The sequence below is a fragment of the Streptomyces sp. NBC_00878 genome, assembly GCF_026341515.1.
GTDB lineage: Bacteria > Actinomycetota > Actinomycetes > Streptomycetales > Streptomycetaceae > Streptomyces.
On the sequence record NZ_JAPEOK010000001.1, the window covers coordinates 7788382 to 7846052 of the forward strand.

A 57671-nucleotide genomic window follows, 5' to 3' on the forward strand; every position below is an offset into this window, starting at 1 on the left:
GGGACGCGCTGACTGGCGACATCGACGCGTTGATCGCCGCCGGGTACTTGATCGAGTCGGAGGGCGGCCTGATGTATGCGGAGGGTTCTTGATCCGTTGCGGTGGGCTCTCCTCGTATCGCACGGAGCGCCGCTGAGCTGGCAGGATGAGGTAAGCGCCACGCGATGTTTCGTTGGCGACGCGAGTGATCGAGGGTGGGACGCTCGCGTGGGCAGGGCCATTTCTGAAGGATTCGTATTGCTCCCGGACCGGGACCCGCCGTACACAGGCGTGGCCCTTGTCCTAGACCACGTAGAGCAGCGGTCCGATGTCCAGGTCGGGCGGTGTAGGGGGGCGACGGGGGCCTGGCCGCCGTTGCGTTGGCCAGGCTCGCTTGCGGCCGGTACGCCCCCACGTCGGCCGCAGCCGCTGAGATGACGCGGACGCCACCGAGGCGGACAGCGTAGGCTCCAGAGGTCCGAGGTCATGCACTCCGGTATCGGGATATCGGGCACGGTGTCCGCTGCCGCCACTGGTGACCACCCGTACGACTGTGAGTACCGCCAGGTACCCTCAGACACATCGTCAACGCGGCCCGACGGGCTTCCGTTCCACTCCGGTGGAGTCTCGAAGGACATGCCCCCACCCGCACGAGTCTCTTCGTGCTGCCTGGGGGAAGTCCTTGCTGTTCCGCGCGTCCGCGAAAACGGTCGCCGTCATGGCACTCGACGGTTCGCTGTTCCTGCACCTCACCGAGCAGTTCGTCCACATGCACGGCTATCGGCCCGGAGCCTCGGAGATGCGTTCCTGGGAGCGCAGCATCCCGCTTCTGACCGCCGCGCTCAACGACGCCGGCCTGGGCGACGTCGAGGTCATGCTGGAGTACGCGCTACCACTGAACAGCAAGCGTGCCGATGTCGTCCTCGCCGGCTTGCACCCGGTCACGCAGGAGCCGTCCTACGTTGTGGTGGAGCTGAAGCAGTGGAGCCAGGCGGCTCCGCACGAGGACGACCCCAGCCTGTGCCTTGTCGACGCCTACGCGCACCCCGTGCTCAACCCGATCGAGCAGGTGCGGCGGTACTGCGACTACCTGGTCAACTTCAACGGCGCGGTGGCCGAGCACGGCGAGCGGATCCACGGAGTGGCCTTCCTGCACAACGCCACCGAGTTCGGGGTGACGGGGCTGCGGGAGATCGAGCGCGACGGGCAGGGACGGCTCTTCACGGGGGAGCGTCGCGGTGCGTTCCTGGATCACCTCCGGTCGAGGCTGAGCGACAAGCACCCGGGTGCCCGTGCGGCGGACGAATTGCTCGCGGGCGCCACCGTGCCGTCGAAGCAGTTGATGTCCGTGGCAGCCCAGGAAGTGCGGGAGCGCCAGCAGTTCGTCCTCCTCGACGAGCAGCAGGTCGCCTACCGCATGGTGCTCAACGCGGTGGAGCGGGCGAAGCGCGCCGACCACAAGGAAGTCGTCATCGTCACCGGCGGCCCCGGTACCGGGAAGAGCGTGATCGCGCTCCAACTGCTCGGCGAGCTCTACCGGAGGGGCGTGGCCGCGGTCCACGCGACCGGCTCGCAGTCGTTTACCAAGACGATGCGCAAGGTGGCCGGCTCCCGGAAACGGGAAGTCCAGGATCTGTTCAAGTACTTCAACAGCTTCATGACCACGGAGAAGAACAGCCTGGGTGCTCTGATCTGCGACGAGGCGCACCGCATCCGGGAGACGTCCGCCAACCGCTACACCCGCGCGGCACTGCGGACCGGCAGGGCACAGATCGACGAACTCATCGACGTCGCCCACGTACCGGTCTTCTTCCTCGACGAGCACCAAGTGGTGCGTCCCGGTGAGATGGGCACCGTGGACGAAATCCGTGAGGCCGCGGCCAGACGGGGCATCGACTGCCATGTCGTCCCCCTGGACAGCCAGTTCCGCTGCGGAGGCAGCGACGCCTACCTGCGCTGGGTGGTCCGGCTCCTCGGCCTTGAGCCCGGCGGGCCGGTCGTGTGGGAGCCCGACGATCGCATGCAGTTGCTGGTCGCCGACAGTCCTGAAGAGCTTGAGGCGTTTCTCGATGCCCGCCGCGCCGAGAAGTACGGTGCCCGGATGTCCGCGGGCTACTGCTGGCGGTGGTCCCCCGAACCCAAGCCCGGCGATCCACTGCCTCCCGACGTCGTCATCGGGGGCTGGGCCCGGCCTTGGAACCTGCGCGGGGACCGGTCGGTCTCCGGCGCGCCCCCTTCCGCGCTGTGGGCCACCGACCCTGCGGGCTTCGGGCAGATCGGCTGCGTCTACACAGCCCAGGGATTCGAGTACGACTGGTCCGGCGTCATCGTCGGTCCGGACCTGGTCTGGCGTGGCGACCGCTGGGTCACCGACCGCACCGCGTCCAAGGACCCGGTGTTCAAGAAGTCCACACCGGACACCGATGTGGACCGTCTCATTCGGAACACGTACAAGGTGCTGCTGACGCGGGGGATGGTCGGCACGATCGTGTACTCGACCGATCCGGAGACCCGGGAGAAGCTGCGGGAACTGGTGTCCGGCCGACCGGAGCCACGGCCTGCCGCGATTGAGGAGCCCCTTCTGCGGCGGTGAGCGCGCGATATCCGGCCATGATGTCTGTGCTTCCAGCCGACCGATGTGTCATATGCGTCGGGAGGGTGGTCACTTCCCTAAGATCCCAGGCGTCATTGCGGCCCGACGGGCTTCCCCACGTGGACATGCCCCCATCCGCACGAGTCACTCGTGCCCTGGGGGATCCACCTCGTGTCCATGCTCCTGCTGAAACTGGCAGCGCGGGATCTGCTGAACCTGAACTCGCGACGCCGGATGGTGCCCCATCTCGCCGCGAGGTGGAAGCACTTCCTCAGCACCGACGCTTCGTTGACCGAACGTTCCGCCTGGGCAGAGAGCCTGGTGCATCTTGCCGAAGATCTGGTCGCCGCCGACCGTGGGAACGTCGAGATGGTCGTCGAGTGTGCGGCCACACTCGACGAGGCCGACCGCGCCGGGGACTCGCGGCTCATAGACGTCGTCCTCGTGGGTCATCATCCCGAGGAGAACGGGCTGTCCGTCCAACTCGTCGAGCTGAAACGGTGGTCGACGGTGACCCGGGTGGAGCGAGCCACCGCGGAACTGGTGCATGTCCCCGGTGTGGGGGAGAAGAAGCATCCGGCGCTGCAACTGCGCGAGTACTACGAGGCGTTCACGGGTGACAGAGGTCCGCTGCACGGACTGGACTACGAGTGCGGCGGCTTCGCCTATCTGCACAACGCCACCGACGCCTCGGTGCTCCCGCTGGTCGGCGTGGACGCGCCGACCGGTTCCTACGCCCGTGTCTACACGAATGACCGCCGTGCCCAACTGCTGTCGGACCTGCGGAGCAGCTTCGCCGCCGACGGTGCCGACTCTGCGGCCGAGATTCTTTTGCGGAGCATGGGCCTGCGCAACACCCCGCTGCTCGACGCCATGATCCGCTCCAGCGGCGAGGACACGGTCTTCACCTTGCGCGGTCGTCAGAAGAAGGTCGCGGACCAGATCCTCGACACGGCCGCCAAGGTGCTTCCTGATCCCCGGCGGCCCGCGCTCCTCCCCGACGAGCGACGGGTGGTGTTCCTCGTCACGGGCGGTGCCGGCACGGGCAAGAGCGCCATCGGTCTCCAGCTCAAGGCTGAACTGGAGGCCGATGGCCGCACGGTCAAGTACGCGAGCGGTAGCAGGGCCTTCAACGGCGCGCTGCAGGAGCATGTCGGCTTCGGTGACCGGGAGTTCAAGGAGACCTTCACCTACTTCAGCAACTTCGTCACCCCGCCCGACCCGCCGCTGGACGTGCTGATCTGCGACGAGGCCCACCGCCTGCGCGACCGCTCCACCAACCGCTTCTGGAAACCCGAGGACTGGGGCACCAAGCCTCAGGTGGACGAGCTCCTCGACGCCTCCCGGTTGACGGTGTTCTTCCTCGACGAGGGTCAGTCCGTGCGCCCGCAGGAGGTCGGCACCGCCGCTCTCGTGGAGGACGCGGCACGGCGCTACGACGCCCACCTGGTCCGTAGCTGCCTGCGGGAACAGTTCCGGTGCGGCGGCAGCGACGCCTACATCCGCTGGGTGCGCGGCGCGCTGGGGGTGTCCGACGCGGAGCCGGAGCTGTGGACCCCGGACGGACTGATGCACGTCGAGGTCGTGGACAGCCCGGAGGAACTCGAGCGGATCATCCGTTCCGAGGCCGGGGCGGGAGCATCAGCGCGCATGGTCGCCGGATACTGCTGGCCCTGGACGAAACCCCTGGGCAAGGAGAAGCGACTTGAACCCGACGTCCGGATCGGTGCCTGGCACCGGCCGTGGAACGCGGACAGCGAATCCTTCTGCGAGAACAAGACCGTCCCGCCCTCCAAGATCTGGTCCGTACACGAGAACGGCCTCGGCCAGATCGGCTGTGTGTACACCGCGCAGGGCCTGGAGTGGGACTGGTGCGGCGTGATCATGGGCGAGGACATGGTGCGCCGAGGTGATCGCTGGGAGTTCCGTCGGGGCAAGGAGAGGGCGGACAAGGAGGCGGGCGTCAAGCGGGTAGCCGTTCCCGGGTCGTTCGATCCCAAGGTGAAGCCGAAGAGCGTGGACGATGACGAGTTCGCCCGCCTCGTCCGGCACGCCTACCACGTGCTGATGACCCGGGCGAGCCGGGCGACCGTGCTCTACTCCACGGACGAGGAGACCCGGGACTACCTGAAGGGGCTCGTCGGCGGCGTCGAGATCCACGGTCTGCGACCCACCTGGGAGAACCTGCCGGAGCAGGCGCGACAGCCACACCTGCCCCGTCCCGGCCGAGGTCGGCGCCGCCGCAGGAAGCGTCAGAAGAAGGACACTCCGCCCGGGGAGATGCGTCTTTTCTGAAACGGTGGACCGGTACGTGGAGTGGCGGGCTCCCGGGCCCGCCACCTGCCGGTCAGAAGACCAGGCGCGCTACCACGGTAAGGACCGTCACCAACAGATTGGTGATGACTCCCACCGTGACGTCGACCAGAATCTGACGAATCCGGTCACGACGTGCAAGCGTGTACTCAACGGGGTTCATCGGTTTCCACTCCTGAGCGTGAGCTGGGAATGGCAGGGATCGCCCTACCGGGCATCCGCAGTCACACCGCGTGTGGCACGCGGTGGAGACCACTCATCGCTCATCGCCGAGGACCGGCACCTGGAACACCGCCGACGTACCCTCCGGGAAGGTGCGCAGCGGGTAACCACGTTAGTGCACGCGCCAGTTGGCGCAGATCGATTTTGGAAGCCGCGGTGTCTCCACCCGGGCGCCGGACGCTATGGCGCCGGGCTGGACGTCGTCGATCGCGATGACATCGGCTGTGTGGAGCACAGCCAGGGCCCGGCGGCCCAGCGTCGTGCGGCAACGCCCGTGGTAGCGTCGGTATACAAACTGTATGCGATGTCTGGGGGTTGCCGTGGCGTCCGGTCGGGAGAAGGCCTACGCGTATCTCAAGGACACGGTGCTGACGGACCCCGAGATGCAGGGGGCCTTCGTGTCGGAGCAGGAGCTCGCCGATCGTATCGGTGTCTCTCGCACCCCCATCCGCGAGGCGCTGCTGCTGCTTGCCGCGGAGGACCTGGTCGAGCTCGTGCCCAAGCGCGGTGCCCGGGTGGCGCCGCTGACGGGGCGCGAGGTGCGGGAGTTGATGGAGCTGCGTGGCCTCGTCGAGCGGTACGCGGCCGAGCGGCTCGTCGCGGCCGGGCGGGTCCCCCTGGAAGAGATGCGCTCCCTGCTGGAACAGCAGCGCGCGCTCACCGGTGCCGAGGAGACCCGGGAGTTCATCGCCGTGGACCACCGGTTCCACGCAACCCTGGTTTCGGCCGTCGGCAACACCCTTCTGGACCGGCACTACGACGGCCTGCGCAGCCGCCAGGTCCGTGCCGGGGTGGTCGCCGTCTTCAACCAGCAGGGACGGCAGAAGGCGGTGCTCGACGAGCACGAGGCCATCGTGGACGCCCTCGCCGCCGGTGACGCGCGGGCCGCGTGCGCGGCCATCGACCACCACCTGGGGTCGACCCTCAAGGTTCTTCTCGACGGCTGAGACCCCGTCACTGAGGGACGCTCCCGTGCCCCCGATATCAGGCGTACGTGATCACGAGCATCGTCACGCCCTCCGGTGAATTCCACGGTCCGTGTGGCATGCCCGGAGGGCGACAGGCGTACATGCCCGCCCTGAAGGTGCGGTCCAGTGTTTGGTCGTGCAGCGTGCCGTCGACCAGGTACACCTCCTCCCATACGTCGTGCCTGGTCACGCCCGCAGCCGACGTGTCGGTGCCCGGTGCCCAGCGGACCAGCGCGGTGCGTCGGCCGCTTTCCGGGTCCTCGGACAGGACGCACTCCTCGATGCCTGGGCCGGCGCCGGCCGGGGCGCGCCAGGGTCCGTCGGGGCGGTGGAACTCCAGCTCGGGTCCGCTCAACGCCATACCTCCGGCCGCCGGTTCGCCAGTACGGATGTCTTCTCGCGGACCGTGTCGACCTCGTCGACGTCCAGGTCCGTCACCAGTAGTTCCGGCTCGGCGCCGAGGGAGGCCCGTACCGTTCCGTCCGGGCCCGCCACCAGGCTGTGCCCTATGCCGGTCGGCACCGGGCCCGGGCCGGTGCCGGGGTCGGCCTGGCCGACGGCGGCGATCCAGACGGTGGCGTCCAGCGCTCGGGCCCGCACCAGCAGTTCCCACTGGTCGAGCTTGCCGGGGCCCGCTCCCCAGGAGGCCGCCAGGAGCGTGCCCACCGCTCCGGCGTCGGCGTGGGCGCGGAACAGTTCGGGGAAGCGGACGTCGTAGCAGGTGGCCAGGCCCAGGCGGACGCCGTCCACGTCGATCACGGCGGGGCGGGAGCCGGGGGCGACGGTCTCGGACTCGCGGAAGCCGAAGGCGTCGTAGAGGTGGATCTTGTCGTACGACGCCTCGACGCCGGGGCCGGTGGCCAGCAGGGTGTTGGCCACCCGACCCTCGTCGGCCGGGGTGAACATGCCGGCCACGACGACCGTGCCGGTCGCCCGGGCGATCTCGCGGACCCCGTCGGCCCACGGCCCGTCGAGGGGCTGGGCGAGCGGGGCCAGCGGCGTGCCGAAGCAGGCCATCGACGCCTCCGGGAAGACGACGGCACGGGCTCCGGCGTCCGCGGCGCGGCGCGTCCACTCCTCGACGAGGCGCAGGTTCTTGTCGGGGTCGGGGCCGGTGGTGAGCTGGCTCAGGGCGATCCGCACGGGCGGTGCCTCCCTCTGGGAGTCGGGGTCGGTGGCCGTTGTCAGTGGGGGAGAGGGGCGTCCGCCGGGGTCCCGGGCTTCGGTGCGGCCAGCTGTGCGTCCTCCTCTACGGCGGCGTCGGGGTCGCGGCCCAGGAGGACGCCCACCACGGAGACCGCCGCGGCGAGGGCGATGTAGACGGCCAGCGGCACCCAGCTGTCGTAGGCGCTCAGCAGGGTGGTGAACAGGAGCGGGGCGATGGCGCCGCCGATGATCCCGGCCAGGGTGTAGGCCAGCGAGGAGCCGGTGTAGCGCAGCCGGGGCGAGAACTGCTCGGCGATGAAGGCGGCCTGCGGTCCGTAGAGACAGCAGTGGATCACCAGGGCGACGACGACTCCGGTGGCGAGCAGCGGCCAGGAACCGCCGGCTGCCATCGGGAAGAACACGAACGGCCACACTGCGGCGGCGATCGCTGAAACGCCGTAGAGCAGGCGGCGGTTGACGCGGTCGGAGAGCGCGCCGGCCAGCGGCATCAGGAAGACCTGGACCGAGGAGCCGATGAGGACGGCCGTGAGGGCCGAGCCGCGCGACATGTCGAGTTCCTGGGTGGCGTAGGTCAGCACGAAGACGGTGAACATGGCGTACAGCACGTCGGGGCCGACCCGGCACAGGATCGCGGCGGTGAGGGCGCGGGGCTGGGTGGTGAAGACCTCGCGGATGGGGGCCTCGGGCCGGGACTTCTCGGCTTCCATCGCCTTGAAGACCGGGGTCTCCTCCAGCTTGGCCCGGATCCACAGCCCGAAGGCGACCAGTACGCCGGACAGGAGGAACGCCACACGCCAGCCCCACGACTCGAACTGCGCCTCGGTCAGCAGTGCGCCGAGGGCGGCGAGCACACCGTTGGCGAGCAGGTTGCCCGCGGGCGGGCCCACCTGGGCGGCCGAGGCGTAGAAGCCCCGGCGGCGCGGGTCGCCGAACTCGCTGGACAGCAGTACGGCGCCGCCCCACTCGCCGCCGACGCCGACGCCCTGGGCGAAGCGCAGCACGACCAGCGCGATCGGCGCGGCCACGCCGATCGTCCCGTAGGCGGGCAGCAGGCCGATCAGGAAGGTGGCCACGCCGATCAGGACGAGTGTGGCGATCAGCACCTTCTTGCGGCCGATCACGTCGCCGAGCCGGCCGAAGACGAATCCGCCGAGCGGGCGGGAGAGGTAGCCGACCGCGTACGTGGAGAACGCCAGAAGCGTGCCGGTGAGCGGGTCTTCCGAGGGGAAGAACAGATCACCGAACACCAGGGCCGCGGCGGCTGAGTAGACGGCGAAGTCGTACCACTCCAGGGCCGTGCCGGTGAGGCTCGCGACGAAGGCACGGCGGACGCCGGAGCGCTTCTCCGCGGCTCCGGCGTCGCTCGCCGCGGCTCCGACGTGGCTCTTCGGGGCTCCGGCGTCGCTCTTCGGGGTGTCGTGCATGGGGCCCATCCTTGCTCCGGGGACATCGACCTTCCGGCATACTTCTTGTATACAGGTCGTATGCGCAAGCCCTGCGCCGGAAGTTAACCGCGGAGAAATCAGGATCCGCGGGGCCCCTTCCCGATCCCTGTTGCCTGTTCCCCGATCCCTGGGAGTGCCCTCATGGCCGTGCTGACCTTCGAACTGCCCGACGGATCGACGCGCGAGGTCGATGTCGTCCGGGTCCTCAACGCCGGGTACGCCGGGCGCAGCCAGGAGGACGTCGCCGCGCACGTCGCGGAGCTCGCCGAGCTGGGCGTACCGGGCCCGTCCGTGACGCCGGCGCTCTACCCCGTCTCCCCGTACCTCGCCCAGCAGACCGGCCGCGTCGCGGTCCAGCACGGCCGCACCTCCGGCGAGGCCGAGTGGGCGCTGGTCGTCGCGGAGGGCGGTGAACTGCTGCTGACCGCCGCCTGCGACCACACCGACCGCGACCTGGAGGTGCACGGGGTCGCGTGGAGCAAGAACGCCGGCCCCGATGTCCTGGCCCGCCGTGCCTGGCGCCTGGCCGACGTGGAGACCCGCCTCGACGAGCTCACCCTGCGTGCCTGGGTCAGCCACGACGGCACCGAGACCGAGATCCAGGCCGGGACGCTGGCCGAACTCCTCGCCCCGGCCTACTGGGTCGACGTCCTGAGGTCTCGCGGCGAGCTGACGCCCGGGACCGTGCTGATCTCCGGCACCATCCCGATGGCTCCCGGCGTCGACCAGTTCGCCGACGGCTGGCGCGTCGAACTGGGCGACCCGGCCGGCGGCGACACCATCAGCCTCGCCTACGACGTCCGGCCCATGCCGGAGCCGATCGGCTGACACGCCTGAGTTTGTCTCCCAACTGAATCGTCCCGCTACGAAAGTCGCTTGTGGGTGCCTCCGTCCGGATGATGGGGTCGCACGGTGACCGACCACGAAGAGGCTGCGACTGTCCGGCCGTTGACCCTGGCTTGGGTGAACCGGCACCTGGAAGTCGGCGAACGGATCGTCAGAATCGAGGCGCTGCACGGCGGTGCCACCGCCGAAATGCGGCGGCTGACCATCGGCACGCGGGACGGAGGCACCCGCGACCTGGTGCTGCGGAGCTTCGTCGACCCGTTCTTCGTGGAGCACGCCGAGGACGGTCTGAACAGGGAGACTGGCGCCCTGACCCAGCTCCCGGGGACCGGCGTGCCGGCTCCCGGACTGGTCGCGGTCGATCCGACCGCCGCGCAGTGCGAGTATCCGTCGCTCCTGATGACCCATCTGGCGGGCCGGACGGTCCTCGACGACGAGGGACTGGAGACGCGCGTCCCTCTGCTGGCCCGCCAACTCGTCGCGATCCACGGGGTGCGGCCCGCCGAGCGGCCCCGGAAGTATGTGACGTTGACGACCGCCGACACCGTCGTGACCCCGAAGGGCGCCGACGCCGCGGCATGGGCCGCGGCGATCGACGTGATCCGGGGGCCCGTGCCGCCCTATGAAGGGCGCTTCCTGCACCGGGACTTCCACCCCGGCAACGTGCTGTTCGAGGTGCCGCCCTCAAGGCCGGCAGGTGCCCGGATCACCGGAGTCGTCGACTGGGCAGCGACCTCCTGGGGTCCGGTGGATCTCGATGTGGCGCACTGCTCCACCAATCTCGCGCTGCTGCACGGCCCGGCGTGGGGTCTGCGGTTCGCCGAGGCGTACGAGGAGGCCGGCGGCGTGCTCGCCGCGGCGGCGAGCGAGCGGCTGTACTGGCGGGTGCGGGACGGGCTGGCGTTCTCGGAAGAGGTGCGGTTGGTGGCGCGGCCATGGCGGGAGGCGGGGAGGACGGAGCTGACGACGCGGGTCGTGGAGGAGCGGCTGGATGCCTATGTCACCGGCTTGATGGACGGGCTGGGCTGAGCCGAGGCGACCGCACTCCCAACTCGGGCACCTCTCGCTGACCGCACTCCCAACTCGGCACCCCTCGCTGCCAGGACCCGAGCCTGGCGGCGAGGGGTGCCCGAGTTGCTGTTCGCTACGCGAGGAGGAAGATGGAATATCAAGGCTGACGATCTCGATGAAGGCGCGCCGACAGAACACGGAAGCCTCTACTGAATTCGCCACTGTATCGCCATGTGCGGGCCCGCGATCGCTATGTGCAGGCCCGCGCGAGGCCACGGCGTGCAGCTTCTTTCAGGGGTGACGGTGATGACAGAAGCGCAAGAGAGCGGTCTGCAGCTTTCCCAGATGATCTCGGCGCTCCGTGACGAACTTGAACAGGCCCAGCTGAATGCAGAAGGGGAAAATCTGCGATTCGGCATTTCTGGCGTCGAAGTCGAAGCCACTGTCCAGGTCTCCAAGGAGTGGGAAGGCAAGGGCGGTGTGAGGTTTTGGGTCATCGAGGCGGGTGGCGGCCGAACGAAAGGTAATTCCACGAGCCAGCGGATCAAGTTGGATCTGACTGTGCCCGACGGTATGCGAATTGCCGATCCCAAGGGGAACGTGCAATGACGCGTTTGAACGCCGAGTCTCTTGTCTGTGTCGAGACAACCGAGAAACGCGGCTCCGGTTACTTGCTGGCACCCAACCTCGTACTGACGGCAGGGCATTGTGTCGAGCCGAAGGGCACCCTGGTCGATGTCAAGAGGTTCAAGCGCAACGCGGACGGTCGATACGACCTGACGGACCCGCACACCTTCGAGGTCAAGGTGCACGGCGGGAACAGCGGGAACAGCGGGAACGGCGGGAACGGCGCTTCGGGCGAACAGGAAATCGATTTCGCGCTGCTGGTCAGTGCCGACGAAGACCCGTTCACGGTAGGTGAGAGCGCTTCGTCCGAAGAAGTGCGGCTCGGCCGTCTCGTCGGCACGGACGCCGTTCCGGCGCAGGCCCTCGGTTTCCCCAAGGCTCAGATCGGCTCCGGCCGCATGAACGTCGAGGACGCCCGCGGCACCGTGCGTCCGCTGACCGGCTCTCGCTCGGCGAACGATGCCGGTGTCCTGATCGAGAGGCTGAACTTCCAGGTCGAGAGCGGGGTGCCGACGAGCCGTCCGGGACCGTCGCTGTGGAGTGGCATGTCCGGCTCGGCCCTGTTCAGCGGCGATCACCTGGTGGGTGTCGTCGTGGAAGACCGCGCATCCATCAACGGTCGACTGCACGTCGTCCCCGTCAGTCGAATATTCGGCAGGCAGGGACGGCCGGACGCGAACCAGTGTCTCGACCGGGCACGCGGGCTCGACCCGGCGACACGGGTGCAACTGGACCCGGTGTGGGCGGGCGGTGATGTGCTGCGACCGGCCTACGAGCCCATGCCGATCCGGTACCAGTGGTCGGAGGCGGACCTCCTGCGAGCCCGCCACGACGTCGTACCTTTCCGAGGCCGGAAGGAACAGCTCGGGGAGCTGACCGACTGGTGCGAGCGGAACACCGAGCGGCCCGTGCACGTGCGGCTTCTGTTCGGGGACGGTGCCGTGGGCAAGACCCGCCTCGCACGGGAGTTGTGCCGCCGGATGGGCGACAGAGGCTGGATCGCAGGAATCATCGATCCCGTCGATCTTTTGCGCTTCGGATTCTCCCAACTCCTCGACCTGGCGGAAAGTCGGCTGGTGGTCGTCGATGACGCCGACGCGTACGCCGGCCAGCTGAACGCTCTCCTCGACGAGGCCGTAAAGGATCGGAGCGGTTTTCCGCTGCGCATACTGGCCATTGCCCACAGTGATGGCCAGTGGTGGCAGGCGCTCAGGCGGCGATATGAGGCACTCCTGGAGGAACGCGACCCCCCACTCCGCCTTACCGCTCCGAAGCTCGAAGGACGCAAAGCCGTCTACGACGCCGCCCTGAAATCCTTCACCTCCTGGTACCAGCACAAGGAATCAAAACAGAATTCGGACGCCGGTCGGAAGAACGGCGATTCCCCGTCGGCGCAGGAGCGGCTGGACCGAGAGGGGGACGGACCGGATCTCGAAGAACCTGACTTCGCCAGCTATCTGCTCGTCCTCATACAGGCTCTGGTGGACGCGCGCGCACGTATCGGCATCGAGGAGAGCAGCGCGGTCGTAGGCGGTCCCCGGCCGATCTCCCTGCGAGCGGCACTGCTGGACTACGCCATTGACGTGGAGCGGGAAGCGTGGCGGAAAACGGCCGGCCAAGCAGGGCTCTACAGCGATCCGGTGCTTCTCGAACGGGTCGTCGCCATCTCCAGCCTGGCAGCGGCTGACGGCACCGAAGAAGGCGCCGGTGAGACCGAGGCCGCGCGCCGGCTGCGGCTGGTTCCCGATCTCGCCGACGAACCGGAGTGGCGCAGGCGCGCGTTCGCCCGCTGGCAGCACACGCAGCTCAGCGGGGAAGGCTATCTGCGTACGCTCCAGCCGCTGCGACTCGCCGATCGCCTGGGAAGCAAGGTGATCGCGGCGTTCCCGGACCTGGCCATGCAACTGCTCGATGTCGAGGGGACCGGCGACGGCACGCCCCAGGAACCCGCCGCACAGTCACGCCAGGTGCTCAACGTGCTGCAACTGCTGCAGTTCACCATGGCCGACGACGGCATGGCCGCGGACGGGCCCGGCACGGAGAAGGACGGGACTCAGCCGGCATCGCAGCCCGACGCGGAGCAGCACAAGGCGCGCGAGGCCCTGGCCGGGGCGCTCCATGAGCATGCGGCCGCCCTGGTCCGGCTGGTCAAACGCGTCGCGGTCACGGATCAGGACGACTCCGCGCATGCCATCGGCACGTCCCTGGCCGCCGCACTGAATTGCACGCTCCCCAAGGAGTCGGCGCAGGAGGTCTCCGCCCAGGTACTGCGGGAGTTCGACGTGTCCTGCCCCGATGCCCTGCTGGAGCTGGCGACGGCCGTGGCGGAACGCGCGGTGCAGTACCACCGGCGCGCCGCCGCCGGACCGCCCACGCGCGAGAGCCGCAGAGGACTGGCCCAGGCCCTGCAACGGTGGTCGCTGTACCTGGCCAGTTCGGGCCTGCGCATCCGGGCGCACAGTGTCGCCGGGCAGGCCGTCGACACCTACCACGCGCTGCAACAGCTCAGTCCGTCCGAGGAACACGAGTTCTACCTGGCCGAGGCACTCAAAGACCTGGCGGACCGGCTGGTCGACGTCGGGCGGTTCGAGGACGCCGACAACTGCGCCCGCGATGCCATACGGCGCCTGGAGCCGGTGTTCCAGCGCAACCCCACCCGCGGGCACTCCTTCGGTCTCGTGAAGGCCCTGTGCACCCTGGCCACGGCGGCTCACGGCACCGGGCGCCAGCGCGAGGCGTTGCAGGCGGCGACCGAGGCATGTGACCTGATCGGGCAGTTGCCGGAGGAACGCGAAGGCGACGCCGAGCACGGGCCGGACGAGATCCAGGGCATGAAGGCGTTCGCGTTGCGCGGCCTCGCCTGGCAGCTCGGCGCGAGCGGACGCGTCGACCAGGCGGTGGCGAAGGCCACCGAGAGCGTCAAGGCGTACGAAGCACTGCGCGAGAGGTGTCCCGGCCTGTGGAAGCGGGACATCGCCGAAGCCCTGTCCGTCCTCGGCGTCCAGCACGCCGCCAGGGAGGAGTGGGACGACTGCGTCGCCCGGCACAGCGAGGCCGTGAACGACTACTACAACGCGCTGGAGCGGGAGTACCGCGAGGCCGTACGTCCTCAACACGCCCTCGCGCTGGTCCGGTTGGCGGACGCGTACCTGGGCAGAGCGCGTTCCCGGTCGTCCGAAGGCCAGCACGAAGGCCAACACGAAGGCCACCACGAAGACCTGCGGGAGGCGCAGGACCACGTGGAGCAGGCGTTGGACCAGTACGACCGGATGCGCAAAGAGGACAGATGGGCCAACCGCGTCCACGAGGCGTGGACCAGCCGCCTGCAAGCGGAAGTACTGCTGGAACTCGGCACCACGGACCGCCGGGCCGAGGCCGCGGCCCGGAAGGCGCTGTCCCTGTACGACGAGATGGACGTACGCGCCTGGAAGCTCAGGTTCGACAGAGCACGCGCACAGGCGGTGCTGGCCGAAACGTACGGGGGCCGGGGGCGCCCCCGGGGCAAGGTCCTGCGCGCGCACGAGCAGGCCAAGGACGCGTTCGCCCGGCTCGACGCCGAGGAGCCGGGGCGGGCCGAGGCCGCGGTGCGGAAGGTCGAGAACGCGATCGAGGACCTCAAGCAAGCGGGTCCGCCCGTCCGGCCCCGTGCGGAGTCCGCGGCGAACCGGTCGGGCAAGCGGCGCAAGCGCCACCAGCCGAAGCCCCGCCTCCGCAGCCGTCAGCGCACTCATACGCGTCGGAGACACCGGTGAAGCCCCGGGGCCGAGGTGCGGGGGAGCGGCTACGGCCCGCTACTGGATCGAACGGCACTGGATCGGACGCCACTGGATCGGACGGCCTCGCCGTCGCCGACGCAACGACCGGGAGCTAGCCAAGGAGTACCGCGATGAACAAGCAACGACCCGCCGCACCACGTTCCACAGCCGCGTACCGTACGTCACTGCCCTGGCGGATCGTCACCGCCGGCGCCGAATACGTGGACCGGCGCATCGGCTGGGACAGACTGCCCGTCCTGCCGGGCCTGTTGACGCTCCTCGGACTGCGCGTCAAGCTCCGGCAGAAGAACCTCCACGACACCGGCCACCTGCCCTCGGTCGATCCGCCCGATCCCGCGCCCCCCTCCGGGACCCACAAGGTCAACCGGACCGTCGACGGCAGCCACAACGATCTCGACGAGCCGCGGATGGGCATGGCGGGCACCCGCTTCGGCCGGAACATCCCGCTGGACCGGATCGCACCGGCCACCCCCGAGGACGTACTGTCCACGCCGAGCCCGCGCGAGGTCAGCCGCGCCCTGCTCACCCGCGACGAGCTCACCCCCGCCGAATCGGTCAACTCCCTGGTCGCCGCCTGGCTTCAGTTCATGGTCCGTGACTGGTTCAGTCACGGGACCAGCCCCACGGAACAGCCCTGGGAAGTACCTCTCATGGACGACGACCCGTGGCCGGAACACCCCATGCGGATCATGCGGACACCGGACGACCCGACCCGCGACCCGCAGGCACCCGCGGGGACGCCCGACACCCGCGTCAACGTGTCCTCCCACTGGTGGGACGCCTCGCAGATCTACGGGACGAACGAGACCGAGCAGCGCCTGATGCGCGCCGGCGAGCTGGGCAAGCTGCACCTGTGGGACGACGAGCAGTCCCCGGTCCCCTCGGACCCCTCCCGGGACCCCTCGCACATCCCCGGCTTCTGGCTGGGCCTCGCCATGATGCACGACCTGTTCGCCCGTGAGCACAACGCGATCTGCGATCACCTGCACGGCGCGTACCCGTCCTGGAACGACGAGGAACTCTTCCAGCGCGCCCGGCTCGTCAACGCCGCGCTCCTCGCCAAGATCCACACCGTGGAGTGGACACCGGCCGTGATCAGCCACCCCACCACCGTCACGGCACTGCGCGCCAACTGGTGGGGCCTCGCGGGCGAGCGCGTCCACCACCTCTTCGGCCGGATCAGCGACAGCGAGGTCGTCAGCGGCATCCCCGGCGGGGAAACGGACCACTACGGCGTCCCGTACTCCCTCACCGAGGAATTCGTGGCCGTCTACCGCATGCACCCGCTCATCCGTGACGAGTGGCATCTGCGCGCCGCCGCCGACGACGCCAGCCTGCGCCACTGCACCCTCCGCGACATCTCGGGCCCCGGGGCACTGAAGGCCCTGGAGACCACCGAGATGGCCGATCTGCTCTACAGCTTCGGCACGCTCCACCCCGGACTGGTCACCCTGCACAACTTCCCCAGGTTCCTCCAGGAGTTCGAGCGCCCGGACGGACATCTGCAGGACCTCGCCGCCACCGACATCCTGCGCTCCCGGGAGCTGGGCGTCCCCCGCTACAACGAGTTCCGGCGGCTGCTGCGGCTGAAGCCCGCGGCGGACTTCGCGGAGCTGACGGAGAACCGGGCGTGGGCCGAGCAGATCCAGCGGCTCTACGACGGCGACATCGAGAAGGTCGACCTCATGGTCGGGCTGTACGCGGAGAAGCTGCCGACCGGATTCGCCTTCAGCGACACGGCGTTCCGCATCTTCATCCTGATGGCTTCACGCCGGCTGAACAGCGACCGCTTCTTCACCGAGTACTACACCCCCGAGGTGTACTCCAAGGCCGGTATGGCCTGGATCGACGACAACTCCATGATCACGGTGCTGCTGCGCCACCACCCGGAGCTGCGTACGGCTCTCGCGGGGCTGACGAACGCCTTCGTGCCGTGGCACAACGCCGGAAGGACGGTGGACTGACATGGCAGCGATTGACAGGTCCCGCGAGGAACGGGAGCACCAGGTCGCGGCGGCTGCCGCGCGGTACGACGAGACCGGTGACGAACGGCGGGCGGTCGAGCGTCAGCAGGACGCCGGGGTCGCCTTCCCCGATTCGCAGGAGGCGCTCGCGGCGCGCGCGGCCCGCCTGCTCGACCGGCACGCGGTGCCCGCCGCCATGGTGGTGGAGGCCGTCCGGGCGGAACCACTGGCCGAGTCCGCAGCGTACGAACGCATCCTCGGGGTGTCCAAGGATCTGCAGGCATGGAGCTTCCTGCCGCGCGGCGCCCGGGCGGCCCGCACCGTCGCCCGGATCTCGGCGCGGGAGAACGGCCGTGAGCTGCCTGTCGGAACCGGCTTCCTGGTGTCGCCGAGCCTGCTGCTGACCAACCATCACGTGCTCCCCGACGCGGAGGCCGCCCGGCAGAGCTTCGTGGAGTTCGAGGCCCAGGTCAGTGTCGACAACACACCTCAGCCACTGACGCGGCTGGAACTCGACCCCGACGGCTTCTTCGTGGCGGACGCGAGGCTCGACTTCGCCCTGGTGCAGGTCGCCCCGGGCCCGGACCAGCGGCCCCCGGGCGAGACGTTCGGCTGGAACCGGCTCAGCGTCCAGACCGGAAAGCTGGTGATCGGTGAGCCGGTCAACGTCATCGGCCATCCGATGGGGCGCCTGAAGGAGATCGCCGTACGCGACAACCTGCTCCAGGTGCGCCTCGACGACTTCATCCACTACAAGACGGACACCGAGCCCGGCAACTCGGGCTCTCCCGTCTTCAACGACCAGTGGGAGGTCGTCGCTCTCCATCACAGCGGTGTGCCCAGGACCGACGAACAGGGCCGCGTCCTGCGCAGTGAGGGAGAGGTCTGGCAGCCCAATGACGGCGATGACGCCATCGACTGGGTGTCCAACGAGGGCGTACGCATCAGCTCCCTCCTGAAGCACCTCGCGGCCCTGCCCCTCACCTCCCGGCAGCAGGCGCTGCTGGCCGAGATGGGCCCGGAGTCGGGGCTGGGTGTCGCGGAGACCGCCGTCGGTCCGATGGCGGCTCCCGCTCCCGCTCCGACGCCCACTCCCACCGCCGCAGCGCCACGCCCGTCTGTCGAGAGGGTCCCTGTGCTCAGGGGCCTGCGTGCCCGGGACGGCGCGTTCGGCGGCAGACGGCACCTGGTCTTCCTGCACGGCCGCTCCCAAGAAGAAACGAACCCGGAGGATTCGCGCCGGGAATGGACGGCCGGACTCAACCAGGGGCTCGTCCGCGCCGGGCTCGCTCCGGTCGACCCGGCGGACGTCTGGTACCCCTACTACGGCGACAGGCTGGTGCAGGCCCTGGCCGCACACGAGGCCGTCCCCCACTTCACCGAGGCGCCGACCGCCAGGGCCGCGGAGGCGGTCGCACCCGCCACCCCCACCGCCCGCGCGGTGTACGAGGAGATCATCGGCGAGGCGGCCACGAAGTGGGACATGCCGCAGGAGGGCCCGATGGCCACCGAACGGTTCGGCCTGGACGGCGTGGTCGGGGCCCTGCAGAAGCGGCTGAGCTGGCTGGCCGCCAGGAGCGACCTCGATGCCTGGGCCATCGCCCTGGTCTTCCGTGACGTGGCCGCGTACCTCGACGACCGCCGGATCCGGGACGAGGTCCTGGACTGCGTACTCGAGACGATGCCGGACTCTGGGGACGTGGTGCTCGTCAGTCACAGCCTCGGCACGGTCGTCGCCCTGGATCTCGTCACGCGGCTGTCTCCCGGAGTGAACCTCGTCCATCTGACCACGGCGGGCAGTCCCCTCGGCATGGACAGCGTGTACGGCAGGCTGCTCGTCGGCGGGCCCAAGCGCCCGGACATCGTGGCGGACTGGCTCAACGTCTGGTGCCCGACCGACGCGGTGGCCATCGGCTGCCCGCTGCGCGACGACTGGGCGGACGGACTGTCCGACCTCGCTGTCGTCAACGCCCGCGACCGGGCGCACAAAATCGTCGAGTACCTCGCCCACGCCGAGGTCGCCCGGTCGATCGGCAGCCACCTCGTCGGCTGAACCCGAACCGCCCGGTCCTGATGGAGGCTCAGGCCTGTCCCGAGCCTCCATGTGGAGTCGCGAGCAGCGACGGCGTGCCGCCCAACTCGCCTGCACGGCGGAAGGGTTCCGCAATTCAAATTAGGAATATTCAACGAATGGAGTCCGTTTCTCCCTGTCGCACTGTTCTCGGCTCCGCATTAGGATGGCGGTATGAAGACAACCGAGTTCTATGAAGTAAGGGAGGGCGATGCGCTCTCCGTAATCGCGAAAAGGTTCCATGTGACGCTGGCTCAGATCCTGGAGTGGAACCCTCAGATCACCAATCCGAATCTCATACACCCGGGACAGCGGGTCCGTGTGGCCCCACCGGGCGGAGAGCCTGACGGCGAGTACGAGCCCTACCCGGGAAAGGACTTCTTCCAGTCTTCCGTGAGTAGCCCGGTAATCGAGGCCATGGGCTATCGCCTCATCGAGGAGGGTTGCTCGGCATACTCCGGCGGACCCGACTACCAATGGAGCGAGGCGGACCAGAAGTCCTACGCCAAGTGGCAGCGCAAGCTCGGCTTCTCAGGTGCGGACGCGGACGGAACTCCCGGTAAGCAGTCGTGGGACAGGCTCCATGTGCCCGCCATCTACGAGTGAACAACTCGTCCCGGGCACCAACGGAGACTGGCAATGGACCATTCTGTGGCGGGCCCGGAGGGCCATTCGGATCGCACGCGCCGACGGGTCGCGACCGGGTTGCATTTCCGACCCCCGCGATCGGCATGGCGTGCACGGGCCAAGACCCGTATCGCCTATCTCGAGGCGCAGCTGAATCATGAGAATGCCGAGCCGTGTTCCGACGATCGTAAGGCCTTTATCGACGGAGCAAAAAGCCATCTGGGAAAGGCCCGCTTCGCGGCCGACGAAACATTCGGATGGCGGCGGCCATGGTCGGGTTCAACCGCCCGCGAAGGCGTTTGGTCGAATGTGCGCAGCGCCGAGGTGCTCCTGCTCCAACTGGCTTCCAAAGCGGAAGCCGTCGGCCGCGCAAGCGAGGTCATGGCGCTGGCCAAGCTCCATCTGGACAAGGACGACCCACTGCGCGTCAGACTCGCCCAGCGGATCCGATTCATCGTTTCCGGCAAGCTGACGGCGAGCGACAGGGATCTCCTGGCCCGGGCGCTCGACGGCGCGAACAACGCTCTGGACAGCGAACTCGCCCGAGTCCACAGCCTGCGCAACATGCTCTGGACCGCCACGTTCGTCGTTCTTCTCGGCGTTATGGGCATCGCCCTCTACGGCTGGTTCTCCCCCAGCTCGCTGAGCTTGTGCTTCACACCCAAGGTCAGCCCGGGCGGCGTGAACCAGATGGACGTCGTGTGCCCCAGCATGGAGTATTCCGACGTGTCGACAAGCACGGCTCCCAGCAGCAAGGCTCTGCCGAGGGACATCCTCACCGTCGAGATCGCTGGGCTGGCCGGCGCGGCGCTCACGGTCATCGCCTCGCTGCGTCGGATACGGGGTACCAGTGCCCCCTATATGTTGCCCCTGGCGTCGGCGGTCCTGAAGTTCCCCACCGGCGCGCTGTCGGCCTTCCTCGGAGTGCTGCTGATCAGGGGCGCCTTCGTCCCCGGACTGAGCGACCTGGACAGCAGGGCGCAGGTTCTCGCCTGGGCCGCGGTCTTCGGCGCCGCGCAGCACCTGGTGACCCGCCTGGTCGACGATCGTGCCCAGATGACCTTGTCGGAGGTAAGCATGCCCACCGACGCGGCGGTCGACCCGGAGAACGCCGCCGTCAAGGAGGACCGCGAGGTGGAGGAGGCCGACACTCCCGCGTCGCGGACCGCCGTCTGGGCCGACGGTGGGCAGGCCCCAGGCCCGGACGGCGAACGTGCCCGGGAAGCACCGGCGGACCAACCTTGACGGCATGCCTCGCAGTAGCCTGCGGCAGGATCAGCCGACAGGCGCACTGGCGGCGCGGCCCGCGGTGTGGTCGAGCGGGCGCGGACAGAGACGGGTCGCGTGAAGGCCGTACGGGCGGGCCGGGTCAGACCGATCCGGCGGGCTGCTGTCCGGCCGCCGCCTTCAGCCGCTTGCCCGAGTGTCGGCCCGCCCGTGTGTCATTGCGCTTGCGGTGACTTCCTTGCGGGCGGCCGTGGGTCCCGGTGCTTCGGCCGTACACCTCGGTGTTGTCCGGGTTCACGAAGCCCTGGCCCTCGTTGTCCCTGACCAGAAAGGGTTGTGCAAAACGTTTTGGATCCTTAGCGTCCGGTTCGGACGGAAGGATCCGCATCATGCGCCGACTGATCGTGACCTCCTGCTCGGTGCTCGTCGTGCCCGAGTCGGGCCCCTGCCGGGTGGAGCCGGACCAGGACATCGTGGTCGAGGACGGAGTCATCGCCTGGCTGGGCCCGGCGGGCTCCCGACCGGACGCCGTTGGACCGGACGCCGCCGGGGCCGTCACCGCCGGCGCGGAGATCGTCGACGGTACGGGACTCGTCGCCGTACCCGGCCTGGTGAACGCCCACACGCACGGCCCCATGACGCTGATGCGCGGCGCCGCCGAGGACGTGAGTGTCGAGGACTGGTTCAACGAGCGGGTGTGGCCCATGGAGGTCAACCTCACCCCTGCCGACGTCGGGCTCGGTGCGGAGTTGGCGTGTGCGGAGATGCTGCTCAGCGGGGTCACCACGTTCGCCGACCACTACTTCCACGCCGAGCGGATCGCCGACGCCGTCGTACGTACCGGAATCCGCGCCGACATCGCGCCGACCTACTTCAGCAGCCGGGGCCGGGCCGCCCTGGAGGAGAGCGCCGAGGTCGCCGCCGCCCTGCACGGTGCCGGTGGCGGGCGGGTCACCGCGTCGCTCGGCCCGCACGCGCCGTACACCGTCGACGACGCGGATCTGGTCCGGATCGCCGAGCTGGCCCGGGAGTTGGGCCTGCGGGTCCATATCCACGCCGCCGAGCATCTGGAGCAGACCGAGTCGAGTCTCGCGCGGCGTGGGATCACCCCCGTCACGGTGCTGGAGCGGACCGGTGTGCTGGACGCGGGCGCGCTGATCGCGCACGGGTGCGGCATCGTCCCGGACGACCTGCCGACGCTGGCGGCGCACCGGGACCGTACCGGCGTGGCCTGCTGTCCGAAGGTCTATCTGAAGCACGCGCTGCATCCGCTCACTCCGGTACGGAGCCTGCTGGGCACGGGAGTTGCCGTCGGGGCCGGGACCGACGGGGCGGCAGGGCACAACACGCTGGACGTGTGGGAGGCGATGCGGCTGGTCGCGCTGACCCAGAAGCAGGCGGAGCGTGACGCCACCTGGATGACGGTCTCCGACACCGTCCGGCTGGCCACCCGCGGCGGCGCCCGGGCGCTCGGACTCGGCGACCGGATCGGCGCGCTGGAGCCGGGCAGGGCCGGAGACATCGTGCTGGTCGACCTGGGCGGACCGCACTGCCGGCCGGTGCACGACCCGGTGGCGGCCCTCGTCTACAGCGCGCGGGCGAGCGATGTGCGCACGGTCGTGGTGGACGGGCGGGTCGTCGTGCAGGGCGGGCGGCTGCTGACGGTGGACCTGCCGGAGCTGCTCGCCGAGATCGAGGCCCGCGTGCCCGCGCTCCTTGACACCTCGCACGGCAGGGCGGTGCAGCACTATGACCCGTGATCCTGACGAGGAGGCGGGCCGCCGACGGGTGCGGCGGCCCGCGTCGATCAAGGACGTGGCCGCCGCCGCCCGGGTCAGCCCGACCACCGTGTCGCACGTGCTCAGCGGCAACCGGCCGGTCGCGGAGGAGACCGCCGAGCGGGTCCGTGCGGTCGTCAGCCGGCTCGGCTACGTACCGGCCTCGACGGCCCGCAATCTGCAGGCCGGTTCGACCAGCGTCATAGGGCTGCTGGTGCCCGACATCACCAACCAGTTCTTCGCCGAACTCGCCAAGGGCGTCGACGACGCCGCCCACGACCTGGGCTACGGCGTCATCCTCTGCAACACCGAGTTCGACCCCGACCGCGAGGACCGCTATCTGGAGATGCTCCGCGGCCGGTTCATCGACGGCATGGTGTACGCGTCCGGCTCGCCGCCCTCCCGCGGCCGACTGGCCTCACTGCTCGGCCGGTTCCCCATCGCCCTCGCCGACGAGGTCGTCCCCGGTCTGCTGGAGCAGACCATCCTGGTCACCGCCGACCACCGCGCGGGCGGCCGGCTGATCGGGCAGCACCTGCGGGAGCTGGGCCATCGCCGGGTGCTGGCGATCAGCGGCCCGGTGGACCTGGTCAGCAGCCTGGAGCGGATCGCCGGTTTCCGGGAGGCGTTCGGCGACGCGGGCGTCACCGAGGTCGAGGGCGCCTTCGTCGAGCGGTCCGGCTACGACCTGGTCGCCGCGGCCCTGGAGAACGGCCGCCCGCGTCGCTTCACCGCGGTGTTCGCCGCCAACGACCTGATGGCACTCGGCGCGGTCGCCGCCCTGGAGGACGCGGGCCTGCGCGTCCCCGACGACGTCTCGGTGGCGGGCTTCGACGACATCATGCTCGCCTCCCGCGTCCACCCCCGCCTCACCACCGTCCACCAGCCCGCCTACGACGTCGGCCGCACGGCAGGCGCCCAACTCCTCAGCTACGTCCACCGCGACGAGGTGCCCCCCGCCTCCCGGCACATCCTGCCGGTCCGGCTGAAGGTCCGCGCCAGCACGGCTCCCGTGCGACCGCCTCTCTGACCCACCCGTGCCCCGCGCCTCACGCCTCCGGCTGGGGCGCCGACGCTCCGCCACCGCACCCCCACCACACACACCACTTGAAAGGCCGTGCCGCGATGCCCCATGTCCTCGTCGTGGGTGAGTCCTGGTTCACCCACTCCGTCCACCAGAAGGGGTTCGACTCCTTCTTCACCTCCGAGTACGTCGAGGGCGCCCAGGTCTTCCTCGGCGCGCTGCGCGACCGCGGCCACACGGTGACGTACGTACCGGCGCACGAGATAGCGAGCAGGCTGCCCGCCACGGTCGAGGGCCTGGAGTCCTACGACGTCGTCGTGATCAGTGACGTCGGCGCCAACAGCTTCCAGCTCACGCCGGAGACCTTCGTCCGCTCGGTCCCCGTACCGGACCGGACGGAAGTGTTGCGGGCCTACGTCGAGCGTGGCGGGGGCCTGCTGATGGTGGGCGGCTACCTGACCTTCACCGGCATCGACGCCAAGGCCCGTTGGGGGCGCACCCCGCTGGCGAGCGCGCTGCCGGTCGCTCTGCACGACCGGGACGACCGCGTGGAACTGCCCGCCGGGGCCGCGCCACGGGTCGTCGCCCGGCACGAGGTGGTCGACGGGCTGCACGGGACCTGGCCGGATCTGCTCGGGCTCAACGAAGTGGCGGTACGGGACGGGGCGGAGCTGCTCGTCGAGTGCGCGGGCCATCCGCTGCTGGCGGTCGGCGGTTACGGCGCGGGAAGGTCGGCGGCCTTCACGTCCGATCTGGCGCCGCACTGGGCCCCGCCCGCGTTTCTGGACTGGAAGGGCTATCCCGAGCTGTGGGACCGGCTGGTCCGCTGGCTGGCCCGGACCCCGGTGGGGGAACTGGCCCAGGCCCCGGTGGGGGAGCCCGCCCAGGCCCCGGTGGGGGAGGACGTCTGATGGGCACCCCGCACATCTCCGCCGCCCCCGGTGACTTCGCCCAGGGCGTGCTGATGCCGGGCGACCCGCGCCGTGCGCGCCGGATCGCCGAAACGGTTCTCGAGGACGCCCGGCTGGTCACCGACGTGCGCGGCATCGAGGGATACACCGGAACGTACCGAGGCGTGCCCCTGTCCGTCCTGGCCTCCGGCATGGGGATGCCGTCGGTCACGATCTACGCCACCGAGCTCTTCCGCTTCTACGGCGTGCGCAGCATCGTGCGGGTGGGAACCGCGGGCGGCATACCCGCCTCGGTGGGTCTGCGCGACGTCGTCGTGGCCACCGCCGCCCACACCGACTCCGCGATGAGCGGCCGCCGTATCGACGGGGTGCAGCTGAGCCACGCCGCCGCCTTCGGCCTGGCCACGGCCGCCGCACAGGCCGCCGGGACCGGGACCGGGGACGTGACCGGAGGGGGCGGCGCCGGACCGCGCGTACACGTAGGGCCCGTGTTCACCAGCGACCACTTCTACCTGGAGCGTCCCGCACTGTTCGAGCGGCTGGAGGCGCACGGCACCCTGGCCGTGGAGATGGAGGCCGCGGGCCTGTACGCGACCGCCGCCGCCGAGGGCGGTCACGCGCTCGCCGTCCTGACCGTCAGCGATCACGTGCGCCGCGCGGAGGCGCTCACCGCGGCCGAGCGCGAGACGGACTTCGACCGGGCCGCCACCATCGCCGCCACCGCGCTGCTCGCGGAAACAATTTACTAACACACGACCCCATAGCCAAAACGTTTTGCATTGCATAGCTTTCGGCCAACACCAGAGAACGGCCCCGTCAGAGAAAGAGAATCCAGACGATGAACAAGATCAGAATTCTGGGGGCCGTCGCGGCGTTCTCCCTCGCACTCGCCGGATGCGGTGCCTCGACCGCCTCGGACTCCGATCAGTCCGGGAAATCCGGGAAGCTGAGAATCAAGTTCGTCATCAACGGAAACCTCGGCGACCGGTCCTTCTTCGACTCGGCGTACGCGGGCCTGGAGAGGACCGAGAAGGACCTCGGCTACAGCCTGAAGGTCGTCGAGCTGGGCGGCGACCGCACCAAGTGGGCGTCCGGCTTCGAGGACGCCGCCGCCGGTGACGACTACGACGTGCTCGCCGCCGGCACTGTCGACGCCGTCGGCCTCATCTCCACCATCGCCCCGGAGTACCCGGACAAGAAGTTCTGGCTTTTCGACGGATCCGTCGACTACACGGGAAAGACCGGCTGTTCCAACAAGTGCGAGAATGTTTACTCCGTCACCTTCAAGCAGAACGAGGCCGCCTATCTGGCGGGATTCCTCGCCGACAAACTCGTCGCCGCCAAGGCCCTTCCGGGCAGCACCGGCAAGGGGAAGGTGGGCGTGATCGGCGGAGTGAAGATACCGGTCATCGAGGACTTCGTCATCGGCTTCAAGGCAGGCTTCGAGGCGGCGGGCGGTAAACCGTCCTCCGGTGTCCTCGTGCAGTACGTCGGCGGCGACAACCCGTTCGGCGACCCGGCCAAGGGCAAGCAGATCGCCTCGGCGATGTACGGCCAGGGAGCCGAACTGGTGTGGCCCGTCGCCGGATCCTCCGGCCTCGGCGCCTTCGAGTCGGCCGTCGCCGCCAAGCGGTACGCCTTCGGGGTCGACTCCGACCAGTACAAGACGCTGACCGATCCCGGCCAGCGGCAGACCGTCGTCACCTCGATCCTCAAGAACGCGGGCAACGCCCTCTACCTGGCGGCCGAGGCGAACAAGTCCGGCACGCTCGCCTACGGCAAGGCCGCCGCCGTGGGCCTGGCCGAGGACGGCGTCGGCTACGTGGACAACGCCAACTTCGCCAAGCTCGTCCCCGCCGCCGTGCGCGCCGAACTCAAGGAGCAGGTCGCGAAGGTCAAGTCCGGTGCCGTCAAGGTCCCTTCGGCCTTCTGACCTGACGAGGAACACTGGTGGAAACCACTGAGGAAACCCACGAGACCATCGACACGGCCCCGCTCGCACTGGAGGCCGTGGGCCTCGGCAAGACCTATCCCAACGGCACCCGCGCCGTCAGCGACGTCGACCTGTCGGTGCCCGGCGGCGAGATCAGGGCGATCGTCGGCCAGAACGGCGCCGGCAAGTCCACCCTGATGAAGCTGCTGTACGGCCTTGAGCAGCCGTCGGCCGGGCACATCCGCGTCCACGGCGAGCGGGTCAGGCTCTCCGGGCCGCAGGACGCCATCGCCCTGGGCGTCGGCATGGTCCACCAGAACCTCATGCTGGTCCCGTCGTTCACCATCGCCGAGAACGTCGTCCTCGGCGTCGAGCCGAGCCGGACGGGTCGGGCGGGCCGGGCAAGCCGGACGGGCCGGTTCAACGGCTGGGCGGGCCGCGTCGACCGGACGGCCGCGGTCGAACGTACCGCCGCGCTGGCCGCGGCGGCGGGCCTCGCCGTCGACCCGGAGGCCAGGGTCGACGCGGTGTCCGTGGGGATGCGCCAGCGGGCCGAGATCCTCAAGGTCCTGCACCGCGGCGCCCGCATCCTGATCCTCGACGAGCCCACCGCCGTACTCACCCCCCAGGAGACCACCGACCTCTTCACGGCGGTCCGCGGACTCCGCGACTCGGGCATGACCGTGCTGTTCATCTCGCACAAGCTCAAGGAAGTACGGGAGATCAGCGACCAGGTCACGGTCATGCGCGCCGGCTCGGTGATCGGCACCGTACGCACCGAGGAGGCGACGCCCGCGCACCTGGCGTCCATGATGGTCGGCCGGGAGATGTCCCTCGACGTGCCGAAGCCCCCGGCGCGCCCCGGGGCGAACGTCCTACGGGTTCGCGGGCTCTCGGGCCCGGCCGTGCACGGCGTCTCGCTCGACATCGCGGCCGGTGAGATCGTCGGCCTCGCGGGAGTCGAGGGCAACGGCCAGACCGAACTCGTCGAACTCCTCGCCGGACTGCGCCGCCCCACCGCCGGAACCGTCACCGTGGACGACGCCGACGTCACCCGCCTCGACGCGGCGGGCCACCGCAGGGCCGGCATCGCCCACGTACCCGAGGACCGGCTGACCAACGGGGCGGCCCTGGACCGCTCCCTCGCCGACAACCTGATCGTCGACCGCCACGACCGGCCCCCCGTCGCCCGCCACGGCATTCTGCGCACCCGGCACGTACGAGAACTCGCCGAGGACCTCATCAGCCGGTACGCGATCCGAGCCCCGCACCCCGACATGGCGGCCGGGGCCCTGTCCGGCGGCAACCTCCAGAAGGTCGTCGTCGCCCGCGAACTGTCCGCCCGGCCACGCCTGTTGCTCGCCGCGCAGCTGACCCGGGGCGTCGACATCGGCGCCATGCACTTCATGTACGAGCGGCTCGTCGAGGCCCGGGACGCGGGCGCGGCGGTGCTGCTGGTCTCCGCCGACCTCGGTGAACTGCTCGCGCTCTCCGACCGGTTGCTGGTGATCAAGGACGGCCGTCTCGTCGCCCGCTTCGACGACCCGGCCGAACTCACCGAGGAGGCCACCGGTTTGTACATGCTCGGTGTCGAACGGCATCCGGACGAGCGGATCACGGCAGGTGTCCGATGACCTCGACCCTGGAACCGGCCGCGGAACAGCAGGAGTTGCCCGAGACGCGGGACCGCCGGGAGTTCCTGGCCACCCGACGCCGTACGGTGGCCGTCGAGTTGACGATGACGGTACTGACCGTCGCCGTCGCCGTCCTCATCGCCTTCCTGGTGGTCCTGGCCACCGGCAAGGACGCGGGCGGCGCGCTGAACGCCCTGCTCACCGGCCCGCTGGAGCGCACGCCCCGGATCGGCCGCTGGCTCGCCGACGCCACCACGCTGGCGCTGCTCGGCCTGTCCGTCGCGATCCCCTTCCGGGCGAGGCAGATCAGCCTCGGCGCTGAGGGCCAGGTGTACGTCGGCGCCCTCGCGAGCGCCCTGGTGGCGATCAACCTCCACCTGCCGCCCTTCGCCGCCGTACTGGTCCCGCTCGGCGCCGCCGCCCTCGCCGGGGGCGCGCTGGGCGCGGTACCGGGGGTGATGAAGGCCCGCCTCGGCGCCAACGAGATCGTCGCCACGCTGATGCTGAACGCCGTCGTCGTACGGGTCTTCGACTATCTCCTCACCGACCATCTCAAGGCTCCGGGCAGCACCGCCGTACAGTCCGCCCCGGTGCGCCCCGACTCGGCGCTGCCCCGCCTCTCCGACTTCTTCGGCGTCCCGCTGGACCGGGCGAACATCGGACTCTTCGGCATGCTCGTGGTGGCGGCGGCCGTGTGGTTCCTGCTCACCAGGACACCGCTCGGCTACCGCATCCGGATCACCGGCTCCAACCCGGACTTCGCCCGGTACGGCGGCCTCGACGTACCCCGCACCATCGAGTGGAGCTTCGTCATCGGCGGCGCGCTGGCCGGTCTGGCCGGGGCCCACCTCGTGCTGGGGATCTACGGCGGACTCCAGCCCGACATGGCGGGCGGCCTGGCCTTCGAGGGCATCGTCGTCGCCCTGCTGGGCCGCAACAACCCGGTCGGGGTGGTCGCCGCCGCGCTCCTCTACTCGTATCTGCGGGTCGGCGGCGACGTGATGGAGCAGCAGACCGACGTCGGCTCCGAGGCCGTGACCATCATCCAGGCGGTCATCGTGCTGCTCGTGACCGCCCGGGCGCTGCCCGAACTCGTCAAGCGGTACCTGGGTCGTGTCCGCAAAGTCCCGCCTGCCCGGCGACGCCTGGCACGCACTCTCGCCCGAAGGGAGGCCCGCTGATGGGCCCCGTCCTCGACGTCGTGCTCAGCACCGGATTCCTCGCGGCGATCCTCGGGGTGTCCACGCCGTACGTCCTCGCCGCCCTCGGCGGGCTGCTGGCCGAGCGGGCCGGGGTGCCCAACATCGCCCTGGAGGGCTCGATGCTGAGCGCCGCCTGCACGGGCGCGCTGGTCGCCGGATACAGCGGCTCGGTATGGGCCGGCGCCGTCTGCGGGATCGGCGCCGGCGCCCTGCTCGCGCTGCTGCTCGGCGTGCTGCACCTGTACCTCGGGGCGGACGCCATCATCGCGGGCATCGGCCTCAACCTCCTCGCGGCGGGCGCGACCGCGTACACCGTGTACGCGCTTCTCGGCGACAAGGGCGGCACCAGCCGGATGCACAGCGGCGCGCTGCCCTCGGTCCGCCTGCCGTTCGTCGAGGACGTGCCGGGCCTGGGCGCGGTGCTCAGCGGACAGAACGTGCTGACCTGGGCCGCCCTCGCGGCCACCCCGGTGATCGCCTGGCTGCTGTACCGGGCCCGGTTCGGTTTCCATCTGCGGGCGGTGGGGGAGCACCCCGAGGCGGCCCGCTCGGTCGGCATCCACGTCCACCGCGTCCAGTTCCGCGCCCTCGCACTCAGCGGCGCGCTGGCCGGGGCGGCCGGAGTCTTCCTGAGCATGGGCGCTGTTTCCTTCTTCGTCACCGGCATGACCGCGGGACGCGGTTACATCGCCCTGGCCGCCGTCTTCCTCGGCGCCCTGCGCCCATGGGGCGTGTTCCTCGCCGCCCTCGGCTTCGGCACCGCCGAGGCCCTCGCCGTCCAGCTCGGCAACCTCGACATCCCCTCCCAACTGGTCTCCGCGATCCCGTACGTCTGCACCCTGCTGGCCCTGGCGTTCTTCGCCTGGCGCCGCCGCCGCGCCTCACACGCCGCTGCCGTTCCCGCCTCCCTCCCCGGCCTGCACACCCTGGAGTCTCCATGAGCATCCGCGCCGCCCGCGCCCGGATCACCGCCGCCGCAGTCGTCCTTGCCGCGCTCCCCGCCCTGGCCGGCACCCCGGCCGCCGCCGACGACAGAGGCGCCCTGGACAGGGGCGTACGGCTGGACTTCCTCGGGGAGCGGGAACTGCCCAACGCCCTGGCCTTCCAGGGCACCACCGTCGGCGGCCTGTCGGCCATCAGCTACGACGCGAAGACCGGCACCTACTACGTGATCAGCGACGACCGGTCGGCGACCGGCCCGGCCCGCTTCTACACCGCCCGCGTCGACTTCGCCCGCGGCGGCGCCCTCAAGGGCGTCACGCTCACCGGCACCCACCCGTTGCTCCGCCCGGACGGCACCGCCTTCCCGCCCACCTCGACCGCCACCTCTACTGTCGCGCCCGACCCGGAGGGCATCGCCGTCGACCCGCGGGGCGGCGGCCTCGTCTGGACGAGTGAGGGCGAGCGCATCGTGCCGGCCGACGGACCGGCCCTGCTCGGCGACCCCTGGATCCGCCGCGCCACCACGACCGGCGCCTACACCGGACAGCTCCCGCTGCCCCCTCAACTGCGCATGAACTCCCAGGAGTTCGGGCCCCGCAAGAACCAGACCCTCGAAGGACTCACCTTCACCCTGGACGGACGGCGGATCGTCACCGCCATGGAGGACCCCCTCTACCAGGACGGCGACGTCCCCACCCCCGAGCACGGCGCCCTCACCCGCATCACCGTCCACGACTCCCGCACCGGACGGCCGCTGGCCCAGTACGCCTACCCCCTCCAGCCGCTGTTCGCCACGCCCCCGGCGGGCAGCACGGACACCAACGGCGTCAGCGACCTCGTCGCCCTCGGCAACGACCGCTTCCTGGTCCTGGAGCGCGCCTCGATCTTCAGCGACAACAACTGGAAGGCCCGCATCTACCTGGTCGATCTCCGGGGCGCCACCGACGTGCTGGGCCGCGACTCCCTCACGTCTCTCACCGGAGCGTCGGCGGCACGGCCCGTCAAGCCGGTCCGCAAGACGCTCGTGACCGACCTGTCCGACGTCCCCGGACTGACCCGGATCGACAACATCGAGGGCATCACCCTCGGCCCCCGCCTCCCCGACGGCCGCCGCACCGTCGTCCTGGTCTCCGACGACAACTTCGCCGCCCGCGAGGTGACCCAGTTCATCGCTTTCGCGGCTCAGGGCATCTGAGGGCGCGACGGGTGCAGGGGGGCGGAGACGGCGAGTTCACGCAGGCCGTACCAGCCCCATGTCGTACGCGAAGATCACCGCCTGTACCCGGTCCCGCGCCCCGATCTTGGCGAGGATGCGGCTGACGTGCGACTTGACCGTGGACTCGGCCAGGGACAGACGGTCGGCGATCTCGGCGTTGGACCAGCCGGTGGCCATGGCCGTGAGGACTTCGCGTTCGCGGGCGGTGAGGGCGGCGAGTTGGCGTTGCTGGGCGGGGGTCTGGCCAGGGAGGTGGGAGGAGAAGGCGTCGATGAGTTTGCGGGTGAGGCCGGGGGCGATCACCGCGTCGCCGGAGGCCACCGCCCGGATGCCCGCCGTCAGTTCGTCGGGCAGGGCGTCCTTCAGCAGGAAGCCGCTGGCTCCCGCGCGCAGGGCCGCGTACGCGTACTCGTCCAGGTCGAAGGTCGTGAGGACCAGGACTCTGGACCGGCCGCCGGACTCGACGATGCGGCGGGTGGCCTCGATGCCGTCCATGCCGGGCATGCGGACGTCCATCAGGACGACGTCGGGGCGCAGTTCGGCGGTCATGCGGACCGCTTCGGCGCCGTGGGTGGCCTCGCCGACCACGCTCAGGTCGGGGTGCTGCTCCATGAGCATGCTGAAGCCGAGGCGTTGCAGGGCCTGGTCGTCGACGATCAGGACAGTCGTCATGCGGGACGCTTCTCCGTGGGTGCCGTGGGTGCCGTGGGTGCGGTAGGTGCGCTGGGTGCGGTGGTTGTGGTCAGGAAGTGGGCTTCGACCGTCCAGCCGCCTCGGTCGTTCGGGCCCGCGGTGACGCTTCCCCCGTACAGCGCGGCCCGCTCGCGCATGCCGACCAGGCCGCGGCCGTCGTCGGGCGGGCCGGTGGGATGCGGAGTGCGCGGCGGGCCGGTGTCCTCGACGGTGGCGTGTACGGCCGTGTCGTCGGTCGTGAGGGATACGTGTACCCCTGTCGTGGCCGCCGCGTGCTTGAGGGTGTTGGTCAGGGACTCCTGGACGACGCGGTAGACGGCGAGTTGGAGGCCGGGGGCGAGATCGGTGAGGGCGCCTTCGGTGTGCAGGGTGACGGTGGGGCCGGCGCCGCGGACCCGTTCCAGGAGGGGGCCGAGGTCGGCGAGGCCCGGCTGCGGGGCGAGCGGGCTGCCCTCCGCGGTGTCGCGTTCTTCGCCGATCACGGCGAGGAGGCGGCGCAGTTCGGCCAGGGCGCCGCGTCCGCTGTCGGCGATGATGCGCAGGGTCTCGGCGCCCCGCTTCGGTTTCGTCTCGGTGAGCCCGGCGGCGCCGCCCGCGAGACCGACGATCACGGCGAGGGTGTGGCCGAGGATGTCGTGCATCTCCCGGGCGACCCGGGCGCGTTCGGCGGCGGCGGCGAGGCGGGCCCGCTGGTCGCGCTCCACCTCCAGACGGACGGCGCGCTCGTGCAGGGCCCTGATGTACGCGTTCACGACCCGGCCGACCAGGCCCGCCGCGGCGACCGCCGCGACCAGCGCCGACTGCACGATCGCCAGCACCGGGGCCTGCAGGACCTGCTCGCTCGGCTGCTCGGCGGCGCGGACGACGACCGCCACGGTCGTCTGCCCGATGGCGATCGCCAGACAGACCGCCAGTTGGGCGGGCCTGACGCTGCGGCCCACATTGAGCAGGGCCACGATCCGTGCGGCCTCCGAGCCCGTATCGGCGTCCAGGGTGAGGGACACCGCGGAGACGACGGAGGTGAGGGCGAAGATCAGTACGGGCCGTTGCTCCCGCCACAGCAGCGGGACACAGAAGGCGACGATCAGCGCCAGCACCGCCGGTACGGCGGGGCCGACGCCGTCCGCCGCGTCCCGCACGGCCGGGATGCCGAGAGCGGCGCAGATGAGCGGCACCGTCCACCGCCGGAAAGCGGGGTGCGCCAGATCCGCCTGCCTCGTCCGGATGAGCCACTGCATGACCGCGACGTCCGAACTCCGGCTCGTCCCGCCCAGCAGGGTCTCGGGCGTGACGGAAGGAGCCGACGAGCCGGGGGCCGACGCCCCGGGAACCGATGGCCCAGAAGCCGTCGCGGCGGGTTCAGCGGTCGGTGCGGTCACGTCCTGCGGCCTCTCGGTACGGGGGCCGCCCGCCGGTCCCGGGGGGAACGGGACCGGCGGGCGGGGCCAGGTGGGCAGGGCCGGCGTGGGTCGTACGCCCTGCTGGGGATCGTACGGCCGACTGCCGGGCCCTCGCCGGAGGGAGCGGCCGAGCCGTCGCCGGTGGGACAGCTCAGCCCGTGCCGGTTGGCCGGTCGGGACGGCTCGGCCCTCGCCGATGCGGACTGCTCAGCCCTTGCCGGTCGGAACGGGCTCGGGGACCTCCTCGCCCTCGGTCTCCTCGGTGTCCTTCTCCAGCAGGTGCCGGAGCTTCTCGCCCTCGACGTCCACGTTGGGCAGCAGCCGGTCCAGTCGGCGCGGCAGCGCCCACGCGCGGCGGCCGAGCAGGGCCATGACCGCGGGGACGATGGTCATCCGGACGACGAAGGCGTCGAAGAGCACGGCGGCGGCGAGCCCCAGGCCGATCGACTTGACCAGCACGGTGTCGCTGAGGAGGAACCCGGCGAACACGGAGATCATGATGACCGCGGCGGCCGTGACGACGCGCGCCCCGTGCCGGAAACCGGCGATCACCGCTTCCCGCGGCTCGGCCCCGTGGACGTACTCCTCCCGCATCCGGGTGACGAGGAAGACCTGGTAGTCCATGGCGAGGCCGAACACCACGCCGACCATGAAGATCGGCAGCACGCTCACGATCGGCCCGGTCTGGTCGATGCCGAAGACGTCCGCGAGCCAGCCCCACTGGAAGACGGCGACGACGACGCCGAGCGTGGCGAGGACGCTGAGCAGGAAGCCGGCGGCGGCCTTGAGCGGGACGAGGATCGAGCGGAACACCAGCATCAGCAGGACCAGCGCGAGACCGACGACCACACAGAGATACGGCAGCAGGGCGTCGTTGAGCTTGCCGGAGACATCGATGTTGAGGGCGGTGGTGCCGGTGACCATGAGCTCGGCGCCGGTGTCCTCGTGCAGAGCGGCGGCGCCCCGGTCGCGGATCCCGGAGACGAGGTCGACCGTGTCCTGGCTGGTGGGGGAGGAGCCGGGGACGGCACGGATCAGGGCCACGTCACCGGTCTTGTTGAAGGTCGCGGGGCTGACGGAGGTGATGTCGGGCAGGTCGCCGAGCAGGGTGACCGCGTCCTGGGCGGCGGCCTTGGGGTCGGCGCTGGCGCGGGCGTCGACGACCACGGTCAGCGGGCCGTTGTAGCCGGGCCCGAAGCCGTCGGTGATGGTGTCGTAGGCGGTGCGCTGGGTGCTGCCGGGGGTGGCCGTCGCGTCGCCGGGCATGCCGAGTTGCAGCGACAGGGCCGGGACGGCGAGCAGGAGCAGGCCGGCCACCGAGACGCCGAGGACCTTCACCGGGTTGCGCAGCACGAACCGCGACCAGCGCACGCCCATCGGCTCGTGCTCTTCGCGCTCGATCGCCCGCATACGGCGGGTCTTGAGCTTCCCGGTCGTGATCCGCGTACCGGCGAAACCGAGCATCGCGGGCAGCAGGGTGAGGGCGATGACCACGGCGACGACGACCGCGAACGCGGCGCCGAGACCGATGTCGGAGAGGACCTTGATGCCGATGACGCTGAGCCCGGCCAGTGCGATGACCACGGTCAGCCCGGCGAACACCACCGCCGATCCGGCGGTGCCCAGAGCGCGCCCGGCGGCCTCCTCCGGCGCATGGCCCTCCCGCAGCTCGCCGCGGTAGCGCGAGACGATGAACAGGGCGTAGTCGATGGCCACGGCGAGGCCGAGCATCAGCGCCAGGGTGCTGGTACTGGAGCTGAGATCGATGAACGCGCCGGCGACGCTGATCCCGCAGATCGCCGCGACGACACCGAAGAGCGCGGTGAGCAGCGGCAGCCCGGCCGCGACCAGCGAGCCGAAGGTGATGACCATCACCAGGGCGGCGATCACGATGCCGATCAGCTCGGTCGCGCTCTGGTGTGCCTCCTCGGTGACGGCCGTCCCGCCCATGCTGACCGCGAGACCGGCCCGCTCGCCCTGCTCGGCGACGTGCTTCAGGTCGTCGCGGGCGGCGTCGGTGACGTCGGCCTGGGCGACCTCGTAGGTCACCTGGGCGTAGGCGACGGAGCCGTCCTTGCTGACCGTGCCGCCCGTGTAGGGGTCGGCGACGCCCGCCACCTGGGACGCCGCCTTCAGGTCGGCGACCAGCGACTCGACCTCGGCCTTGTGCGCCGCGGACGTCAGCTTCTGCCCGTCGGGCGCCTCGAACACCACGCGGGCGGTGGCCCCGTCGGCCGATGCCTGCGGGAACTCCTTCTCCAGGAGGTCCAGCGCCTTCTGGGACTGGGTCCCGGGGATGGCGAAGGCGTCCGACGTACTGGAGGACACACTGCCGGCGCCGATGCCGACGACGGCCAGGACCGCGATCCACAGCATCAGGACGAGCCGTCGTCGCCTGAACGAGAACCGGCCCAGCCGGTAGAGAAAGGTGGCCACGGAATACCCCCAGCGGAGAAGCATCGGTACGAGAGAAAGAGGGCCTGCTCGACCCGTGTCCCACGCTAGGAAGGGTTTCCCGGCCGCCCACGGCACCCGAGATGCGAAAACGGCGGGCGGAGTAGTACCGGGGTACTACTCCGCCCTCATCCCGAGGAGCTCGCAGCTCGGCGCATGGCTAGGCCCTGTCGTTTGGATCATCTCGGCGTCGCGGGCCCTGGCCGGCGGCCAGGGACCCCGGCGGCTCGGTCTCCCAGCCGGCCACCGCCGCGACCCCGATGAGCAGGGGCCACAGGGCGGTGCCCAACTCCTCGGGGGTGCCGGGGCAGTCGTGGCGCAGCCAGTCGACGACGCTGCCGAGCACGGCGCCCGCCACGAACGCGGCGGCCGGATCGTGCGGGGTGCCGGTGGCCACCGGTTCGTCGGCGAGGGGGGCGGGCGGCACGGCTCTGTCCGTGGGGACGGTTCCCTCGGCCGGACCCGTGTCGTGGGTCGGGACTCGGAGTATGCGGGCGGTCGTCGTCATGCGTTGGAGCAGGTGGTTGATGACCCGCGCGCTGCCGTCGTCGCCGAGCAGGGCCCGGTAGAGGGCGGCGTGTTCGGCGACATGGGCGAAGAGGTCCGGCAGCGGGTTGTCCGGGGGGGCGCCGTCGGGGCCGGCCGGTGGGACGGCAGCGGGGCTCGCCGCCACCAGGGCGTCGAAGATCGTCGTGCACGCGGCGGCGGCCAGGTCGTGCACGTCGGTGTAGTGCTCGTAGAACGTGGACCGGTTCACGCCCGCGCGTTTGGTGATGTCGGAGACCGAGATCTGGCTGAGGTCACGCTCGGCGATGAGCTCGCGCAGGGCGGTCTCCAGAGCGGCGCGGGAACGACGGGTGCGGGGGTCCATGGGGCGCGCGGGCATAGGGTGAGCCTATCCTTTCCCTCACTTGTCGGATAACCGTCAGGTGATGGATAGTGGCCGCGTCGCCCCACCGAACGGAGCCGTCCATGTCCTTCCTCGCCCGGCCCGCGACGGCCGCCCTGGCTGCCAGGGCGTTGCAGCGTGTCACCGCCCTGGCGGACCGCCGTATCGCGTCCTCCCTGCTCAGCCGCTATCCGGAGTACCCGCGGAACACCCGCGAGCTGACCGTCCCGACCTCGGTCGGCCCGGCCCGCGTCGTGGTCTACCTGCCGGACGGCGCGGTCGGTACGACGCACGCGGCCGGTACGGCTCCACCGGTGCACGTCAACTTCCACGGTGGCGGCTATGTCCTGCCGACCATCGAGCTCGACGACCCCCTGTGCCGTTTCCTCGCGGCGGAGGCGGGCGTGGCCGTGGTCAACGTCGACTACGTGGTCGCTCCGCAGCATCCGTTCCCCGCCCCGCCCGTCCAGGCGTACGAGATCGTCCGGTGGGTCGCCGGGCACGGCGCGGAGCACGGCTGGGACGGCGGCCGGCTCACCGTGGGCGGTCAGAGCGCCGGCGGCGGCCTCGCGGCGGCGGTGGCCCGCCAGGCCCTGGAGGGGAAGAGGAGCGGCGGCGCACCTTCCATCGCGCTCCAGGTCCTCCACTACCCGCCCCTCGACCTCGTGACCGACGCCCGCGACAAGCGCGCCGCCATCGCCAAGCCGATGCTGCGCCCCTGGATGGCGGACGTCTTCGACTCCTCGTACGTACCGGATCCGCGTCGGCGCACCGACCCCCTGGTCTCGCCCGCCCATCCGTCGGACACCGCCGACCTCACGGGCATCGCCCCGGCCTTCGTCGTCACCGCCGAGTACGACCTCCTGCGGGCGGAGGGCGTCCGTTACGCCGAGCGGCTGCGCGGGGCCGGGGCGCTGCTCGACCACTACGACGTCCCCGGAGCCGATCACGGCTACGACCAGAAGGACGCCGAAACGGCCAGGGACGTGTACGCCCTGATCGCCGCCCACATACGCCGGGCCACGACCCCCGAGCCCGGGAACACCCCCAGGGAGAACCAGTCATGAGCACGAGCACAGGCCTGTCGGGCACCTCGGTCGTCGTCACGGGTGCGGGCTCCGGCATCGGCAGGGCCGCGGCCCTGCGCTTCGCGGCGGAGGGCGCCCGTGTCGTCCTCGCCGACATCAACGCCGACGGCACCAAGGAGACCGCCGAGGCGATCGCCGAGGCGGGCGGCACCGCGGTCACCGTGGTCGGGGACCTCGGCGAGCAGCGGATCGTCGACCAGGTCGTCGCCACCGCGGTGGACACCTTCGGCGGCATCGACGTCCTGGTCAACAACGCCGGGGTGATGGACAGGATGTCCGCCGCGGTGGACACCGCCGACGACGAGTGGGACCGCGTCCTGCACGTCAACCTCACCGCGCCGTTCCTGCTCACCCGGGCCGCGCTGCCGCACCTCCTCGCGAACGGCAAGGGCGCGATCGTGTTCACCGCGTCCGAGGCGTCCCTGCGCGGCAGCGCCGCCGGTACCGCGTACACCGTCTCGAAGCACGGCGTCGCCGGTCTGACCAAGTCGCTCGCCGTGATGTACCGGGACAAGGGCGTACGGACCAACGCCATCGCCCCGGGCGGCACGGTGACGGGCATCCAGGTCCAGGCGGACCGGGAAGCGCACGGTCCGTCCGTGCTCATGGGCTACCGGGGCAATCTCGGCCGTGCGGCGAGCGCCGACGAGCAGGCGGCGGCCATCGTCTTCCTCGCCTCCGACGCCGCCAGCAACATCAACGGCGTCATCCTGCCTGTCGACAACGGCTGGTCCGCCGTCTGACGGTCAGCCGAGTGGGTTCTCCCTGTTCCGCAGGGTCTCCAGGGCGGTCGCGTACAAACGGGACTTGATGGTGCCGAGGGTCGGGCCCGCCTTGCCCACCTGGGTCCGGGCGAGTTCCACGGCGGTGCCGCGTACGGCGTCCTCGGGCACCGCGCGGTCGACGATGGCGGCGGCGAGCGCGTCGCCGCCCCCGTAGCGGCGGGCCGTGGTCATGGCCTCGTGCGCGGTCTGCGGGGTCAGCCGGGACTGGATCAGCGCGGACATGCCCGGCGCGAACGGGATGTTGATGTCAGCCTCGGGCAGGCACCAGTAGCCGCGGTCGGCGCGCATCACCCGGAAGTCGTGGGCCAGCGAGAACATCGCGCCGGCCGCGAAGGTGTGCCCCTGGAGGGCGGCCACCGTGATCACGGGCAGGGACAGCATCCGCGCGAACAGCCCCTGGACGCTGATGACGTAGTCCTGGTCCTGGTCGGGGTGCGCGAACAGCCAGTCCAGGTCGAGGCCGTTGGAGTAGAACTTGCCCGTGGCCGCGGTCACCAGGGCCCGCGGTCCCTCCGCCTTCTCCACCTCGTCCAGCGCGGAGTTGACCGAGGTGAGCCAGTCGGGGTGGAAGCGGTTCTCGCCGTCTCCGAGATCGAGAACGAAGACGTCGTCCTGGCGGTCGAGCATGGGCATGGTCACTCCTTTGTGAGGCCACCTGGGTTACCTATCGGTAACTTATGCCTTTGGTGGGGGAACTCGCAATGGTCGGTTTCGTACGTGGGGGAACTCGCGACGGTCGACCGGTCATTTCGTAGTGGCCGGTTTCGGTCTCCACCTTGTGGGAGCGCTTCCACGACAGTCATGGCCATGCCATCCCATGCCGTGCGGCCGGCCCCGTCGCACGGTGTCGCTCCACCACGCCATCACTCCATCGCGCGCCATTCCCGTGCGTCGCGATCCGGAAGGGACGGACATGTCCGCCACTGGCAGCATCAACACCGTGAGGAGACCGTCGCGTTCGGGGCTCGCAGTGCTTCTCGGGGCGCTCGCGTCCCTGCTCGCGACCCTGTTCCTCGGAGCGCCCGGGGCCGAGGCCCGCGCGGCCGCGCCCACCGCGGCTCCGACCGTGACTCCGACCGTGGCTCCCGCCGCCGCGCTCACCGAGGTCACCGACTTCGGCACCAACCCCAGCAACCTGCGGATGTACCTCTACGTACCGGACAGCGTCACGGCGAAGCCCGCGATCGTGGTGGCCGTCCACTACTGCACGGGATCCGGCCCGGCGATGTACTCCGGCACGGAGTACGCCTCGCTCGCCGACCGCTACGGGTTCATCGTCGTCTACCCGTCGGTCACCCGCGCCAGCAAGTGCTTCGACGTGTCCTCGCCGCAGGCGCTGAAGCGGGGCGGCGGCAGCGACCCGGTCGGCATCAGGTCGATGGTCGACTGGGTGACGCGCACCTACTCCGCCGACCCGAGCCGGATCTTCGCCACCGGCATCTCCTCCGGCGCGATGATGACGAACGTCCTGCTGGGCGACTACCCCGACGTGTTCGCGGCGGGCGCGGCCTTCTCGGGCGTACCGTTCGGCTGCTTCGCCACCACCGACGGCTCCGAGTGGAACAGCGCGTGCTCCGGCGGCACCGTGATCCGCACCCCGCAGGAGTGGGGCAACCTCGTCCGCGCCGCCTACCCGGGCTATACCGGCCCCCGGCCGCGTATGCAGCTGTGGCACGGCACCGAGGACGACGTCCTGCGCTACCCCAACTTCGGGGAGGAGGCCAAGCAGTGGACCAATGTGCTGGGCGTCGGCCAGACCCCGGCCGCCACGGACTCGCCCCAGACCGGCTGGACCCGTACCCGGTACGGCGCCACCGGTGACCGGGCTCCCGTCGAGGCCATCAGCCTCCAGGGCATCGGCCACAACCTGTACGCGTACGGCATGGCGGCCCGGGTGCTCACGTTCTTCGGCCTGGACAGCTCGGGTCCCGCGCCTCAACCCCCGCCGGGCGCCTGCGCGGTGACCGCCACGACCACCGCGTGGAGTACGGGCCTGACCGGCTCCGTGACCATCACCAACACCGGCACCGTCCGCATCGAGGGCTGGCGGCTGGGCTTCACCCTGCCGTCCGGGCAGACCATCACCAACGGCTGGGGCGCCACGTACGCCCCGGCGAGCGGCGCGGTGACCGCCACCAACGCCGCGTACAACGGCACGATCGCGCCGAACGCGAGCGTCGGCATCGGCTATCAGGCGAATCACGGCGGCAACGGCGCGGCTCCGGCCGCGTTCACGCTCAACGGAACGGTGTGCACGGTCAATTGACGACCCGTCGGTGAGTCATGACGGTCCGTCTGCGATTCATGACGGTCCGTCATGCCTGTCATGTCGCCGGACCCAGGTGGCCGGACCCGGGTGGCCGGAGACGCGTCTTCGGCCACCCGCTACTCCGGCTTCTCGGTGCCGTGCCCCTCGGTGTCCAGGGCCGGGGTCACCGGCAGCAGGTCGAGCAACTGCGAGTACCGATGGGCGCAGGCCGTCTGTGCGATGGCCTGTGAGACGGCGTCGGCCAGGGGGCGCGAGGACTCGCTGAGCAGGCGGCGGGCCTTGTCCGTGAGCTTCACCTCGATGCCGCGCCGGTCGCCGCACGTCGAGTGCTTGCTGATCAGCCCCGCGTGCTGCAAGCAGGCGACCTGATAGGTCAGCCGCGTCTTCGGGCGGCCCAGCAGTTCCGCGATCCGGGTCATCCGCAGGCTGGAGCCGGGCTGTTCGGCCAGCAGGCACAGCACCAGGAACTCGTCGTGCGAGATCCCCATGGCGTCCTTGACGCGTGAGCGCAACGACTGCTCGATCGCCCCGGCCGCGGCCAGCAGACGCATCCAGGCCCGCAGCTCGGCCGGCAGCAGCCCGTCGGCGCCGGTCGGCGGGCCGGTATCGCCCGCTGGCAGCCCGGCGTCGCTCGTCGGCTCGCGTTCGGGCTGGTCGGCGGAGGCGGGGGAGTCGGCCATAGTCCGCACAGTCTACCTGTTGTTCAATTTTGGATATTCGGTTAGCGTGGGGTCATCCAAATTTGGATTACTGCATTTGGATGACTGAGTCCACTGCTCGAAACGTCTGGAGAACTCCCATGACCGTCGCCGTAGAGACCGGCCTGTGGCAGCTCGACCCCGCCCGCACCACCGTCGCCATCAAGCACAAGACGATGTGGGGCATGGTCACCGTGAAGGGTGCCTTCGGTGGCGTCACGGGCGAGGGCGAGGTCCAGCCCGACGGCACCGCCCGCGGCACCATCACCCTGGACGCCGCCTCCCTGGACACCAAGAACGCCAAGCGCGACGAGCACCTGCGCGGCAGCGACTTCTTCGACGCCGAGCGGCACCCCTCCCTCGTCTTCGCCGTCCGCGACGCCGTGGTCCGCCAGGACGACACCGTCGAGATCTCCGGCCAACTGACCGCCCGCGGCATCAGCCGCCCGCAGTCCGTCACGGCCCGGGTCACCGGAGCGAGCGCCGACGCGGTCACGCTCACCGCCGAGTTCACCGTGGACCGGGAGCAGTTCGGCATGACCTGGAACCAGCTGGGCATGATGCGCGACCTGACCACGGTCACGGCGACGCTCGGCTTCACGCGTACGTCATGAAGCCTGGTAGGAGCCTCAACGGCTGACCGGGGGCGAGAGGCAGGTCTGACAGGCGCTGGCCGACGTGCGGATCAGGCTGCCGCCGGACGCGCTAGACGTGCAGTTGCAGCGCGACGCCGGTCGGTTCACGTCGAGTACCGGGTGATGGCGATGTTCTACGAGGCATTGAGGCCCCGGGGCGCACAACGCGGATGTGCGAGGCTGCCGGTCATCCGGGAACCTCGCTGTCCCGTTGGCGAACTGCACGCGCTCCGCTGTCCACTTGGAGATGCGCGACAGCTACGCCGTCGACTATGAAGAGGGGCCCTTCGCTGAGAAGGCTTCTGCTTTCCGGACGTGATCGTGTGGTTCGAGGTTGGTGGGCGTGAACTCCGCCTGTAGGTGGGAGGGATGGGGCGGTTCGTCTGCTCGTCTTGTCCGTGGAGGTGGCTGTGCCGTCGGTGCTCGGAATGCTGGAGGCCCGGGAGAAGAAGGTCCGGGAGAAGAAGGTCTGTGAGGAGGTGGCCCGGCTGCGGGAGGAGGCCGAGCGGGTGGGGGGCCGCGCTCGTGGCGGCGGTAGGCGCCCTGGTGAGGCTGGCCGGCGCCCGGGAGACGGTGGCCGAGGTGCTGGGTGAACAGGCAGGTCAGGGCGGCGAGCTGACCTCTGGTGCGGTAGCGGGCTCGGCCGTTCCGCAGCGGGGTGGGAATGCCGTCGTTGAGGTGCTCGTGCCCGAATACCAGCAGATCCTGCGGGTCCTCGCTGTGCCGGAGGCGGCCGGTGGGATGCGGGTGAAGCAGATCCTGGCCGGGCCGGGGTGGGAGGCGACAGCGACCCGGGTCGAGGAAGTGCGCTCGCGGGTCAAGCGGCTGGCTGCCCGCGGGTGGGTCACCGAGGTGCGGCCGAACGTGTTCGAGACAGTCCACCACCACATGCCGCTTGCATGCACCCGCCTGAACGGCGGGAAGTCCGCAGGCAGGCTGCCCCACTTCACCCCGTTGTCCACGACGTAGCGGACCGCATCCAACATCACGCGATGGCAGTACCCCTCCGCCCGCCTGGCCCTGGAGCCAGGCCGGAACCGGCAGCAACGGCCGGATGACCTGCCACTGCGACGCGCTCATATCGGAGCCGTAGCACGAGGTCCGGTCCGTCCGGTCCGCGGCGTTTCCGAACCGGTGCGCGAGACAATCGCACGGCGACACGCGGGAGTTGGACGCGACCGCCGTGGTCACGCAAGACTGCGGCAACAGGGTCTCCTGGGTGTTCGAGTGGCTTCGCAACCCCGAGCTACCGAGGGGGCCCTGTCTTCATGCGCCGACGCCGCAGCGATCACCCGATCCAGCACCAGTTCGACTGACCACACCCATCGACCGGCATGCGGAAACCTTCTCAGACGGTGGCATCCTGCTGTTCCAGCCATTTGGAAATCAGCTGGTTTGTTTCCTCAGGCATTTCCTCCTGGATCCAGTGCCCGCAGTCCAGGCCGACAACTTCCACGTTGGGCACGAACTCTGTCAGGGTTTCGGACCTCGGGACCGCGAGGTCCCGGTCGCCGTAGATCATGAGGGCGGGCTGCTGGATGATCGGGTCCACGTCCGCCAGCTGGTGCCAGTTGCGGTCGAGGTTCCGGTACCAGTTGATGCCGCCCGTGAATCCCGACGTTTCGAACCCGGAGATGTAGACGGCCAGGTCGCTGTCGCTCATGACAGGCTCACCGAGCGGTGCTTCCGCCAGGGCGAGGTTGATAAACGCCATGCCCGGCTCAGGGGGCGCCGGGGGAACGTTCTTCCGGTAGAGGTTGCGGAGAAACTGGCTTGTGTTCGCATCGAACACGGCGTCTGCAACGCCCGGCTGTCGATTGAAGTGGACGAAGTAGAAGTCGTCGCCGAGGAACTGTTCCATGACCTCGATCCACGGCGTTTCACCGCGCACCTGGTAAGGCAAGGACAGGTTGATCACCTTGTTCACACGGTTGGGGTGCAGCAGGGTCAGTCCCCAGACGACGAACGCACCCCAGTCATGGCCGACGAAGGTGGCGTCTTCGTATCCGTAGTGGTCGAGGAGCGCGACGAGGTCGCCCGACAGGTGCTCGATGTCGTAGTCGGTCACTTCGGCCGGGCGGGATGAGTTGCCGTAACCCCGCTGGTTCGGTGCGATGACGTGGTAGCCGGCTTCGGCGAGGACGGGCATCAGATGACGCCAGGAGTACGCGTGCTCAGGCCAGCCGTGGCAGAGCACGATGGGCTTTCCCTTGTTTTCTCGTCCTGCTTCGAAGACTTCGAGTTCCACGCCGTTGACCGGAACAATGCTGGGCTTGGGGAAATCGCTAGAATTGTTCATTGTGTTTCCTTATTGCCTTTCGGGGTGATTGGGCTTAGGTGAAGTTCCCGAAGAGTTCGGGCTGTTGAATCACGAACTCTTTGCGCGGGGGACCCTGTGCGGAATGAAAGTCTGACGCTGAGATCGCCGAGACGCGAGACGACGGTTGCGCTTGTGCTTCGTGACAGCGCCTTCTTGGGGCTCCCTATAAGCCTCCGCGGGCCTTGATGCCCTTGATCTGCGCGTTGACCAAGCGGTTGATCATGATGGCCGCTCGGACCTTGCCATCGACGCCACCATCCGCTCTAAGCGGGCCAGCCGCGTCTTCTCGGTACGGGCGGTGACCAGACCGAGGTACAGGGCGAACTGGTCGGACTTGCCGAGCGTGTCGTAGAACACCCGCGCTGCAGGGTTCGCGTCGAGGGCTTCGATGAGATCCGGTGGTGCGGTGGCGTTCTTCTGTGAGGCGTATGCCGTCTCCCAGCGGCCGTCCGCCCGCGCCGCCTCGACCTCGGCCAGGCCGCGGGGGCGCATCCGGCCTGCCGCGATCAGGGCCTCGGCCTTGTCGACGTTCACCTGCGACCAGGCGGAGCGGGGGCGGCGGGGTGTCGTGCGCTGCAGAAAGTACGAGTCGTCGAAGCCTCGCCGCTGACCGTCGATCCAGCCAAAGCAGAGCACCGTGTCGACCATCTCTTCCCAGGTGAGCGACGAGATGCCGGTATGCTTCTTGGCGATCTTCACCCAGAGCGCGGCCTTCTCCCCGTGATGCTCTTCGAGCCACGCCTCCAGCTCGGCCGGGCTCGCGGGGACAAGGATCTCGACGCCGTCCTCGTGTTTCTGCATAAACCGCAGACTAGAGTCCATATAGGACAGATGGTGACCTACTTAAGCGACCCGCTCAGGCGACCTGACCGGTCACTACTTGGCGAGCTTCGCCCCTGCTTGCCACAGGTCACCCGTCGAGTTGATGAACTGCTTGAGCTGGCTTGGGATGTTGCCGTAGCCGTTCGGCGAACCGACCGCAGGGTCTAGCCAAGGCGGCTACCGACACAGATGTGCTTGGGGCGATTCGACTCCCACAAGGGGCCTTCGGGACCCCGCCCTGGAGTATCGGTGGATTGGTGACCATCGGGCGGTAGTGCCACTCCCGTGGCGGGGTGGGTGTCCACCGCGGTGGACACCCACCCCGCTGCCGCTCCTGTCTCTGAGAAGGCTTCCGCATGCCGGTCGATGGGTGTGGTCAGTCGAACTGGTGCATCCGGCCGTTGCTGCCGGTTCCGGCCTGGCTCCAGGGCCAGGCGGGCGGAGGGGTACTGCCATCGCGTGATGTTGGATGCGGTCCGCTATGTCGTGGACAACGAGGTGAAGTGGGTCAGCCCGCCTGCGGACTTCCCGCCGTTCAGGCGGGTGCATGCCTTCGCCCGCCGCCGGCAGGCCACCGGCCTGCCGGCCGAGTCCCATGACCGGCTACGTGACCGCGTACGCCTCAGGGAGGGCCGTTCGGTGGATCCGACGGCTGCGATCGGGGACTCGCAGTCGGTACGGGCCGCGGCGAACATCCCGCGCGCGACGTCGGGCTGGGACGGCGGCAAGCGGGTGGGCGGGCGCAAGCGGCATGTGGTGGTGGACCGTCTCGGCCTGGTCCTGACGGTGCTGGTGAGTGCGGCGAGCGTGCAGGATCGCGACGCCGGCGTCGGGCTGCCGGCGCGGCTGCGCGAGCAGTATTTCTCGATCCGTCTCGTCTGGGTGGACCGCGGCCATGCCGGCCGCCTGGTCGACTTCGCCCGCTCAGAGCTCCAGCTCACCCTCGACATCGTCCGCCGCACCGACGACACCACCGGGTCCGTGGTGCTGCCGCGACGCAGGGCGCCCGACATCGCCCTGCCCGGCAACAACTTCTGGCTGTTCGACGAGCAGTGGGTCACTGGAACCACTTCAGCTGTGCACGGAGGCCTTCGAGGCAGTATGGACGCGCGTGGTTCCGCACCACCGGTACGAGATCCGCTAGCAGAGAAGCACGGACGGACCGCAGAGGCGGATCACCCAGGTGACGATTGCGACTTGGGTGATCACAGGCATGGTGGTGGTGTCGCCGGTCGGCGCAGGCTATACCCCCAGATGGGTTCGATGGTTGCGTCGTGGAGTTGGGCGATGTCGGACCAGCCGCGTTGTTCCACGGGGGCCAAGAGGTCCTCGATGGTGCAGGACCAGGCTGTGCACAGGGCGTTAAGAAACAGTCCGCTCGGATCGCCGGAGAGGCGCCACCACAGTTTTTGCCAGGTGAGGGAGGTGTCGTGGCGGGCAGATTCGAAGGCGTCATCGCGACTGAGGGCGGTGGGGAAGAGCGCGAGAAGTTTGGCGTCGGCGGCGTAGTTGCAAATGAGGACCCAGTCGTCGGAGAGCTGGATATCGCGTCCGGACAGGTAGTCAAAAACCCGCGGGGGGCGGGCTCTCCAGACCAGGGGAGGACCTGCCTGGACGAGGAACACTTGTGTGCGTTGTGCGGCCCACTGGCTGATGCCGCCAGGCCGCAGGAGTCCTTCGGCGGTCATGGCGAAGGCGACGTCGTCGGGGATGGTGCCGAAGGCGCGGTGTTGGGTGTAGGCGAGTTCCAACTGGATCGGGTCGGTGAAGTTGCCGGTGGTGCGCAGCCGCTGCTCCTGCTGCCTGATCCATTGGCGCAGTTGCTCCTGATTGGCGACGGGCTGTGCTTGGTCCCGCGAGGCGCGGCTGGGCTGCCCGGTGAGGTAGCCGGCGAAGCCGACTGATTCATCAGCCAGGAGACCGTTGACTGTGACGATGCCCTGGTAGTTGAGCTGGCTCCAGTAGAGAAGGTCTGCCCCCAGAGCGGCCAGACCGATGCGCTGTTGCTGTTCGTCGAGGAGTTCGCTGGCCCTCTCGACGAACGCCTCTCTGAGCCGCAGGCGTTGCTTCTCCTGGCTGACGCGCCAGCTGTCGACCAGACTGGGGTAGAGGCGGTCGAAGACCGCTTCGGGTGATCCGGTGGCCAGTGTGAACGGCTCCACGGTTTCGGCGTCGGCCGCGCCCGGCTCCCAGACCCGGATGGGCACACCGTTTTCCAGGACCAGCCTGCGTACGAGCTGGGTGAGGCGGTCGTCGTTGGTGCGTCGCAGGATCCCCTCGGTCTCGTACGGGTCCTCTTGCAGCCGGATACGCACCAGGGTGCCGGCCCCGGTCCGGACGGAGGCAGGTATAGCCGCAAGTAGGGGGCGTCGTGCTGATCCATCGAAGGTGAGACGGCGGGCGTCAGCCATGGAGGCGTCGAAGCGGCGGGTGGTCAGCTCCACGTGGTGGCCGAGCATGAAAACGGAGAAGAACCCGATCCCGAACCGACCCTTGGGCTTGAAACCGCCGCTGGCCAGGCCGGGCAGGCGGCTACGGACGCGCGGGGAACTCCATCCGCTGCTGCCGAAGTCCAGCAGGCCGTGGACGATGGTTTCCTCGTCCATTCCGGCTCCGTTGTCGCGGACCTCGAGATACCAGGCTCCTTGAGACGAGACCAGACGCACCTCGATTTGGGCGTTCGTGAAATCGGGGTCGACCACCTGGCGGGCGAGCACAGCGTCCTGCGCGTTCTGGATCAGTTCCCGGACCGCTACTTCCGGCGCTTTGCCGTAAAGTTGTTCGCCGCCCAGTGTTTCGACGAGGGCGGGGATGTTGGAGACCTTCACCGCGGCGTCGAGGGGACGCCAGCCGGCCACCGGGAAGAGTTCGGCGAAACGCTCGGGGGAGTCCACTCCTGCCACGGCGCGAGCGGCCAGCCGCCCGCGGCCGAGATCGTGGAGAAGCGCGTCGACCTTCTTCAACTCCCCGTCCACCTGGCGCAGATAGTCCAGGGCCAGCCACCACGCCGACGCGGCGTGCGGGGCGAAAGGCCGCAGCGAGGTGTAGGTGACCCGGTCGCCCCGCAGGTGGGGGCGGCTGACGTGTTCCTGGAACTGCCAGTGCTCGTGCGATAGGCCCTTGGGGCTGCGCAAGGAGAACAAGAACGTGGGCGCCCGCCGACTGTCGACCTGGGTGGCGTCGGCCAGCCGTAGCACGCAGGCCAGCTTCAGCGGTTCGATGAGCCACTCCACCGGCTGCCAGGTCAGCGAGCCCTTCGCCTGCCGGAACTGCGAGCTGAGCGTGTCAACCGGCCACCAGTGGCTTGCCGCCAGATCACCGATGAGCGGGCCGTAGGACTCGCGCAACTGCAGGTCCTGGATGAGGAGGATTTCATTGCCGACGCTGGACCGCCACGGCTGGTCCACCAGGTGCCGTGCTTGTTCTGCGTGCGCCTCTCGGATAGCGATCGCCCGGCATTCCTCAGCTATCTCCGCCGGAGGCGTATTGAGCTCCGTCGAGTCTGGCCAGCATCCATGTTTGCGGAAGTAGGTCACCGAAACCAGGTCGTGCCAGCGCTCTTCGCCCAGCGCATCAGGAAGGCTCACCGTGTAGGCGGCCGCTCCCATGGCCGCGTCATGCAGAACGAACGCGCACCCCAGCACATACGCCTCCGCGGGTGTGAGCGTGAGCTGCTCACCACAGATGATGTCCGCTGTCTCCCACAGCGCATCGACATGAGTGATGTCATGGACGGTGAAGCTGGGCATACTGCGTGCGTTCTCCGCCAAGAGCGGGGCAGCGTTCTCCCGCAAGGCCAGATAGGAGGCACGCAGGCGCTCACGCTGCGCCCGGTGATCGTCCCCGCGTGGTCGTGCAGCGAGCGTGTTCTGCCACAGAGTCGTCGCGGTGAAATCGAAGTCCGGCACCTGGAAGCGTCACCTCATCGCCGGGAGTAAGAAGAGCATGGCAAGTAGCCACATCACCAGGACCGAGGTGACGATGAACGCCAGCACATACGTCTCGTACCAGCGCAGAAGATTGCGCGTACGCGGGCGTTTGCGGAAATCGGGGGCGACCATCTCGTCCGTGAGGTCACATTCCTCGTTGCGGTAGTCCAGCCACGCTAGAGCCCCAACCACGATCAACGTGGCCGTGAACGCAGCGACCACAGTGGTGAGGACCAGCAACCCGATCACCCCGCCCCGCGCAGTCGCGGGATCCACCCCCCACTCGCGGTACCCCACAAAGAGAGCGAGGACTGCAGCTACCAGTGACGTCGCGAGTGTCTGGTAGATGGTCAGGAAGCGGTGGAGGTTTTCGTTGACCGCGTGGATCTGCTGTAGCAGGTACCGGTAGCGCTCCAGCGCGAACTCGTCGCGCACCGAGACCTGCGCCCGGTCAGCATCCTGGGATGCCTCAGGTGCCGCCATTGAACCCCCGTCCCCCCGTGCGGGTTTCAGCATAGAGCGACCAGACCGTAGTGACCATGGACCTGTTGACCGGGTGCAGCAGCTACGCGTCTGTCTTGCCCTTGATGCGATAGCTGAATGGCAGCCTGACAAGGTCAACAGCACCAGCCTTGAAGCGAGATAGCCCGCTTGTGTCAGACCAAGCCTCATGCCGCATGGATACGGTCCTCCAGTGACAGAGCCCATGAGCGTCCGCGCTGGTGATCTGCCGTCTCCGCGCGTCGTACCGAGGCTATCTGCCCAAGCAGCGCGGGCTCAGCCCAGTGAAGGGCGCTCCGACGGCTCCCTCGTGGAGGCCTGCCGATGAACCCGATTGCCTGAGACCGGAGGTCGACCGGTGCAGTCAGTTGGAGACAGGGACAGCATCCGCGGAGACGGGATAATTCTCCGGAGCGGTCCGTGAGGATCGCGCCAGAGCCCTGTGACGGCGAAGGTTGAGCGTGTGCCGCCGAAGCGGGAAGTGGTGTTGGTCAGCAGGGCTCGCCGTACTTCACCGCGGTGAGAGTGACCGGCCGGCCGTCGAGCTCGGCGCCGGCGGCGGGCTCCTGGGTACAGACCTGCCAGTTGGACTCGACGAGGACGAAGCGGTCCTGGCCGGAGGCGTCGTTGATGGTGATGCCGGCGTTGCTGTCGAGGGCCTGGCGGGCGGGCTTGACGGACTTGCCCTTGACGTCGGGCATCTTCGATCCGGCGGCCACGGGTTCCGCGCCCTCTTCCTCGGCGGGGCACGTCTCGTCGAGCTTGACGGTGGCGAAGTCGACTCTCGCGTCGGTCGGGTGCTCGCCGGCCTTCGGTGTCTGCGAGCAGACTTGCCAGTAGCGGTCGAAGGCCTGCAAACGGGCGCGGCCGAGCGCGTCGTGCGAGGTGAGGCCGTAGAAGCCTGCTTCCTGGGCCTGGTCCTGCGCCACCTGAAGCCCCTTGCCGACCAGGTTCGGCAGCGTGGCGGTCTCGGTGCTGGCGACGTCCTGGTCGTTGCTGTCGTCCTCGTCTTTGGTGTTGTCCTGGTTGGGGTCCTGGACCGCGGCGGGCTTGTCGACTCCGGTGCCGCTCGTGGTGGATCCCGTGCCGCCGCAGGCGGTCAGAGTGGCCAGCGCGGTGAGGCAGGCGGCGGTGAGAGTGATGGTTGCGCGGATACGCATGTGTCCCCCCAAGGGCTGTGCGTGGTGAGGGGTCAGCTTGTGTGATCCACGGCGTTTGTGAGGGTGATGTGGCGTTTTCGTGGCAGAGATTCACTCGTGAGTGGTCTGTTGTCAGGTCGCTGCGCGCCCGACAGGCTCACTCTGCGCCTCGGCTGCCGACTGCGGGCTTCCGTGGGAATCGGTGCCCGGCGGGGCGAAGTGCGGCTCTCCGGCTCGTGGGCGTGACCAGCTATCGACGGCCCGCACGCACCGAACGGCCTCCCAGCCGAGCGCTCAGGGCTGAGGCGGTTCCCCCGGACCCAGCGAGCGGTGCGTCACCCCTGCCAGGTGTGCGGTGAAGACCTCGCGCGCCTCCGGTGTCAGGGTGCGGAGGGCCACCGCCGCCGTGATGATCACGTCGCACAGTTCCGACCGGACGTCGTCCCAGGTGTGTGACGTGCCTTTGCGCGGGTTCTGGCCGGTGGCGCCGATCACCGCCTGGGCGACCTCGCCGACCTCCTCCGAGAGCTTCAACATCCGCAGGAGCAGGGCCTCTTGGGGCGGACGTTCCGGCTGGGAGGCGGCCAGCCAGTCCTGGAGGCGGTCGATGGACTTCCAGAGGTCGTCGTCGCTCATGACGGTCAGACTGTCACGAGCCCGGTCGCACCAGCGTGGGTCCCTGCGACAAGCTCTCCTCGTCGAACAACTCCCCCTGCTCGCCCTCCTTTTCGCTCCGCAGTCGCTTGCCGCGGAGCCCCACCACGGCCAGCGCCGCGGCCGACGTGCACGCGAGGGCGACCGGCACCATCCAGCCGCGGTCGACCGCGTGGCCGAGGGCGTGGTCCAGGGAGAGCCGGCCGGGGCCTGCGACGGCGAGGCCCGCCGCCGCGAGGCCCAGGGACGCGGTGTGTTCGTAGCCGCCGGACTCGTTGAAGAAGCCGTTCGGGGCGTGCACCGCCGACGCGCCCGCCATCGCCCCGGCCGCCGCCGCGCCGGCCGCCGGGGTCGCGAGGCCCAGCGCGAGGAGCGTGCCGCCGCCCGCCTCCGCCAGGCCCGCCGCGGTCGCGCTGGCCCTGCCGGGCGCGTACCCCACGGACTCCATGAACCGGCCCGTCCCGGAGAGCCCGCCCCCGCCGAACCAGCCGAAGAGCTTCTGCGTCCCGTGCGCCGCGAGGACTCCACCCGTACCGAGGCGGAGCAGCAGCAGTCCCAGGTCACGTCGGTCGAAAGAGGTCACGGTTGTCGTCACTCCTCGGATGTCCCGGCCGGTGTCCCGGTCGGCCGTTCTCACGCGAACGGCCCCTTTTGTCTCGTACGCCGCCTGCCCACCGTCGCACCGAACCGGCACCCGGGTCCTGGTCCGCACCGCCGTTCGGGTGGCGGGGGCGGTCGGGCGGTGTGAGTCCGGCGGACATGACGATTCAGGTGGCCAAGCTCAACAACCCGGCCGTCCGGGACTTTGTCAGCGCCGTGAACGCCCATGACCGGGACGCCTTCCGGGCCGTCCTCGCACCCGGCGCGACCATGTCCGACGACGGCTCGGACCGTGACCTCGACGACTGGACCGAGCGGGAGATCTTCGACTCCCACGGCCATATGGAGGTCGACAACGAGTCGGACGGCGGCCTCGCCCTCCTCGCCCGCTACAGCAATGATGCCTGGGGCGAGATGAGGACGCGGTGGAGCTTCACCGTCGACGACGGCGGCAGGATCTCCCGCTTCGAGACCGGCCAGGCGTAACGACGGTCGCGATTCCGCCGTCGCGGTCCTGCCCCCAAGTCCTGCCTCCGCAAGTCCTGTCCCCGCACTCTTGTCCTCGTGTGCACTCCAACTCCTAGCGTTCATGGGCATGGAGAGCAGCGGAAGCACACGGAGCGGCGGCCGGCGCAGGACTCTGGGGCGCAGTGGTATCGAGGTGAGCGCCCTCGGGTTCGGGTGCTGGGCCATCGGCGGCGAGTGGGCGAGGCCCGACGGACAGCCCCTCGGCTGGGGCAAGGTCGACGACGACGAGTCCGTACGGGCCGTCCGCCGCGCCCTCGACCTCGGCGTCACCTTCTTCGACACGGCCGACGCGTACGGCACCGGACACAGTGAGCGTGTCCTCGCGCGGGCGCTCGGCAAGCGGCGCACCGACGTCGTCGTCGCGACCAAGTGGGGCAACGTCATCGACGAGGAGCGGCGGCTCGCCGTGGGCCAAGACGACTCCCCGGAGTACGCCCGGCGCGCGCTGACCGCCTCACTGCGGCGGCTGGACACCGACTACATCGACCTGTATCAACTCCACATCTCCGATGCCGATCCGGAGCGCGCCGCCCAACTCCGGGACGTTTGCGAGGAGTTCGTCCGTGAGGGACTCGTCCGCGCGTACGCGTGGAGCACCGACGACCCGGAGCGGGCCGCGGTCTTCGCCGAGGGTGAGCACTGCGCGGCCGTGCAGCATCGCCTCAACGTCCTCCAGGATGCGCCCGAAATGCTCGCGCTCTGCGCGCAGTTGGGCCTCGCGAGCATCAACCGCAGTCCGCTGGCGATGGGGTTGCTGACCGGCAGGCGTGGGCCCGGCCAGTCCCTCGAAGCGGGCGACATCCGCAGTCGGCCGCCGGCCTGGCTCCCGGGTTTCGGCGACGGCGGCGGCGCCGACCCCGAGTGGCTCGCGCGCGTCGACGCTCTCCGGTCCGTCCTCACCAGCGACGGCCGTACGCTCGCCCAGGGCGCCCTCGCCTGGCTGTGGGCCCGCAGCCCGCACACCGTGCCCATCCCCGGCTTCCGCTCGGTCGCCCAGGCCGAGGAGAACGCGGGCGCACTCGCCCAAGGCCCGCTCAGCGCAGGGCAGTTGACCGAGATCGACGGAGTGCTGGGGCGATGATCGACGGAGTGCTGGGGCGATAGGCGTCCGGATTGTGGGCAGCCGTTCCGTGGCCCCGGGCCACAATCCCGCGGTCCCACGCGGGATCCCCTCCCGCCCGTACGCCCGGAACGGCTGCCGCCTCCCCCTGGATATGGCACGGAAGACGTGTGCTCCACATGTGAAGTTCTGGTGGAGGAGTGTTGAGCATAGGCCTGTAACCGGCAGGTATGGTCCGGAGTGAAGCCCTCCGTTTGTGCAGGTTGGTCCGAGCTCTTCAGTGGCGCGGGGCTGTGCCCATATGCGGCTCCTCCCTCACTCTCGGCTTCTCCCCCACTCTCGGCTGCGCTCGAGCGGGGGACCCCCATCGTGGATGCGACCAGCCCCACCCAACCCGCACTTTTCGTACAGCCGGCGGAAGCTACCCCCGACCCACATAAGGCATAGCCGTAGCAAGCACCGTCGCGAACTGCACATTCGCCTCCAACGGCAACTCCGCCATGTGCCGCACCGTACGAGCCACGTCCGCCACGTCCATCACCGGCTCGGGCGCCACCTCCCCGTTCGCCTGCAGCGCCCCCGTCTGCATCCGCTCCGTCATGTCCGTCGCCGCGTTGCCGATGTCGATCTGCCCGCAGGCGATCCGGTACGGCCGCCCGTCCAGCGACAGCGACTTCGTGAGACCGGTCAGCGCGTGCTTGGTCGCCGTGTACGCGGCCGACTGCGGACGGGGTGTGTGCGCCGAGATCGAGCCGTTGTTGATGATCCGGCCGCCCTGCGGATCCTGGTCCTTCATCTGCCGGTACGCCGCCTGCGCGCACAGGAACGCCCCGTCGAGGTTCGTGCCGACCACGTGACGCCAGGCCTCGTACGGCAGTTCCTCGAAGGGCACACCGCCCGGACCGAACGTGCCCGCGTTGTTGAAGAGGAGGTCGAGCCGCCCGAAGCGGTCCCGTACGGCGGCGAAGAGCGCGGCCACGTCGTCGGGCCGCGAGACATCCGTACGCACGCACAGGGACGTGCCGTCTTTCGCGGGCGGCTCGGTGAGAAGCGCCGTCTCCGCCGGTCCAGCCTCGGCCAGTGCCGCCTCCGCCAGCGTCGCCGTCTCCTCCAGGCGCTCCGCGCGGCGGCCCGCGAGCGCCACCGACCAGCCCGTGCGCACCAGCTCCACGGCCACCGCCCGGCCGATGCCCGAGCCCGCTCCCGTCACGATCGCGATCTTCGTTCCCATGGATTTCATGGCCCCGCAGCGTACGTGAGGACAGGCGATCTTCCGCCATACGGATCTCATCTGACCGACATCTGACTGGTGTGTACGTGACAGTCCGGCGTCGAATCTGATCACTCCAATACCTAGGACAACAACAGTCAGGGGAGGGCCAGATGACACTCTCAGGCCACCAGCATCAGTCGCACCACGCCCCCGAACTCCGCGCCGCCGCCCGTCACATCGGACGCCGCCGCTTCCTCACCGTCACGGGCGCGGCCGCCGCGCTCGCCTTCGCCACCAACCTGCCGACCGCGGGTGTGGCGGGCGCCGCCGAACTCGACGCGGCGAAGATCACCGACAACCCCTTCACGCTCGGAGTCGCCTCCGGTGACCCGCTGCCCACCTCCGTGCTGCTGTGGACCCGGCTCGCGCCCACCCCGTACCAGGCCGACTCCGGTCTGCCGCCCCAACGCGTCATCGTGCGCTGGGAGTTGGCCCGCGACGAACGCTTCAGACACATCGTCAGACGCGGCGCGGCCGTCGCCCACCCCGAGTTCCACCACTCCGTACACGTCGAGGTCGGCCACCTCGACTCCGACCGGGTCTTCTACTACCGCTTCCGCGTGGGCAGTTGGGTCAGCGAGACCGCCCGTACCCGCACCGCGCCCTCGTCCCGCTCGGGCGTCTCCGAACTGACGCTGGCCGTGGTCTCCTGCCAGGCGTACCACGACGGGTACTTCACCCCGTTCGGCCATCTCGCCGAGGACGACGTCGACGTGGTCTTCCACGTCGGTGACTACCTGTACGAGTACGCGGTCAACTCCGTGGGCGGCGTCCGCAATTACACCGACCGCGTGCTGCCCGACATCTTCAACCGGGAGACGATCACGCTGGAGGACTACCGGCTGCGGTACGCCCTCTACAAGACCGACCCCGACCTACAGGCCGTGCACGCCGTGCACCCCTTCGTCGTCACCTGGGACGACCACGAGACCGAGAACAACTACGCGGACGGCATCCCCGAGAACGACGTACCGCCGGAGGAGTTCCTGCTGCGCCGCGCCGCCGCGTACCGCTCGTACTGGGAGAACCTGCCGCTGCGCCACCCGCAGCGGCCCGAGGGCCCCGACATGCGGCTCTACCGCCGTCTGAACTGGGGTCGGCTCGCGCAGTTCGACATCCTCGACACCCGGCAGTACCGCACCGACCAGGCGAACGGTGACGGCTGGAAGACGCCCACCCCCGAGTCGGACGCCGAGTCGCAGACCCTGCCGGGGCTCGCCCAGGAGCGGTGGCTGACCGACGGCTGGAAACAGTCGAACGCGCTGTGGAACGTCGTACCGCAGCAGGTCGTCTTCGCCCGCCGCAACCACGCCACCGCCGGCAACACCACCCTCAGCATGGATGCCTGGGACGGCTACCCCGCCTCCCGCAGGCGTCTCCTCGCGGGGGCCGAGGCGGCCGGTGTGGAGAACCTGATGGTGCTCACCGGTGACGTCCACGTGTCCTACGCCTTCGACATCAAGCAGGACTTCGCCGACCCGGGGTCGCGGACGCTGGGTACGGAGATCGTCGCCACGTCGGTCACCAGTGGGCAGAACGGGGCCGCCCGGCCCGCCAACTGGGCGGGTTATCTTGCCGCCAACCCGCACATGAAGCACTACAACGGGCATCGGGGGTATTCGACGGTTCGTCTCGGGCGGGAACTTGCTCGGGTGGACTTCAAGACGGTGGCCGCCGTGACGACGCCGGGGGCTGCGATCACGACCGCCGCGTCCTTTGTCACCGAGGTGGGGGATCAGGGGTTGAAACCTGCGTAGCGCTCGCGGCGGGAGGGGTGGGGGACTGCGGGTGGTTCGTTGGCCGCGGGCCGTCCGTGGCTGGGCGCGCCCCGCGGCGGAGCCGCAAATGGCACTGCCCCGCGCCCCTGAAGCCGATAGCCGGGGCGTGCCTCAGTCGGTCACCTCGCCCGGATACGTGACGCCGACGCGGTTCCGTACCGCGTCGAGCGTTCGCATGACGGCCAGGGTGCCGTCCAGGGGGACCAAGGGGGACTCGGTCTCGCCCGCGCGGAGGCAGCGCATGACCTCGATCGCCTCGTGCTTGAGGCCGGCGCGGGTTCCGTCGGTCGCGCTCGCGGTGAACTCCTGCGGGTCGCGGCCGTCGCGGTGCAGTATGAAGCGGTCGGCGTGAAAGAAGCCGGACGGGATGTCGATGCGGCCCTCGGAACCGGTGACGGAGGCGGAGGTCGACGTGCCGCCGACGAGAGAGCAGTGCAACGAAGCGAGAGCACCGCTCTCCCACGAGAGCAGCATTCCCGTCTGGAGATCGACGCTCTCGTCGGAGAGCACCGCTCTCGCCAGCACCTCCGAAGGCTCCCCGAGCAGCAGGTGCGCGAACGACACCGGGTAGACGCCCAGGTCCAGCAGCGCACCGCCGCCCTGCGCCGGATCGCGCAGCCGGTGGGTGGGCGGGAAGGGCCCCGAAAGACCGAAGTCGGCCTGGACCGTGCGGACCTCAC

48 protein-coding genes and 3 pseudogenes (2 of these 51 only partly in view) are annotated in these 57671 nt (G+C 69.7%); 31 read left to right on the plus strand and 20 right to left on the minus strand.

Annotated elements, in window-relative coordinates; translation table 11 throughout:
• From OHA11_RS33780 to OHA11_RS33790, 3 genes are all read left to right on the plus strand, one after another.
• Positions 1-92, plus strand: the 3' portion of a protein-coding gene (locus OHA11_RS33780; protein WP_266502800.1) for a hypothetical protein. Its footprint begins 70 nt before the window's first position; only the last 92 of its 162 coding nucleotides appear in the window; the start codon falls outside the window, past its left edge; it ends in the stop codon at positions 90-92.
• A gap of 569 nt (positions 93-661) precedes the next feature.
• A complete protein-coding gene (locus OHA11_RS33785) occupies positions 662-2572 on the plus strand; it encodes a DUF2075 domain-containing protein (protein ID WP_266502801.1) in 1911 nt (636 codons plus the stop codon).
• Positions 2573-2749: 177 nt separating this feature from the next.
• The gene (locus OHA11_RS33790; protein WP_266507645.1) at positions 2750-4867 is read left to right on the plus strand and encodes a DUF2075 domain-containing protein; all 2118 of its coding nucleotides are present in this window, start codon (positions 2750-2752) and stop codon (positions 4865-4867) included.
• Between the two features lie 52 nt (positions 4868-4919).
• Here OHA11_RS33790 and OHA11_RS33795 read toward each other — a convergent pair whose 3' ends face one another.
• Entirely contained in the window at positions 4920-5048 is a 129-nt protein-coding gene (locus OHA11_RS33795) for a DUF6408 family protein (protein WP_266502802.1), read from the minus strand.
• Positions 5049-5427: 379 nt separating this feature from the next.
• Between OHA11_RS33795 and OHA11_RS33800 the strand changes: the two genes are divergently transcribed.
• On the plus strand, positions 5428-6054 hold the full coding sequence (locus OHA11_RS33800; RefSeq protein WP_266507647.1) for a GntR family transcriptional regulator: 627 nt from the start codon (positions 5428-5430) through the stop codon (positions 6052-6054).
• Positions 6055-6091: 37 nt separating this feature from the next.
• On the opposite strand, the gene OHA11_RS33805 is transcribed toward OHA11_RS33800, so the two are convergent.
• The 3 genes from OHA11_RS33805 to OHA11_RS33815 are packed head-to-tail and all read right to left on the minus strand — an operon-like array spanning position 6092 to position 8666.
• Entirely contained in the window at positions 6092-6430 is a 339-nt protein-coding gene (locus OHA11_RS33805) for a cupin domain-containing protein (RefSeq protein WP_266502804.1), read from the minus strand.
• On the minus strand, positions 6427-7218 hold the full coding sequence (locus OHA11_RS33810; RefSeq protein ID WP_266502805.1) for a carbon-nitrogen hydrolase family protein: 792 nt from the start codon (positions 7216-7218) through the stop codon (positions 6427-6429). The genes OHA11_RS33805 and OHA11_RS33810 overlap by 4 nt, the downstream gene beginning before the upstream one ends.
• A 41-nt stretch (positions 7219-7259) precedes the next feature.
• Positions 7260-8666: an MFS transporter gene (locus OHA11_RS33815; RefSeq protein ID WP_266502806.1), complete on the minus strand. Its 1407-nt coding sequence runs from the start codon at positions 8664-8666 to the stop codon at positions 7260-7262.
• Positions 8667-8828: 162 nt separating this feature from the next.
• Here OHA11_RS33815 and OHA11_RS33820 point away from each other — a divergent pair, with 162 nt between their 5' ends.
• The 9 genes and pseudogenes from OHA11_RS33820 to OHA11_RS33860 all read left to right on the plus strand — a co-directional run bounded on the left by OHA11_RS33820 (position 8829) and on the right by OHA11_RS33860 (position 20854).
• On the plus strand, positions 8829-9515 hold the full coding sequence (locus OHA11_RS33820; protein ID WP_266502807.1) for a DUF2848 domain-containing protein: 687 nt from the start codon (positions 8829-8831) through the stop codon (positions 9513-9515).
• 84 nt (positions 9516-9599) lie between these two features.
• A complete protein-coding gene (locus OHA11_RS33825; RefSeq protein WP_266502808.1) occupies positions 9600-10562 on the plus strand; it encodes a phosphotransferase family protein in 963 nt (320 codons plus the stop codon).
• A 261-nt stretch (positions 10563-10823) separates the two neighbouring features.
• The gene (locus OHA11_RS33830) at positions 10824-11153 is read left to right on the plus strand and encodes a trypco2 family protein (protein ID WP_266502809.1); all 330 of its coding nucleotides are present in this window, start codon (positions 10824-10826) and stop codon (positions 11151-11153) included.
• Positions 11150-14923 carry a serine protease gene (locus tag OHA11_RS33835; protein WP_266502810.1) on the plus strand — a complete coding sequence of 1258 codons (3774 nt, stop codon included), beginning with the start codon at positions 11150-11152 and terminating at the stop codon, positions 14921-14923. The genes OHA11_RS33830 and OHA11_RS33835 overlap by 4 nt, the downstream gene beginning before the upstream one ends.
• Positions 14924-15057: 134 nt before the next feature.
• Positions 15058-16911 carry a peroxidase family protein gene (locus OHA11_RS33840; RefSeq protein WP_266502812.1) on the plus strand — a complete coding sequence of 618 codons (1854 nt, stop codon included), beginning with the start codon at positions 15058-15060 and terminating at the stop codon, positions 16909-16911.
• A gap of 1 nt (position 16912) precedes the next feature.
• On the plus strand, positions 16913-18964 hold the full coding sequence (locus OHA11_RS33845) for a serine protease (RefSeq protein WP_266502813.1): 2052 nt from the start codon (positions 16913-16915) through the stop codon (positions 18962-18964).
• Between the two features lie 192 nt (positions 18965-19156).
• Positions 19157-19294 (plus strand): annotated as a pseudogene (locus tag OHA11_RS33850) (LysM domain-containing protein); the annotation flags it as partial.
• A pseudogene (locus OHA11_RS33855) lies at positions 19295-19588 on the plus strand (peptidoglycan-binding protein); the annotation flags it as partial. It lies immediately after the preceding pseudogene.
• A gap of 33 nt (positions 19589-19621) precedes the next feature.
• The gene (locus OHA11_RS33860; protein ID WP_266502814.1) at positions 19622-20854 is read left to right on the plus strand and encodes a hypothetical protein; all 1233 of its coding nucleotides are present in this window, start codon (positions 19622-19624) and stop codon (positions 20852-20854) included.
• 124 nt (positions 20855-20978) lie between these two features.
• Here OHA11_RS33860 and OHA11_RS33865 read toward each other — a convergent pair whose 3' ends face one another.
• Positions 20979-21227, minus strand: coding sequence for a hypothetical protein (locus OHA11_RS33865; RefSeq protein WP_266502815.1), 249 nt, complete (start codon positions 21225-21227; stop codon positions 20979-20981).
• Between OHA11_RS33865 and OHA11_RS33870 the strand changes: the two genes are divergently transcribed.
• The 9 genes from OHA11_RS33870 to OHA11_RS33910 all read left to right on the plus strand — a co-directional run bounded on the left by OHA11_RS33870 (position 21226) and on the right by OHA11_RS33910 (position 31455).
• On the plus strand, positions 21226-22596 hold the full coding sequence (locus OHA11_RS33870; RefSeq protein ID WP_266502817.1) for an amidohydrolase: 1371 nt from the start codon (positions 21226-21228) through the stop codon (positions 22594-22596). The two genes, OHA11_RS33865 and OHA11_RS33870, sit on opposite strands and share 2 nt — an antisense overlap.
• Positions 22586-23644, plus strand: coding sequence for a LacI family DNA-binding transcriptional regulator (locus OHA11_RS33875; RefSeq protein ID WP_266502819.1), 1059 nt, complete (start codon positions 22586-22588; stop codon positions 23642-23644). The genes OHA11_RS33870 and OHA11_RS33875 overlap by 11 nt, the downstream gene beginning before the upstream one ends.
• Positions 23645-23721: 77 nt before the next feature.
• The gene (locus OHA11_RS33880; RefSeq protein ID WP_266502820.1) at positions 23722-24549 is read left to right on the plus strand and encodes a glutamine amidotransferase; all 828 of its coding nucleotides are present in this window, start codon (positions 23722-23724) and stop codon (positions 24547-24549) included.
• Positions 24549-25298 (plus strand): purine-nucleoside phosphorylase, encoded by a 750-nt coding sequence (gene deoD, locus OHA11_RS33885; RefSeq protein ID WP_266502822.1) that lies wholly within the window; start codon positions 24549-24551, stop codon positions 25296-25298. Before OHA11_RS33880 ends, deoD begins: the two co-directional genes overlap by 1 nt.
• An 89-nt stretch (positions 25299-25387) precedes the next feature.
• Positions 25388-26482, plus strand: a complete 1095-nt coding sequence (locus OHA11_RS33890) for a BMP family protein (RefSeq protein ID WP_266502823.1) — start codon at positions 25388-25390, stop codon at positions 26480-26482.
• A gap of 17 nt (positions 26483-26499) precedes the next feature.
• A complete protein-coding gene (locus OHA11_RS33895; protein ID WP_266502825.1) occupies positions 26500-28116 on the plus strand; it encodes an ABC transporter ATP-binding protein in 1617 nt (538 codons plus the stop codon).
• Entirely contained in the window at positions 28113-29297 is a 1185-nt protein-coding gene (locus OHA11_RS33900) for an ABC transporter permease (protein WP_266502826.1), read from the plus strand. The genes OHA11_RS33895 and OHA11_RS33900 overlap by 4 nt, the downstream gene beginning before the upstream one ends.
• Positions 29297-30259: an ABC transporter permease gene (locus tag OHA11_RS33905; protein ID WP_266502827.1), complete on the plus strand. Its 963-nt coding sequence runs from the start codon at positions 29297-29299 to the stop codon at positions 30257-30259. The genes OHA11_RS33900 and OHA11_RS33905 overlap by 1 nt, the downstream gene beginning before the upstream one ends.
• Positions 30256-31455: an esterase-like activity of phytase family protein gene (locus tag OHA11_RS33910; protein ID WP_266502829.1), complete on the plus strand. Its 1200-nt coding sequence runs from the start codon at positions 30256-30258 to the stop codon at positions 31453-31455. Before OHA11_RS33905 ends, OHA11_RS33910 begins: the two co-directional genes overlap by 4 nt.
• A gap of 36 nt (positions 31456-31491) precedes the next feature.
• On the opposite strand, the gene OHA11_RS33915 is transcribed toward OHA11_RS33910, so the two are convergent.
• The 4 genes from OHA11_RS33915 to OHA11_RS33930 all read right to left on the minus strand — a co-directional run bounded on the left by OHA11_RS33915 (position 31492) and on the right by OHA11_RS33930 (position 36909).
• Positions 31492-32148 (minus strand): response regulator transcription factor, encoded by a 657-nt coding sequence (locus tag OHA11_RS33915; protein ID WP_266502830.1) that lies wholly within the window; start codon positions 32146-32148, stop codon positions 31492-31494.
• Positions 32145-33407 carry a sensor histidine kinase gene (locus OHA11_RS33920; protein WP_266502831.1) on the minus strand — a complete coding sequence of 421 codons (1263 nt, stop codon included), beginning with the start codon at positions 33405-33407 and terminating at the stop codon, positions 32145-32147. Before OHA11_RS33920 ends, OHA11_RS33915 begins: the two co-directional genes overlap by 4 nt.
• A gap of 369 nt (positions 33408-33776) precedes the next feature.
• Complete coding sequence (locus OHA11_RS33925; RefSeq protein ID WP_266502833.1) at positions 33777-36005, minus strand: MMPL family transporter; 2229 nt, start codon at positions 36003-36005, stop codon at positions 33777-33779.
• A 178-nt stretch (positions 36006-36183) separates the two neighbouring features.
• Positions 36184-36909 carry a TetR/AcrR family transcriptional regulator gene (locus tag OHA11_RS33930; RefSeq protein ID WP_266502834.1) on the minus strand — a complete coding sequence of 242 codons (726 nt, stop codon included), beginning with the start codon at positions 36907-36909 and terminating at the stop codon, positions 36184-36186.
• Between the two features lie 86 nt (positions 36910-36995).
• Here OHA11_RS33930 and OHA11_RS33935 point away from each other — a divergent pair, with 86 nt between their 5' ends.
• Positions 36996-37979 (plus strand): alpha/beta hydrolase fold domain-containing protein, encoded by a 984-nt coding sequence (locus OHA11_RS33935; protein WP_266502835.1) that lies wholly within the window; start codon positions 36996-36998, stop codon positions 37977-37979.
• The gene (locus tag OHA11_RS33940; protein ID WP_266502836.1) at positions 37976-38743 is read left to right on the plus strand and encodes an SDR family NAD(P)-dependent oxidoreductase; all 768 of its coding nucleotides are present in this window, start codon (positions 37976-37978) and stop codon (positions 38741-38743) included. Before OHA11_RS33935 ends, OHA11_RS33940 begins: the two co-directional genes overlap by 4 nt.
• A gap of 3 nt (positions 38744-38746) precedes the next feature.
• Here OHA11_RS33940 and OHA11_RS33945 read toward each other — a convergent pair whose 3' ends face one another.
• Entirely contained in the window at positions 38747-39418 is a 672-nt protein-coding gene (locus OHA11_RS33945) for an enoyl-CoA hydratase-related protein (protein WP_266502837.1), read from the minus strand.
• Positions 39419-39698: 280 nt separating this feature from the next.
• On the opposite strand from OHA11_RS33945, the gene OHA11_RS33950 reads away from it, so the two are divergent.
• Positions 39699-41051 (plus strand): PHB depolymerase family esterase, encoded by a 1353-nt coding sequence (locus OHA11_RS33950; RefSeq protein WP_266502838.1) that lies wholly within the window; start codon positions 39699-39701, stop codon positions 41049-41051.
• Positions 41052-41170: 119 nt separating this feature from the next.
• Here OHA11_RS33950 and OHA11_RS33955 read toward each other — a convergent pair whose 3' ends face one another.
• The gene (locus OHA11_RS33955; RefSeq protein WP_266502840.1) at positions 41171-41734 is read right to left on the minus strand and encodes a MarR family winged helix-turn-helix transcriptional regulator; all 564 of its coding nucleotides are present in this window, start codon (positions 41732-41734) and stop codon (positions 41171-41173) included.
• Between the two features lie 119 nt (positions 41735-41853).
• Here OHA11_RS33955 and OHA11_RS33960 point away from each other — a divergent pair, with 119 nt between their 5' ends.
• Both OHA11_RS33960 and OHA11_RS33965 read left to right on the plus strand, forming a co-directional pair.
• Positions 41854-42366 (plus strand): YceI family protein, encoded by a 513-nt coding sequence (locus OHA11_RS33960; RefSeq protein WP_266502842.1) that lies wholly within the window; start codon positions 41854-41856, stop codon positions 42364-42366.
• 546 nt (positions 42367-42912) lie between these two features.
• Positions 42913-43356, plus strand: a complete 444-nt coding sequence (locus tag OHA11_RS33965; protein WP_266502844.1) for a hypothetical protein — start codon at positions 42913-42915, stop codon at positions 43354-43356.
• Positions 43357-43735: 379 nt separating this feature from the next.
• On the opposite strand, the gene OHA11_RS33970 is transcribed toward OHA11_RS33965, so the two are convergent.
• Both OHA11_RS33970 and OHA11_RS33975 read right to left on the minus strand, forming a co-directional pair.
• Positions 43736-44686, minus strand: coding sequence for an alpha/beta fold hydrolase (locus tag OHA11_RS33970; RefSeq protein WP_266502845.1), 951 nt, complete (start codon positions 44684-44686; stop codon positions 43736-43738).
• 240 nt (positions 44687-44926) lie between these two features.
• A complete protein-coding gene (locus tag OHA11_RS33975; RefSeq protein WP_266502847.1) occupies positions 44927-45508 on the minus strand; it encodes a YdeI family protein in 582 nt (193 codons plus the stop codon).
• A gap of 483 nt (positions 45509-45991) precedes the next feature.
• Here OHA11_RS33975 and OHA11_RS33980 point away from each other — a divergent pair.
• Positions 45992-46450, plus strand: a pseudogene (locus tag OHA11_RS33980) (transposase); the annotation flags it as partial.
• Between the two features lie 284 nt (positions 46451-46734).
• On the opposite strand, the gene OHA11_RS33985 reads toward OHA11_RS33980, so the two are convergent.
• The 5 genes from OHA11_RS33985 to OHA11_RS34005 all read right to left on the minus strand — a co-directional run bounded on the left by OHA11_RS33985 (position 46735) and on the right by OHA11_RS34005 (position 52335).
• Positions 46735-49437 carry an ATP-binding protein gene (locus OHA11_RS33985; protein WP_266502849.1) on the minus strand — a complete coding sequence of 901 codons (2703 nt, stop codon included), beginning with the start codon at positions 49435-49437 and terminating at the stop codon, positions 46735-46737.
• A 9-nt stretch (positions 49438-49446) separates the two neighbouring features.
• On the minus strand, positions 49447-49941 hold the full coding sequence (locus OHA11_RS33990) for a hypothetical protein (protein ID WP_266502851.1): 495 nt from the start codon (positions 49939-49941) through the stop codon (positions 49447-49449).
• A gap of 509 nt (positions 49942-50450) precedes the next feature.
• Positions 50451-51119 carry a PASTA domain-containing protein gene (locus tag OHA11_RS33995; RefSeq protein WP_266502852.1) on the minus strand — a complete coding sequence of 223 codons (669 nt, stop codon included), beginning with the start codon at positions 51117-51119 and terminating at the stop codon, positions 50451-50453.
• Positions 51120-51392: 273 nt separating this feature from the next.
• The gene (locus OHA11_RS34000; protein WP_266502853.1) at positions 51393-51734 is read right to left on the minus strand and encodes a MazG-like family protein; all 342 of its coding nucleotides are present in this window, start codon (positions 51732-51734) and stop codon (positions 51393-51395) included.
• Between the two features lie 13 nt (positions 51735-51747).
• Complete coding sequence (locus OHA11_RS34005) at positions 51748-52335, minus strand: DoxX family membrane protein (RefSeq protein WP_266502855.1); 588 nt, start codon at positions 52333-52335, stop codon at positions 51748-51750.
• 176 nt (positions 52336-52511) lie between these two features.
• Here OHA11_RS34005 and OHA11_RS34010 point away from each other — a divergent pair, with 176 nt between their 5' ends.
• Positions 52512-52838, plus strand: coding sequence for a nuclear transport factor 2 family protein (locus OHA11_RS34010; RefSeq protein WP_266502857.1), 327 nt, complete (start codon positions 52512-52514; stop codon positions 52836-52838).
• A gap of 109 nt (positions 52839-52947) precedes the next feature.
• Complete coding sequence (locus OHA11_RS34015) at positions 52948-53961, plus strand: aldo/keto reductase (RefSeq protein WP_266502858.1); 1014 nt, start codon at positions 52948-52950, stop codon at positions 53959-53961.
• 400 nt (positions 53962-54361) lie between these two features.
• On the opposite strand, the gene OHA11_RS34020 is transcribed toward OHA11_RS34015, so the two are convergent.
• Entirely contained in the window at positions 54362-55180 is an 819-nt protein-coding gene (locus tag OHA11_RS34020; RefSeq protein WP_266502860.1) for an SDR family oxidoreductase, read from the minus strand.
• A gap of 143 nt (positions 55181-55323) precedes the next feature.
• Here OHA11_RS34020 and OHA11_RS34025 point away from each other — a divergent pair, with 143 nt between their 5' ends.
• Entirely contained in the window at positions 55324-56970 is a 1647-nt protein-coding gene (locus OHA11_RS34025) for an alkaline phosphatase (RefSeq protein ID WP_266502862.1), read from the plus strand.
• A 132-nt stretch (positions 56971-57102) separates the two neighbouring features.
• Here OHA11_RS34025 and OHA11_RS34030 read toward each other — a convergent pair whose 3' ends face one another.
• Positions 57103-57671, minus strand: partial view of a Gfo/Idh/MocA family protein gene (locus tag OHA11_RS34030; protein WP_266502864.1) — the 3' portion only. Its footprint extends 436 nt past the window's final position; only the last 569 of its 1005 coding nucleotides appear in the window; the start codon falls outside the window, past its right edge; the stop codon is at positions 57103-57105.

Excerpts from the sequence above, each read along its gene's own strand:
- OHA11_RS33970 (WP_266502845.1), bottom strand. The coding sequence starts at position 44,686 with ATGAACAATTCTAGCGATTTCCCCAAGCCCAGCATTGTTCCGGTCAAC.
- OHA11_RS33990 (WP_266502851.1), bottom strand. The coding sequence starts at position 49,941 with ATGGCGGCACCTGAGGCATCCCAGGATGCTGACCGGGCGCAGGTCTCG.
- OHA11_RS33915 (WP_266502830.1), bottom strand. The coding sequence starts at position 32,148 with ATGACGACTGTCCTGATCGTCGACGACCAGGCCCTGCAACGCCTCGGC.
- OHA11_RS33890 (WP_266502823.1), top strand. The coding sequence starts at position 25,388 with ATGAACAAGATCAGAATTCTGGGGGCCGTCGCGGCGTTCTCCCTCGCA.
- OHA11_RS33935 (WP_266502835.1), top strand. The coding sequence starts at position 36,996 with ATGTCCTTCCTCGCCCGGCCCGCGACGGCCGCCCTGGCTGCCAGGGCG.
- OHA11_RS33930 (WP_266502834.1), bottom strand. The coding sequence starts at position 36,909 with ATGCCCGCGCGCCCCATGGACCCCCGCACCCGTCGTTCCCGCGCCGCT.
- OHA11_RS33955 (WP_266502840.1), bottom strand. The coding sequence starts at position 41,734 with ATGGCCGACTCCCCCGCCTCCGCCGACCAGCCCGAACGCGAGCCGACG.
- OHA11_RS33795 (WP_266502802.1), bottom strand. The coding sequence starts at position 5,048 with ATGAACCCCGTTGAGTACACGCTTGCACGTCGTGACCGGATTCGTCAG.
- OHA11_RS33905 (WP_266502827.1), top strand. The coding sequence starts at position 29,297 with ATGGGCCCCGTCCTCGACGTCGTGCTCAGCACCGGATTCCTCGCGGCG.
- OHA11_RS33960 (WP_266502842.1), top strand. The coding sequence starts at position 41,854 with ATGACCGTCGCCGTAGAGACCGGCCTGTGGCAGCTCGACCCCGCCCGC.
- OHA11_RS33875 (WP_266502819.1), top strand. The coding sequence starts at position 22,586 with ATGACCCGTGATCCTGACGAGGAGGCGGGCCGCCGACGGGTGCGGCGG.
- OHA11_RS33790 (WP_266507645.1), top strand. The coding sequence starts at position 2,750 with ATGCTCCTGCTGAAACTGGCAGCGCGGGATCTGCTGAACCTGAACTCG.
- OHA11_RS34000 (WP_266502853.1), bottom strand. The coding sequence starts at position 51,734 with ATGAGCGACGACGACCTCTGGAAGTCCATCGACCGCCTCCAGGACTGG.
- OHA11_RS34010 (WP_266502857.1), top strand. The coding sequence starts at position 52,512 with ATGACGATTCAGGTGGCCAAGCTCAACAACCCGGCCGTCCGGGACTTT.
- OHA11_RS34025 (WP_266502862.1), top strand. The coding sequence starts at position 55,324 with ATGACACTCTCAGGCCACCAGCATCAGTCGCACCACGCCCCCGAACTC.
- OHA11_RS33950 (WP_266502838.1), top strand. The coding sequence starts at position 39,699 with ATGTCCGCCACTGGCAGCATCAACACCGTGAGGAGACCGTCGCGTTCG.
- OHA11_RS33845 (WP_266502813.1), top strand. The coding sequence starts at position 16,913 with ATGGCAGCGATTGACAGGTCCCGCGAGGAACGGGAGCACCAGGTCGCG.
- OHA11_RS33865 (WP_266502815.1), bottom strand. The coding sequence starts at position 21,227 with ATGATGCGGATCCTTCCGTCCGAACCGGACGCTAAGGATCCAAAACGT.
- OHA11_RS33820 (WP_266502807.1), top strand. The coding sequence starts at position 8,829 with ATGGCCGTGCTGACCTTCGAACTGCCCGACGGATCGACGCGCGAGGTC.
- deoD (WP_266502822.1), top strand. The coding sequence starts at position 24,549 with ATGGGCACCCCGCACATCTCCGCCGCCCCCGGTGACTTCGCCCAGGGC.
- OHA11_RS33910 (WP_266502829.1), top strand. The coding sequence starts at position 30,256 with ATGAGCATCCGCGCCGCCCGCGCCCGGATCACCGCCGCCGCAGTCGTC.
- OHA11_RS33860 (WP_266502814.1), top strand. The coding sequence starts at position 19,622 with ATGGACCATTCTGTGGCGGGCCCGGAGGGCCATTCGGATCGCACGCGC.
- OHA11_RS33835 (WP_266502810.1), top strand. The coding sequence starts at position 11,150 with ATGACGCGTTTGAACGCCGAGTCTCTTGTCTGTGTCGAGACAACCGAG.
- OHA11_RS33945 (WP_266502837.1), bottom strand. The coding sequence starts at position 39,418 with ATGCCCATGCTCGACCGCCAGGACGACGTCTTCGTTCTCGATCTCGGA.
- OHA11_RS34020 (WP_266502860.1), bottom strand. The coding sequence starts at position 55,180 with ATGAAATCCATGGGAACGAAGATCGCGATCGTGACGGGAGCGGGCTCG.
- OHA11_RS34015 (WP_266502858.1), top strand. The coding sequence starts at position 52,948 with ATGGAGAGCAGCGGAAGCACACGGAGCGGCGGCCGGCGCAGGACTCTG.
- OHA11_RS33920 (WP_266502831.1), bottom strand. The coding sequence starts at position 33,407 with ATGCAGTGGCTCATCCGGACGAGGCAGGCGGATCTGGCGCACCCCGCT.
- OHA11_RS33870 (WP_266502817.1), top strand. The coding sequence starts at position 21,226 with ATGCGCCGACTGATCGTGACCTCCTGCTCGGTGCTCGTCGTGCCCGAG.
- OHA11_RS33975 (WP_266502847.1), bottom strand. The coding sequence starts at position 45,508 with ATGCAGAAACACGAGGACGGCGTCGAGATCCTTGTCCCCGCGAGCCCG.
- OHA11_RS33840 (WP_266502812.1), top strand. The coding sequence starts at position 15,058 with ATGAACAAGCAACGACCCGCCGCACCACGTTCCACAGCCGCGTACCGT.
- OHA11_RS33900 (WP_266502826.1), top strand. The coding sequence starts at position 28,113 with ATGACCTCGACCCTGGAACCGGCCGCGGAACAGCAGGAGTTGCCCGAG.
- OHA11_RS33940 (WP_266502836.1), top strand. The coding sequence starts at position 37,976 with ATGAGCACGAGCACAGGCCTGTCGGGCACCTCGGTCGTCGTCACGGGT.
- OHA11_RS33995 (WP_266502852.1), bottom strand. The coding sequence starts at position 51,119 with ATGCGTATCCGCGCAACCATCACTCTCACCGCCGCCTGCCTCACCGCG.
- OHA11_RS33815 (WP_266502806.1), bottom strand. The coding sequence starts at position 8,666 with ATGCACGACACCCCGAAGAGCGACGCCGGAGCCCCGAAGAGCCACGTC.